The organism is Nitrosospira multiformis ATCC 25196, assembly GCF_000196355.1.
GTDB classification, from domain to species: domain Bacteria; phylum Pseudomonadota; class Gammaproteobacteria; order Burkholderiales; family Nitrosomonadaceae; genus Nitrosospira; species Nitrosospira multiformis.
Genome location: NC_007614.1, coordinates 3055015 through 3112685, shown reverse-complemented (window position 1 = coordinate 3112685; position 57671 = coordinate 3055015). Strand labels below are relative to the sequence as shown.

Below are 57671 nucleotides of genomic sequence, written 5' to 3'. Positions count from 1 at the left end.
GATCTTTCCACATTCGGGGGCTCCGCGCTTATCGACAAAGAGCGTGAAATTCCGACGGACGGGGTTACGCCGGGCATTCCCAGCACCTACGTACCCGCGCGTAATACCATCATGCTTTCCATTGCACTGGCCTGGGCCGAAGTGCTGGGGAGCGGGGATATTTTCATCGGTGTTAACGCAATTGACTATTCTGGTTATCCCGATTGCCGTCCTGAGTATATCGAAGCCTTTGAGACGATGGCGAACGTCGCGACAAAAGCCGGGATTGAAGGGACACGCCTTGCCATTCACGCGCCTCTAATGAATTTGTCGAAGGCGGAGATCATAAAGAGGGGGGGCGTGCTCGGCGTTGACTACAGCATGACTGTTTCCTGCTATCAGGCGGACGATGCGGGGCTGGCCTGCGGCGTATGTGATTCCTGCCGCTTGCGACGGGCGGGCTTTGAATCGGCAGATGTTCCCGACGTAACGCGTTATCACGCAGGTTTCCGGCAGACGCCTGCTTCCTGATACTCAAACAGAAGGTACTCAACGCCTTGCTGGTTTCATGATTCCCTGGCTCTCGTCTGATTCCCTCTTCCCTCCGCTGCACACCGCGCTCATTCAGCCAAACGGCCTGCTGGCAGTAGGGGGCGATCTTTCGCCGCGTCGGCTTATCGAGGCATACAGCCAGGGAATTTTTCCATGGTTCAATGATGGCGACCCCATTCTCTGGTGGAGTCCCGATCCGCGCATGGTGCTGTTCCCGCGGGAGCTCAAAGTATCTCGTTCGCTGCAAAAATCGTTGCGAAAGGGTAATTATGAAATTCGTACCGACAGGAATTTCACCCCGGTCATGCGGGCCTGTGCCGCACCGCGGCGAGACAGTTGCGGAACCTGGATACAGAATAAAATGATTTTCGCCTATAGCGCCCTGCATGAAATGGGCTTCGCCCATTCCGTGGAAACCTGGATGGACGGGGAATTGGTAGGAGGACTATATGGAGTTGCGCTGGGACGCGTCTTCTTCGGTGAATCCATGTTCTCGCGCGTTTCCAATGCTTCCAAAATTGCATTTGTGCATCTGGTGCGGCAACTCGAGCGATGGGGATTTGAAATGATCGATTGCCAGATGAAAACCGCCCATCTTGCATCCCTCGGCGCGCGTGAAATCCCGCGCGAGGAATTTAGTCAAAGATTGAAAGAATTGGTAAACTATATGGAACGAGGCGAAAAATGGTGTTTCGATCATGAGCAAGTTGAATGATCTTCCTGCATCCACGCTGCAGTTCTACACTACCGCGTCTTATCCATGCAGCTATCTTCCTGAGCAACTGGCGCGCTCGCAGGTGGCAACTCCCAGTCATCTGATTGACACCATTGTTTATGGCGGTCTCGTACAAGCTGGTTTTCGTCGCAGCGGGGCTTTTACTTATCGTCCTTTCTGTGACAATTGCCGCGCCTGCCTTCCAGTCCGAGTGGTAGTTGACAGCCTCGCGCTACGCCGAAGCCAGCGCCGTTCCTGGAATCGACATCGGCACCTGGTTGCGACTCAGCATGATTTGTATTATCACCCCGATCACTACGCACTGTATCTCCGTTATCAGGCCCAACGCCACTCGGGCGGCGGCATGGATCGGGATAGCCGCGAGCAGTACCGGCATTTTCTGCTGCCCAGCAATGTCGATTCGAAACTGGTGGAATTCCGGGAAAACGGTGTTTTACGAATGGTCAGCATCATCGATGAGCTGCCTGACGGAATATCGTCGGTCTATACATTTTTCGACCCGGATGTACCGGGCGCGAGTTTTGGTACCTATAATATTTTGTGGCAGGCGCACCAGTGCCGTGAATTGAAGCTTCCTTATCTTTACCTCGGCTACTGGATCAAGGATAGTCGAAAAATGGCGTACAAAGCGGCATTCAGGCCATTGCAGGCGCTAATCAATGGCCAATGGGAACTTCTGGAAAATCTCTCCGATTACCCTTCCTGCGCCTTCCCCTGAAACACTGCTTTATTTACCGCGTTGCCGCCCGGATAGCCGCTGCCCGTTTAGCCAACGGCTCAGCCTTATGGGAATAGCCGATTTCCCTATACAACTGCGCCAGGTTTTCCAGGCTTGTGGCCACATTCGGGTGATCCGGGCCGAGCGTTTCTTCCGAGATGAGCAGGGCGCGGCGAAACAGCGGTTCAGCGTGAGGATATTTACCCTGGTCCTTATACAGTCCGCCAAGATTGTTCAAACTCAAGGCGACATTGGGATGATTCGGTCCGAAAGCTCTTTTCGTGATTGCAAATACACGTTTGTATAAAGGTTCGGCTTTCGCATACTGCTTCTGCGCATTGTAAAGCAAGGCGAGATTGTTGAGACTCACGGCCAAGTTGGGATGGTAGGGGCCTCCTGTTTTTTCCAATATTGTCACTGCCCGTTTAAGGAGGGGTTCGGACTGAGGGTATTGCCCCTCTGCCTGATATAACTGCGCCAGATTGTTCAGGCTTGCAGCGACGTTGGGATGCTCCTCTCCGAAAGCTTTCTCATCGATCGCCAGCGCGCGCTTGTAAAGCGACTCGGCTTCCGCATAATCCCCTTTGTTCCGGTACAGCATCGCCAGGTTATTCAGCGTTGCGGCCACTTCCGGGCTTTCTGTACCCAATGATTTTTCAAAAATTGCCTGCGCACGCTTGAGAAGCGGTTCCGCCTCCTTATAGTGCCCCTGAGCACTATGGATCATGGCAAGGCTGTTGAGGCTGGTTGCAATATCCGGATGACCCGGCTCCAACCCCTGTTCTGCTGCTTGCAGCGCCTTCTTCGCCGCTACCGCCGCCCCTTTATAGTCTCCCTGCTGATAGAGTGTTTCCACCTCATCATTGAACTTGTCCCATAATGTGGCGGCGCGAGCAGTTCCCGAAAATAAAATGAGAACCAGGATCAGAGAAAGATGCTGCAACTTCATGAATGCTCCTGTTCAAGACTTATGCAACCGATATCCGGTTAGAATCTTCAATATGCCAGACATGGCGTCTGAACCCCGCCTGCCGCCGGTTATCATGGAGACTCCGTATAGACCGGATCAGGGAACAAGCGTTCACCCCGGCGGCAATGGTAGAATGAATGATGCTTTACTCATTGCTCCGTCCCCTGGTATTTGCCCTCGAACCGGAAACCGCGCATGGTATTGCCTTCAACGCGATGGAGACGGCCCATCGGCTTGGGCTCTACCGTGCGCGTCCTGCGCCCTGCCGTTCTCGCAGCATAATGGGGCTGACCTTTCCCAACCCTGTCGGCTTGGCAGCGGGATTGGACAAGAATGGCGAACATATAGACGCGCTGGCGGCCCTTGGATTCGGATTTATCGAAATTGGCACGGTCACGCCGCGGCCACAGCCGGGAAATCCCAAGCCCCGATTGTTTCGCCTGCCGCAGGCAAATTCCATTATCAACCGCATGGGCTTCAATAATAACGGTATCGAGGGTCTTGTCGCAAACGTGAAGGCGATGGACTACAAAGGTATTCTGGGGATCAACATCGGGAAAAACTTCGATACGCCGGTAGAAAAAGCCGTGGATGACTATCTGATATGCCTGCGCAAGGCGTATCGCTACGCCAGCTATATCACCGTCAACATTTCTTCTCCAAATACCCCTAATCTTCGGCAACTGCAACAGGCCACCGAACTGGATTCCCTGCTTGGCACGCTGAAACTGAATCAGCAGCGTCTGGCTGACGAACATGGAAAATACACCCCACTTCTGGTGAAGATCGCTCCTGACCTGGAGTTGCCGGAAATCGATTCCATCGCCGCACTGTTGATGAAGCATCGTGTTGACGGCGTTATTGCCACCAATACCACCCTCTCCCGCGCAGGGGTGGAAACACTTCCCCATGCGCGGGAAGCGGGCGGATTGAGCGGGGCGCCGCTTGCAAAACGCGCGACCTCAGTCGTCGCGCGCCTCCACCATGCCCTGCAAGGGGCGCTGCCTATTATCGGGGTGGGCGGCATCATGGATGCGGCCGGCGCTACCGAAAAAATCGCAGCCGGCGCCAGCCTGATCCAGGTATACAGCGGCCTCGTTTATCGCGGTCCTCATCTCGTGGGTGAGATTGCACAGGTGTTGTGCAATGCAAATGGGGGGGGCCTCGATGGTGCCAGTTCAACATGAAAGATATTTCTCTGGCAGAGAAAATTGATGCCATTCTTCCGCAAACCCAATGCCGCCAGTGCGGGTTTTCGGGTTGCAGGCCTTACGCCGAAGCAATTGCAGAGAGGCGGGCACAGATCAATCAATGTCCCCCGGGTGGAGAAGACGGCATCCATCAACTGGCCCGACTGCTGGGGGTGGAACCCCTTCCTTTGAATACAGCCCACGGCGTGTTCAAAACGAAAGAGGTGGCATTGATTGATGAGCAAGCGTGCATAGGTTGTACCGTGTGCATACAGGTCTGCCCGGTGGATGCAATTGTGGGGGCGGCGAGACAAATGCATACGGTTATTTCCGGGGAGTGCACCGGCTGCTCGTTATGCCTGGAACCCTGCCCGGTAGACTGTATCCAGATGGTTCTTCCGAAGGAGCATTCTCCGTGTGCAGAGATCGGCGCCCAAATTGCGTGGACTGAACCGGACCATCAAGACTTCGCAGTGGAGAAGGTGGAAAGGGTGGAAAAAAAGAAAGCAGCCGACCGTGCCCGTATGCGCTACCAGTTGCGGTTGCAGCGGCTGGAACGCGAGAAACAGGGAAGGGAGGAAAGGCTGGCAAAAAGAACCGAAAGAACCGAAGTAACAGCCGGCATGACGCCTTCATCATCCGCGGCCAGTCTGAAAAAAGTCACCATTCAGGCAGCGCTGGAGCGCGCAAGGGTTGCCAAGGCACAGCCATCGCCTGGAATATCAAAAAAGGAGGACTGGAGTGACAGAACGTCAGACATTTCTTCCCGCTGATTCATGAATTCAAGCATACGCCGTGAGATTTTTACCCGCTTCAGGGCCGCCAATCCTCATCCTACCACTGAGCTGGAGTACAACTCCCCCTTTGAACTGCTGGTAGCAGTGGCACTCTCCGCCCAAGCGACCGACAAAAGCGTGAACCTTGCCACGCGGAAGCTCTTTCCCAAGGCCAATACACCCGAGGCAATACTTGCAATGGGGGAAGAAGCATTGAGGGAATACATCAAGAGCATCGGCTTGTACAAAACAAAGGCAAGGAACATCCTGGCAACATGCCGCATACTCATTGATCAGTATGGCGGAAAAGTACCTGAAACGCGGGAGCAGCTGGAAAAACTGCCCGGCGTGGGGCGCAAGACTGCAAATGTGTTATTGAATACTGCCTTTGGTCAACCCACTATTGCGGTGGATACACATATTTTCCGCGTGGCCAATCGTACGGGAATTGCAAGGGGAAAGAACGTGCTGGAAGTGGAGTCCAAGCTCCTCAAGTGCGTCCCCAAGGAATTCCGCCAGGATGCCCATCACTGGTTGATTTTGCATGGGCGCTATATCTGCGTGGCAAGAAAACCAAAATGTGCGATCTGCCTGATAAACGACCTGTGTGAATACGAGTCAAAAAACTTTGAGGATACTCCTCGTTAAAAAACTTGATGTTCAATCCTTCCAGAGACCAGGCGCGTCAATTTTTTTTCGAGACCTGGCGTAAATACAAGCAACGGGAAATGCTCAGCGCGATGGAGGACATGGCGCTCGAGGTGATTTTGCAGCACCCGGAATACCATGCGTTGCTTGATGATGTGGAACATCATCAGGATAGGGATTATCCCCCGGAAATGGGCGAAACCAACCCGTTTCTGCACATGGGGATGCATATTGCCATCAAGGAGCAGCTTTCAATAGATCAACCGGCAGGAATCCGCGCGCGGTTCGAGCGTCTGCTGAAGAAAACCGGGAACGAGCATGCAGCCATGCACCAAACCATGGAATGCCTGGCGGAAATGATCTGGCAGGCACAACGAAACCGGACTACATATGACGTCATGGTTTATTTCGAATGCCTGGATAGACAGGGGATTTGATATTCGAAGCGATGCGGTCGGATGTTTCGGCGGATTATGCGGTTGTCAGACAAGCGGGCAAGGGAGTTACCCGCTATTTTCCCACCCGTGCCTTCCGCCCCCAAGGCCTTTGGGCAAGTCCTCCGGACAAGTTCTCCGCGGAGCATTGAAGCACCCGCGGGATTTTATTCAGAGATTCCAATCAATACTTCGTTTTGAGGCCTTTTTGGGTGGCAAAGTAAGCAGCCACGTTTTCGATGTCTTCCTTGCTCAGAGCTGCCGCCATACCTGCCATCACAGGGTCTTGCCGAACCCCGGATTTATACTCATTCAAGGTCTTTGCGAGGTAACTCGCCTGTTGCCCGGCCAGTATCGGAAACGCCGGTGCAGGACTATTGCCATCCGGACCGTGACAGGCGGCACATACCTCCGCCGCTTTTTTCTTTCCCGCTTCTATATCCGTTGCCATTCCCTGGCTGGAAATCAGCATTAAGGCTGCGCTTGCAGCGCCAATAATAAGATGTTTCATGAGGCTTTCCTTGCTTGGTCAGTGGTTGTTATTTGCCAGCGCCGGCATAGTACGCGGCCAGATCTTCCATATCCTGTTGAGACAATGAGGCCGCTATCCCCTTCATGCTGGGATGATTACGTGCCCCGGTCTTGTATGCTTGCAGGGCTTTTACCAGATATTCAGCATGCTGACCACCGAGTCTCGGCACGTGATATACAGTAGGATAGGATGTCCGGTATCCTTCTATTCCATGGCAGCCGATGCACATGGCATTCTTCTGCTTTCCTGCCTCCGGATTACCTACTGCCTGAGCAGTGCCCGCCAGCGCGAGAAGCAATCCGCATGCAAGTAAACTGACTATTGCAGGTCTTTTCATTATCAGTCCCTCTTTACAAAAAGAGCGACTCTAAACGATGTGCCATTTCTGGTCAATGAATAAAACGCTAGAATAACGGGAACTTACCGTTATTTTTTCTGTCCTGCGGCAGAGTTTTTCACTTCGAGTTCCTCCCACCGGGTAAGACAGTTCGTCAGTTCCTCCTCAATCGCGGTAAAGCGCCGCTGCAACACAGCGGCCTTTTCTGGAGAATCACGGTAAATATTAGGCAAACATAACTGACGGGAGACCTCCGCCTGCTCCTTCTCCAGGAGTTCGATCCTTCCAGGCAACTCCTCAAGTTCACGGGTTTCCTTGTACCCCAGTTTAACGGAAGGGGGGGGCACGTATGCTTTAAGAGGGGCCGGTTGAGATGGCTTGGGGATCGGCTGTCTGCCCGCTGTCTTCTGAAAACTTCTGGCACGCATCCAATCCTCGTAACCGCCGATATATTCCCGTAAGATACCGTCTCCCTCGAAGGCAATTACCTGGGTTACCACGTTGTCGAGAAATTCGCGATCGTGGCTTACCAGGAACAGCGTTCCCGAGTAATTCTGCAGCAATGCTTCAAGCAGTTCCAGCGTTTCGATATCAAGGTCGTTGGTCGGTTCATCGAGAACCAGCACGTTGGCGGGACGCGTGAACAGCCTTGCCAGCAGCAACCGGTTGCGTTCGCCGCCGGAGAGTGATTTTACGGGCGAGCGTGCCCGCTGCGGAGGGAACAGGAAATCTTCCAGATAGCTGATGACATGCTTTCTGGTACCTCCGATATCGATGAAATCCGAGCCTTGACTGATGGTATCGACCAGCGTTGCATCCTCATTGAGTTGCTCCCGCATCTGGTCGAAGTAGGCTACGGCTGCTTTCGTGCCCAGCCGTACGCTACCGCTGTCCGGCTGCAACTCGCCCAGGATCAGCTTGAGCAGGGTGGATTTTCCAGCGCCGTTGGGTCCGAGCAGTCCCACGCGGTCGCCGCGCATGATCCGGCACGAAAAATCCTTGATAACCGCTTTGCTTCCGTAGCTTTTGCTGACATGCTCCAGTTCCGCCACCATCCGGCCGGATTTAATGCCTTCTTCCAGGCTTAAGCTAACCTTTCCCGCCTGCTCGCGCCGGGCGGCGCGCTCCTGCCGCAGTGCTTCGAGCCGTCGCACCCGCCCCTCGTTACGCGTGCAACGCGCCTGTACTCCTTTACGTATCCAGATCTCTTCCTGCGCCAGCACCTTATCGAATTTCTGATTATGGATAGCCTCGACTTCGAGCATCTCCATCTTCTTTCGCTGGTATGCGGAAAAGTCGCCTGGAAAGCTCGTCAGCTTGCCCCGATCGAGTTCGACGATGCGGGTAGCCACATGGGTGAGGAAGCGGCGGTCATGAGTGACGAATACGACACTCCCCGAAAAATCCTTGAGCAATCCTTCCAGCCATTCGATTGCCAGAAAATCCAGATGATTGGTCGGCTCATCCAGCAACAGCACCTCGGGCGATATCACCAGAGCGCGTGCCAGTGCCGCCCGCTTTTTCTGTCCCCCGGAAAGTTGCCTGATCAGGGCATCGGCAGGAAGATCAAGCTTGCCGATGGCAGTTTCCACTCTTGCCTGAATACGCCAGCCATCCTGTGCTTCCAGCTCGGCCTGGAGTTTCGCCAGGCGCGCTAGAAGAGCATCGGTATTATCTGCACCGTCGCTAAGTAAATGAGATGCCTCGTGATACTGGATCAGTATCCTGCTGACTGACCCCAATCCCTTCGCTACTTCCTGAAATACCGTGAGATCAGGATCCAGTTCCGGTTCCTGGGGGACATAGGCAAGCTTCAATCCCGGGGTATACCAAACCCTGCCGTCATCCGGTTGCATCTCGCCCGCGAGAACGCGCAGCAGACTTGACTTGCCCCCGCCGTTCCTGCCGATGAGCGCCAGGCGCTCCCCGGGATCGAGCTGCAGATCCACCTGGTCGAGCAAGGTATGATGACCGAAGGCGAGACTCGTTTTTTCAAGCGTGAGCAGAGGCATGACGGAAGCAGGCTGAACAGGGGAAATTTATAAGGGGCGCAATTCTGCCATGTTCCCCGGGACTTGGCAAAATCTGCAAAGGGGCAGCGGTTAGCGGTCAGCGGGATAGTGAAGGCGCGGGGAGTTGCCGCACGGCCGTGCCCTTGCAATCGCCTGAGCCGCATCCCGCCAGCCTTCACACGCGTTTCGCCCTAACCGGCCACGCGCCACATTGAGCAGTCCCTTGCATTTCGCATAGAATCGAAAAAATCGCAGCACTTTCTGGCACTGCAATATGTCCGGCGGCAAGTCGCTACAGATAAGCTTGTCATCCAGCATGCCGTGATCCACCATGCGAACGGCACCCCAAGCCTTTGCCCGTACACGGGTGCCAGCAGGCAAACGGGGACCGAGCACCAGTGCATCCAGGAGATCGCCATCGAGACCGAGATAGTCCGGGAGTGAGCCGTAGTTGAACGGGCAAGGCAGGGGTGAGATAAAATCCACTTTTCCGGTGGAGCCGCGTTTGATAAAACTTCCGCGGGGAACCTCGATGACCACTTCCACCAGCGGCGGCTCCCGCTGCATCTCGCTGACCAGGCATCGATCCGGGTTTGTACTGCTTGCTTCAAGGTTATCCTGCATCCCGGACTTATTCCTGCCCGGTCTGATCTCAACCATTTTTTTGAAACCCTGCCGCATCCTATTGCTCGATCTGGCCGTTGCTTCTTTCCACCAGCAAGGTGTGCAATCTGCGGCTGTCCGCGCGAAGCACCGTGAACTTGAAACCTCCGACAATGACTGATTCACCTCGTTTCGGCAAGCGTCCAAATTCGTGCAGGACCAGACCTCCGATCGTATCATAGTCGGATTCGTTTAATTCCGTTTCAAGTCTTTCATTGAAATCCGCGATCTCGGTAATCGCCTTGACCCGGTAATGGCCGCTTGGCGTCTGCACAATGTTGTCTTCCACCTCGTCGAAATCATGTTCATCCTCGATATCGCCGACAATCTGCTCCAGCACGTCTTCAATCGTCAGCAGTCCTGCAACTCCACCATACTCGTCCACGACGATTGCGATGTGATTGCGATTGGTACGAAAGTCCCGAAGCAGGACATTGAGGCGCTTGGATTCAGGAATGAATACCACCGGCCGCAACATGTCGCGCACGTCAAACTCTTCCTCCGCCGCGTAATACCGCAACAGGTCCTTTGCCAGCAATATACCGATAACATTATTTTTGTCATTTTCGGTAACCGGAAAACGCGAATGCGCTTTCTCGATCACCTCGGGGATGAATTTCTCGGGCGGATCGCTGATGTCGATGACATCCATCTGCGAGCGGGGAACCATGATGTCGCGTGCCTGGATCTCTGATACCTGTATTACTCCTTCTATCATGCTCAACGCATCGGAATCGAATAAATTGCGTTCGTACGCCGCATGCAGCAGGGCCATCAATTGGACCCGATTCCCCGGTTCCCGCAGGAGCATGCCGCTTATGCGTTCCAGCCAGCCAGGTTGGGGAGGATCATCCATTTGTAAAAGTCAACATAGCCATAAAAATCCAATCAATTGAAATCTTGCCGTCAGCCATCAACTGTGCTCGCATTATCCACAATCAACCGCTTCCGCCAGCTGATATCCTGCATAAGGATCCTCATATCCCAACCACGCTAGAATCCGGGTTTCCGTTTCCTCCATGTTTTTGGCATCCTCATCCTCCTGATGATCATAGCCCTGCAGATGCAGGACTCCATGCACCGTCAGATGCGCATAATGCGCCATTAGATCCTTTTGCTGCTGACCCGCTTCATTTTCCACTACCGGCGCACAGAGTACGATATCGCCGGTCAGAGGGTAAGCACCCCGCTTTTCCCCGAGCGGAGAGTCAGGATGGATTTGCCCATCCCTGTAAACGAAGGTCAGGACATTGGTTGCATAATCCTTATTGCGAAAGTCCCGGTTGAGGCGGTGGCCTTCCTCTTCGTCCACGATGCGTAATGCGATTTCCGCATCATGCGCCAGGGCCGCCTTGACCCATTTACGAAGCAAGGCTCTGGAAGGAAGCGGCTCGCGTGTTGAAGTCGCATATTGGACAGTCATTTTCAATTTCGCCGGTTTCGGTCTGGCGCGCCTCCCGCTGTCAGGAGTGCCGGGGGAACTACTCCTTTCTTTCATATTTCTCATAGGCATTGACAATTCTTTGCACCAGCGGATGCCGCACCACATCCTCTGCATCGAACCGCGTAAAGGCAATGCCCCGCACTTTTTCAAGAACCTGCTGGGCTTCCACCAAGCCGCTTTTCTGATGTTTTGCAAGGTCAATCTGCGTGATATCCCCTGTCACGACGGCCTTGGAGCCAAAGCCGATGCGGGTCAGGAACATTTTCATCTGTTCCGGCGTGGTATTTTGCGCCTCATCCAGAATGATGAAAGACTGGTTCAGCGTTCGCCCGCGCATGAATGCAAGCGGAGCCACCTCGATTGCGTTTCGTTCAAACTGTTTGCTGGTTTTATCGAACCCCATCAGATCGTAGAGCGCATCGTAAAGGGGACGCAAATAAGGATCCACTTTCTGCACCATATCACCCGGTAAAAATCCCAGGCGTTCGCCTGCTTCCACCGCAGGCCGCACCAGTATGATACGCGCCACGATATCCCGCTCGAGTGCATCCACTGCGCTTGCAACCGCAAGATACGTTTTCCCGGTGCCTGCGGGGCCGATGGAAAAAGTGATGTCATGTGTCTGGATCTGGTGCAGATACTCCACTTGGCGGCGTGTGCGTCCGCGCAAATCGCTACGCCGCGTATACAGGGCGGGCTCCCCTATTTCCTTGGCATCTGGCCCCTGTTTTTTCTGGTGATGTGGATTCATCGCCTCGATCAGGCCCAGTTGAATCTGTTCGATGCCCAGAGGATGGTGCGCCTGATCGTAGAAGTTCTGCAGAGCTTCCGCGGCAAGTGAAGTCTGGGGTGGCTTCCCCCGGATACTGAAATGTTCTCCCCGCCTTGCAATTGCGACATCGAGAACCGTCTCGATCTGCCTCAGGTTTTCATCCAGCACACCACACAGGTTCGCCAGACGCTGGTTGTCAGCGGGGGAAAAGGAAATTTCTACGGATTTGGGCTTCAATGGCGCGGTAAAGCGACACAAATATGGAGGTGAGGTCTTAATTCTGGCAGCGACCGAACTTCTTTGCAACTCATCCTACTCAGGAAAGGTTGAAATCGCTTTGCCTATTGGTTGACCCTTCGCTCCGGTAAGGAAATGGGAAAGAGAAGTCGGGCGGAGGGGAGATGATAGTCAGTAGAGGCGCGGTTGGGAAGGGCAGGCAAATCTTGTATGCCTAACGGATCGTTCATCTGGCACTATGTCCTTCCCGCTCATCATCACTATGCACTTGTAATATGCTCCAGTTGCCTGGAACTTGCCTTTGTGACAGCGGTATTAAGAGGCAGAGGCGGCCTGAAAAGCCAGGTACAGACCCGGCACGCGGAAAGAGGATCATTGCCTCAGGTGTTGATTGAACAGGGGGACCATAAATTTTTTGGGAGTTCGACCCCTGTTAAAAAGCTCAGTTGCCTTTGATGCGCACGCCAGCTTCGTTCAGGATCGGAACGGGCAATTCCAGCCGGGACGAAAGGAATCACTGAACAAATCGTCTGCGGTGCGCGTTGCTGTTAAAATCGCGATGATCAAGAGGCGCGCACAAAGGTCGCAGCTTGCGCATTTACGTGTTATAGCGATGCCAGGGAGTTCTGGGAAGTGGCACCCCAAAGCGGGCCCGAGGATTCCGCGAAGCGGATGGGGCAGTGTCCTAGTGTAACGACCGCAAGACCGAATCTGGAGCGCAAGCATCCCGCTGCGAGGTTCCATCTTTCTTTGAAAGACATTGCTCCTCTCTCCGAGAGCGCACATTCGCACCGTCGCCTTTCGTGCATCTCACCCCGCAAATCCCTCCGTTGCGCCCTCGAGGGATTTGTTCAGCGGTTCACAAGGAAGGAGATCGATGACAATTCGGAAAATGAGTTATATTTTTTACCTCGTAACCGGAGTACTTATTTCCCTGCTTACTCTGTTTGTTGCGCTTCGTTTCTTCGAGCTCCGGAAACTGAACGAGGCCGAAAACGTGCGCTATGCCGGCTTCCTTGCAGTGGATGAGCTGCGCCAGTCTTCCGATGACTTGACGCGCACGGCCCGAGCCTATGTCGCCACAGGCAATCCAAAGTTTGAACAAATCTACTTCGATATATTGGCCATCCGCAACGGCGATAAGGAACGCCCGCTGCATTACGAGCGCGGCCACTGGGATCTGATCCTCGGTCATTTGAACCCGGAGTCCGCGCCGGGGCGCAGGATTTCCTTGAGATCGCAAATAAGGAAACTCGGATTTACGGCGACCGAGCTTGCAAAACTTACGAAAGCCGAAAATCGCTCAAACCAGTTGACGGAGCGAGAGTACAAGGCATTCAATGCCATGAAAGGGCTATTTCAGGATTCAGCCGGAGAATTCGGCGTGAAGGGTGCGCCCGATGCCGCATTGGCCAGCAGCCTGCTGCATGATGAGAGCTACCACACGGCCAAGGCCGAGATCATACGGTTGTTGAACGAGTTTCATGAATTGCTCGACAAGCGTACTCGCAATACCATGGCTCTCGCCCAAAACCGCGCCAATCTTTATATATCCGGCGTGTTTTTCATGCTTGCCTTTCTCATGGCCTGGTTTGCCTTTTCGTATCGTGTCGTGCATCGGAAGGTGCAAAATCTTGCATGGCTCGAAGATAAAGCGAGGAATATCGGAGAGGCGAGCAACTCGCCCAGTTTCTACATTGACTCGAACGACGAGATAGGTAGCCTTTCCCGCGCCTTCATCGTGGCTCAGGCTGAACGTGATCGGTATTTCAATCAGTCTCTCAACTTTCTTGCGATTTCCGGGTTTGACAATCGTTTCAAGCGGGTGAATACAGCCTGGACCAAAGTTTTTGGCTATTCGGAGGAGGAATTGCTGTCCAAGCCTTTTATGGACCTTGTCTTCTCCGGTTCACGCGCAGATACGGCGGCAGAGCTGGACAAGCTCGTCATGGGTAGCAATGTTTCCTTTGAAAGCCAGATGCGGTGCAAGGATGGCTCCTTTCGCTGGGTTTTGTGGAATATAGCTGCTGCGCAGGATGTCCGTGAATTCTACTTTTCGGGCCAGGATATCACCGCAAGGAAGAATATCGAGAGAGAGCTCCAGAATGCCCGAAAAGCGGCAGAGGCTGCCAATCGGGCCAAAAGCGAGTTTCTGGCAAATATGAGTCACGAGATCCGCACCCCGATGAACGGCGTGCTCGGGGCAGTCGGGCTGCTTTTGAACACCACGCTAACCCCCTCGCAGCGCGAGCTGGCGGGACTGGCTCGCGCGAGTGGCGAAACGCTGCTTTGTATAATCAATGACATTCTAGATTTCTCCAAAATCGAGGCCGGTAAACTCGTTATTTCACCGGTTCCTTTTGATCTGCTTCAGGCCGTTGAAGAGGTAGCCGGCATGGTTGCCATGCAGCCGGCAAGAAAGGCAAATGTGAATGTAATAGTACGTTACCTGCCGAATGTGCCGCGTTATGTATTCGGCGACCTCGGGCGCATTCGCCAGGTACTGATAAACTTGACCAACAATGCAATCAAGTTTACAGACAAGGGCCACGTACTCATCGATGTAGAAGCCGAGGCTCTCAGTGAAGATGAGGTATCACTCCGCATCAGCGTCGAAGATAGCGGACTGGGAATCGCGCCGGATAAGCTGCAAAGCATCTTCGACAAATTCACGCAGGCAGATGCCTCTACCACGCGGCGTTATGGCGGGACAGGCCTGGGACTGGCTATCAGCAAGCAACTGGTCCAGCTAATGGGGGGGACCATCGCTGCGAAGAGTCGGGTGGGCGCTGGGTCAACGTTCTGGTTTACGCTACCTTTGGCCTTGCAGAAAAATTGGCCGACGGATGCGGGTCTGCACATCGACCTGACACATGTTCGGGTGCTGATTGTGGACGATAACGCGGCTAATCGTCTCGTGCTGCAAGAGCAGTTGCGCAGCTGGAGGATGCGTATCGGCAGCTGCCCCTCCGGGGCAGAAGCCTTGCGGGCCCTGCACACCTCTCACGCCTCCGGTGATCCCTACAGGATTGCGATTCTCGATCATCAGATGCCGGATATGGACGGAGAAATGCTGGGCCGGACCATCAAGGCGGATCCATTGCTCCGCAGTATTCATCTGGTGATGTTGAGTTCCCTGGGACAGGAAGGCGATCTCAGAGAGCGGCTTCAGAAGATCGGCTTTGCGGCCTATCTGGTCAAGCCGGCGCGGCAATCGGAATTACTGTCGACTCTGGTAAATATCTGGGACGCGCAACGCCACCAGCGAACTATAAATCTCATCAGTCAGCCTTTCTTCCCGGCGAATCCCGAGATGCAGGCCGCGGATAGCTCGAATGGTCTGTTTGCCGGTACACGCGTACTGCTTGCTGAGGACAATGCTACCAATCAGATCGTCGGAGCGATGATATTGCGCAATCTGGGCTGTCTGGTAGATGTTGCCACCAATGGCCGTGAAGCCATGGAGATGGTGGATGCATTTCTCTATGATATGGTGTTTATGGATTGCGAGATGCCAGAGATGGATGGTTTTGAAGCCACTGCCGCACTTCGCCGCCGCCCTGACAGCAAATCGCGGCTTCCCGTCATTGCGGTAACGGCACAGGCCATGCAGGGTGATAGAGAACGTTGCCTGCGCGCGGGCATGGACGATTACATCAGCAAACCGGTAAAGCTGGAGGATTTTGCGGCAGCGTTGAAGCGCTGGATGCCGGGTAGAGAACAGGGGCAGAAAAGTGAAACATCTCCCACGGCAAGGCATGAAAAGTCGATGGCAGACAGCACTCCGAATCATTCCCCACCAATAGTCCCTTCCTCTCTACCCGTTTCTTCATCCCTTTCGATGTCTTCCGCATCCTCTGCACTGAATGCGGAAGTCGTTGCAAGACTTCGATCGCTCGCGGAAGCGACCGACCCATCCTTGATTACCCAGATATTCACATCGTTTCTGAGCGATGGGGCGAAGCGCATCGATGCGCTGAAGGAGGCCCTCGCAGGAGGAAATATGGAACTTCTGCACAAGACTGCTCATGCCATCAAAGGCGCCAGCGCCAATATCGGCGCGCATTCCCTGACGGATATGGCTCAAAAGCTGGAACTCGCAGGCAAGGCCGGCGACATGACTGGAGCAGTTACTTTAATTGAGCAAATTGAAATGGAATTTGGACGCGTGCAGCATGAAATTACCCAGTCAGAGCTCGATTGCGTAGCGCTGCCGGATGCAACTCGACCATGAAGATACTCATTGCCGAAGACGACACGACCTCGCGCCTGTTGTTTGCCGCCACCCTCAGGAAACTGGGTCATACCGTAACGGCAGTAGAGGATGGGCGTAAGGCATGGGAAGCCTGGCAAAAGGATGAATATCCGCTGCTCATCTCCGACTGGATGATGCCTGATATCGATGGTCTGCAATTATGCAGAATGATTCGCGGCGAACCGGGCCTGCAATATACCTACATCATCCTTCTTACTGCGCTGGACAGCAAGGGCAGCTATCTCGAAGGCATGGACGCAGGGGCAGATGATTTCATTACTAAACCGTTCGATGAAGAACAGCTGGCAGCCCGGCTACGGGTGGCTGAACGAATACTTGGCCTGCATCAAAAGCTACATATCCAGGCCACGCGGGATTATTTGACCGGCGTATGGAACCGAGCCTCCATCATGGATTATCTGCAGAAGGAGTTGAAGCGAGGAGCGCGGCAGGATATCTGCACGAGTGTGATGATAGCGGATCTCGATCACTTCAAGCGAATCAACGATACCTATGGGCATCCGACCGGTGATGAAATACTGCAAGAGGCAGCCCGCCGTATGTCAGGTGTATTACGGGGTTATGACCGGGTCGGACGCTATGGAGGCGAGGAATTTCTCATTACGGCATCGGGTTGTGACTGGAGCGAGGCCCTGGCCCTGGGCGAAAGAATCTGTAGCTCCATCAGGAGCGAGCCTGCCAACAGCCGTGCGGGACAAATTGACATGACTGTGAGCATAGGTATCGCGACGAGTTGCGGACAGGTTAATGATATCGGTGAGCTTATCGCAGCCGCCGATCAAGCGCTCTATCAAGCAAAAGAGGCTGGGCGTAATCAAGTTAAATTGTCGCGGTTGCCGATCGAATCAGGACCCGCGCCATAGCGCCGAAAAATTGCCGCCTCCGGCTCTATTGGAGCGTCATCGGCTCTTACGTTTTCACCACGTAGAGTGTGGGACAAGGCTGCGGTAATTTTTAGCTCTGCAAATTTTCCTATCATTTCGGGAGAACCGGGAAAATTGACCACACGGTTATTGTCGGTGCGGCCGCTCAATTCGCCGGGATCTTTTCTGGACAAGCCTTCCACCAGAACGCGTTGTGTCGTCCCAACCATCCTGACGCTGATCGCTTGCGCCTGTAGCTCCACTTTTTCCTGTAACCGCTGCAGCCGCTCCAGTTTGACCTGATGCGGCGTAGTATCTTCCAATCCGGCTGCCGGAGTCCCCGGACGGGAACTGTAAATAAAGCTGAAGGAACCATCAAAGTTTACCGCCTCGATCAGTTTCATCGTTGCCTCAAAGTCTGCTTCGGTTTCCCCGGGAAAACCGACAATGAAATCAGAGGTAATCGAAATGTCTGGTCGGGCAGCACGCAGCCGGCGAATGATCGATTTGTATTCCAGCGAAGTATAGCCTCGCTTCATGGCTGCGAGGATCCGATCCGAACCGGACTGAACCGGCAAATGCACGTGACTTACCAGCTTGGGGGAAGCCTTGTAAGCTTCGATGAGGCGAGGCGTGAATTCCCTCGGATGAGAGGTGGTATAACGGATGCGTTCGATACCCGGGATTTCATGGAGATATTCCAGCAACAGCGCAAAGTCTGCTAGTTCGCCCTCTTCCGCATATTGCATCCTGCCGCGATAGGCGTTGACGTTTTGCCCCAGCAGGGTTACTTCCTTGACCCCCAGATTTGTCAGACCCGCGATTTCCGTCAGGATATCGTCGAGCGGACGTGAAATTTCCTCACCGCGCGTATAAGGAACCACACAAAAGCTGCAATACTTGCTGCACCCTTCCATGATGGATACGAAGGCGGTTACGCCCTCCGTGCGCGCCGGGGGCAGATGATCGAATTTCTCGATCTCCGGAAAGGAGATATCCACCTGCGGACGGCCCGTAATCTGACGCGTTGAGATCATCTGCGGCAGCCGGTGCAGCGTCTGCGGACCAAACACGAGGTCTACATAAGGCGCGCGTTTGACGATCTCCGCCCCTTCCTGGCTGGCAACGCATCCGCCCACACCTATCAGCAGATCGGGATTGGCTGCCTTGAGATGTCTTACGCGCCCAAGGTCATGAAACACCTTTTCCTGCGCTTTTTCCCGCACCGAGCAGGTGTTGAAAAGAATTACGTCAGCCGCGGCGGGATCATCCGTTTTTTCCATGTGCTGCGCATCACGCAGCACATCCGCCATCTTTTTCGAGTCATACTCGTTCATCTGGCAGCCAAATGTCTTGATGTAAAGTTTTTTTGCCACGGCCTTACTTGCTGTTTCAGTAAATCATGATGAGCACCAAGGCAATCTGCAATTCAGAGGTGCCCCGGGATATCGTTCCTGCCCGGAGTTACCCGCTGTTCCTCAATCCGGCGGCAACTCCGTTGATAGTAAGCTGGATGGCGCGTGTTACCGCATCTGTAGCGTCCCCGGACCGGTACCGGCGCAACAGTTCCACCTGCAAATGATTGAGTGGATCGATATAAGGGGTACGATTGCGAATGCTGCGCGCCAGCGTGGGGTTATCTTGCAATAGTTCAGTTCGACCGGTCACGGCAAAAAGCCATTTCACGCTAAGTTCCCATTCTTTTTGTATCCGCCCGAAAACTTCGCGCCGCAGTTCCACATCCGTAACAAGTTCAGCGTAGCGCGAAGCAATACCCATGTCAGTTTTGGCGAGCACCATGTCCATGTTCGACAGCAATGTCTGCAGGAACGGCCAGGCTTGATACATTTTCTGCAGGAGTCCCAGTCCGTTGTCGCCCTTGCCTTCGCGCTGCACGAACATTTCCACTGCGGTGCCGAAACCATACCAGCCGGTAATCATCGCGCGGTTGACACCCCAGCTGAACGTCCATGGAATGGCACGCAGATCCTCTATCAGGTCGGATTTTTTGCGGGAAGGGGGACGGCTGCCGATATTGAGTCCCGCGATTTCCTTTATCGGAGTCGATTCCTGAAAATACCGGTTAAATCCGGGGGTCTCGTATACCAGGCTGCGATAAGCCCGCAGGGCATCGCCTGCCAGTACTTCCATGACTCCATAATATTCATCCGCGCATTGGCCAAGCGTATCATGACTCAGCAGCGTCGCCTCGATGGTTGCTGCGACCAGCGTTTCCAGATTACGCCGTCCGATCTCCGGATCGGAATATTTGCTGCCGATGACCTCGCCCTGCTCGGTGATGCGTATCTGCCCGTTGACGCTCCCCGGCGGCTGCGCCAGTATTGCCTGATAGCTGGGTCCGCCGCCGCGTCCGACCGTGCCGCCGCGTCCATGGAACAGCCGCAGCTCGACTTTATGCTTGGCAAAGACCTTCGTGAGTTCGGTTTCGGCCTTGTAAAGTTCCCAGTTGGCTGCGAGGAATCCGCCATCCTTGTTGCTATCGGAGTAGCCGAGCATCACTTCCTGAACGTCATTGCGCGAATCCACCAGCTTGCGGTAATAAGGGATCGAGAACAATTCATCCATGATGCGGGCACATCCACGCAGGTCGGCAATGGTTTCGAACAATGGAACAATGTTGATATGCAGGCAGGGTTTTTCTCCTGCCCGCAGCAGTCCTACTTCTTTCAGCAGCAGCGCCACTTCCAGGATGTCGGATATCCCATCAGCTTTGGAAATGACGTAATTGGGCAATGCCGCCGGACCAAAACGTCGGTGGATTTCGGCCGCCGTCTCCACGATATGCAATTCACTCTGGGCAAGCTCGGAATAGTCGAGGTAAGGCGAGCGCAGAAGACGCGGACTGCTGACTTCGGTCAGGAGACAGCGCACACGTTCTGCTTCCGGCAGATCTGAATAGCCTTTCAGGTTGGCGCCGCGTTCGAACAGTTCGGCCACGACCTGCTCATGAATGTGGCTGTGCTGGCGCATGTCCAACGGCGCGAGATGAAAACCGAATACTTCGGCCGCCCGCCGCACGCGACGTAGATCGCCCCGCGCGAGTAACTCCGACTTATGTTGTTCGAGCGAATGGATGACGATATCGAGATCGCGCACGAGTTCCAGGCTGTCAGTGTAAGGCTCCGCCGGACCGACCGGGCGCCGTTGCCTGATGGCGTGACCGAGCCCCATGCTGGTGGCAGCGAGGCGCGCGTAAATACCGATCAGGGCGCGGCGATAAGGCTCATCAGCGCGACTCGGCGCCCGATCGGGCGAAGCCTCGGCCAACGCCGCCAAGGCTTCGTCCACGTCGACCAGGCGATCAGTCAGGCTTAACCGGCGGCCGATCCGGTGGACCTCGCCCATGTAAAAATCCAGTGCCAGGGCGGATTGCCGCTCGGCGGCGTGCAGTAATACCTCATGAGTAACGAAGGGATTGCCGTCGCGGTCGCCGCCTATCCAGCTGCCGATACGAAGAAACGGAGGAATACGGGGAGCTTTATCGCCCATCCGGCGTTCAAGCAGATCTTCGATTTCCGCATACAGATGCGGCACTTCTGTAAGAAAAGTATAGTGATAATAGGCCAGGCCATTTTTGATTTCGTCATATACGGACAGACGCGCCGAGCGCAGCATGCGCGTCTGCCATAATATTTGAATGTTGGTGCGCAATCCCTCTTCGTTCTTGCTTAGCTCATCCGGGGTGAGCTGCACCCGGTCGCGCTCGTTCAACAAGCGAGCAATTGCCAACTGGCAGTCAAGTATGCTTCTTCGCTGCACTTCCGTCGGATGGGCTGTCAACACCGGCGAAACGAGCGCTTTGTCAAAGAACCGGCCAAGGGCCGCGCTGCTTGTTTCCTTGGAGAAAACCAGGTCGAGCGCGCGCGCGACACTGCCCGCCTGTGGTTGCGACCGGGCTAAAAGGTAGCTTCGACGCCGGCGGTTGTGATGCATATCCTCGGCGATGTTCGATAGCTGCGAGAACTGGCTGAATGCGCGAACAACTGCTTCGGTAGCCTTGTTGCTCAACTGATTAAGCAGTCTGTCCAGTTCCTGTCGCGCCTTCGGATCCTGGTCGCGGCGAAATCGGATAGCTGTCTGGCGAATATTTTCTACCAGATCAAAAGTAGGCTCGCCCTCCTGTTCACGCAGGGTGTCGCCCAGCATGCGTCCGAGCAGGCGGATGTCCTCGCGCAGAGGATCATCCTTCGGTTCCTTGTCATGGATGTAATTAGGGTTAGTATCAATACTTTCGCTTGGGGAAGCGAGCGATGCCATAAACAACCTCTTCTCTGGAAGATGTGGGCACATGCCCTAAGTACTTAGTTTGGCACTTCAGTTTGCTACTTCAGTCCGGCTTTGGCATCCTCCATGGTAAAATAAGCACTGGCAGGATTTCCAAACTTTTGTTTATTTTAATAGGAATGCCTAATTCATCCACTCCCAATAAAATAGTTATCGCGACACGGGAAAGCGCCCTTGCCCTGTGGCAGGCCAATTTCATCCGGGATCGACTGGCAGAATTATACCCGCAAATGGAGTTTCAAATATCCGGAATGACGACCCGGGGTGATCAGATTCTTGATGTGACGCTATCCAAAATCGGCGGAAAAGGTTTGTTCATCAAAGAACTGGAACAGGCGCTGGAGGACGGGCGGGCTGACATCGCCGTGCATTCGATGAAGGATGTGCCGATGGATATGCCGGCCGGATTCGCGCTGGCAGCGATTACGGAGCGTGAAGATCCGCGGGATGCGTTTGTCTCCAACAAGTATGCGAGGCTGGATGCGCTTCCGCCGGGGAGCGTAGTGGGCACTTCCAGTCTTCGCCGTGAAAGCCAGTTGCGCGCGCGCTTTCCCCATTTGCAGGTGCAGCCGTTGCGGGGCAACGTCCAGACGCGTTTGCGCAAGCTGGATGAGGGTCAATTCGCAGCGATCATTCTGGCGGCAGCGGGATTGAAACGGCTGGGGCTTGCGGAGCGCATAACCGCCCTGCTAAGTCCCGATCTCAGTCTGCCCGCAGTAGGGCAAGGCGCTTTGGGTATTGAGTGTCGTGCAGATCGCTCGGATTTGATCAAGCTCATGGAACCGCTGCATCATATTCCCACTGCACGCTGCGTCGAAGCCGAGCGCGCCATGAGTCGCGCCCTGGGTGGCAGTTGCGAAGTGCCCTTGGGAGGCTTTGCTGAAATCGACGGACATGTGCTTAGGTTGCGCGGATTTGTCGCCAGCCAGGATGGAATACGCATGGTAAGCGATGAGCTGAACGGGAGCCCTGATGATTGCGCTTCGATAGGAGCGCAGCTGGCAAAGAACCTGAAGGCAAAGGGTGCGGAAGAGATTCTGGTAGCGCTGGAATCGAAAGCGGTTGACCCCGTGAGCCATCCGTGAGCAAGCCGCTGACCGGGATCCATATCCTGGTCACGCGTCCTTCCCATCAGGCGGGGGGGCTCGCTGGGAAAATACGAGCAGCAGGCGGAGAACCCTGCCTGTTTCCGGTCCTGGAGATTCAGGATATCTCTGACCCACGCCCATTGCTCGAATTGATCGAGCGCCTGGATGAATTCTATCTGGCGATTTTTGTCAGCCCCAACGCCGTCAATAAGGCGATGAGCGTCATATGCGCGAAACGCGCATTGCCGTCCGATCTCAAAATTGCGACAGTCGGTCAGGGCACTGCCAGAACGCTGCGACGATTCGGCGTGAGCGGAGTAATCGTGCCTGCGGTGCGGTTCGACAGCGAGGCCTTGCTCGATATGGCAGAATTGGATCGCATCAATGTAGCGGGCAAGCGAATCATCATTTTTCGGGGCGACAACGGACGCGAACTGCTGGGGGAAACCCTGAGGAAACGCGGCGCTTCTGTCGAATACGCGGAGTGTTACCGCCGGATACGGCCGGAAGCGGAAATTGGACCGCTTCTCGCAGCCTGGACGCGGGGTGAGATGAACGGGGTTACCGTCACCAGCAGTGAAGGTTTGCGCAATTTATGGGAGATGGTGGGCGACTCAGGCAGAACATGGCTTGAAAATACGCCCTTGTTCGTTTCCCATGAGCGCATCGCGGGGGTGGCACGGAAATTGGGATTTAACCGCGTGATTGTTACCGCTGCCGGGGACGATGGGCTGGTAGCGGGTTTGCAGGATTATTTTTCCGGCCACATGGGTTGAAAGGTGACGGCAAAGGTAACAGCGGCGAAGGGCGCCAACACAATTTTGCTCCTACGCAATCATGGGCATGGAAACTCAGTCTGCTGATATTGATCAACCGCAGAAAGCAGGGGCGAGATGGCTTGCGCACGCCAATCCCCTGCTGGTTTTTGCTTTGATTCTGATCCTGGTTTTCGCCTGGCAATGGTACGACACGCGCAGTGAAATCGCAGGGCTGCGGCATGAGCTGGCAAGACGACTGGCCGAGGCGGATACTTCGGGCAAGGAGGCGCGCAATGCCGCAGCCGATGCCGTCGAGGCGGGACGCCGTGCGGAAACGAAGCTCGACCTTCTTGAAGATAAACTGGCTGAATCGCAGAGTCAGCAGGTTGCCCTGGAAGCGCTTTACCAGGAACTTACGCGAAGCCGCGATGAAGCAATGCTGGAAGAAGTGGAGCAGCTACTGCTTATCGCCAACCAGCAACTGCAACTAGCAAGCAACGTCAAATCCGCCCTGATTGCAATGCAGGAGGCGGATAGCCGGCTCCTGCGCACGGATCGTCCGCAACTGGCTTCTTTGCGGAAAACCATTGCAAAGGATATGGGTCTGCTGAAATCGGTGCCGTATGTTGACACCACGGAAATCAGTTTGCGCCTGGATAATCTTGCCGCCTCCGTCGATACGCTGCCGCTGGCAATGGAGTTTCGACCGCCTGAGAGCGCCTCTTCCCCGCCTCCCGTTCCCATCTCCGAAAATGTATGGCTGCGCTTTCTGCGTCAAGTATGGGAGGATTTCAAACGGCTGGTGCGGATACAGTATATGGACAGCCCGGATGTCGCCCTGCTGTCGCCCTCGCAAGCGTATTTCCTGCGCGAGAATTTGAAGTTGCGGCTCTTATCCGCGCGCTATGCGTTGCTTGCGCACAACGGCCCCAGCTTCAAGGCTGACCTCGACGCGTCCAGGGAGCAGATCGGGCGTTATTACAACACTCAAGCCCAACCTGTCATCGATTTCCGGGAAGCATTGCAGCAATTGGGCGAGACTGATATCGGGGCTGAGTTGCCGCGTATCTCCGCAAGTCTCGATGCGGTTCGTAACTACAGGTTGACGCGTGACCGGGGAAACAGGTGAAGGGGGCGCTCTGGCTTCTGGCCCTGTTCATGATTGCCGTGGCGGTTACCATCGCCGCCACTTATAACAGCGGCTACGTGCTGATTGTCGCCCAGCCCTATCGTATAGAGCTGTCGCTGAATCTGCTGGTGCTATTGCTGCTGGCCATCATTTTGATGGGTTACCTGGGAATGCGACTTATTGCATTTACCGCCCGGCTGCCTGCCGAGCTGAGTGAATTTCGCACTCGCAGGCGTCGGGAAAAGGCTCTGGAAGGAACGCTGGAGGGTCTCAAGGCGTTTTTCGAGCGGCGTTATGCGAAGGCGGAGAAATCCGCCGCCACCGTCCTGAAAATGGAGGATTCCACCGCTTTCAGCGCCATCAATGCCATCGTTGCCGCGCGTGCAGCCCATGGATTGCGAAATTATTCCCGCCGGGACGAGTTCATTGCACAGGCCGAAACCAGCGCGCCGCAAGAAGTGGCATTGCGGCTGATGACACAGGCTGAATTGCTTCTGGACGAACATCGACCTGAAGAAGCGCTCCGGCTGCTGCACCACCTGCCTCCCGGCGAGTTGCGCCGACATCCGGGTGCCCTGAAGCTGGAGCTGGAAGCCCAGCAGAACGTTGGAAACTGGAATGCGGTGCTTGAATTGCTCGGCCAGCTGGAACAGCACGATGGTCCTGAGGCAAGCCTCGTAAAACAACTGAGAGGCAGAGCGCATATAGAGAATCTCAGAAGCAGAATGTTGAATCCGCAGGCACTGAAGGAGTATTGGGAGAGCCTGTCTCCGTCGGAAAAAAAGGATGGCAAAGTTGCTGCTGCGGCCGCACGCGCGTTTTCTGCAACAGGAGATTGCGCCATGGTGCATCATATAGTCGAGCAGAGCCTGGAGACCCAATGGGATTCGGAATTGGCCAGGCTCTATGCGGAATGCGCCGGCAGCGATCCCTTGCGGCAGATAGAACGTGCCGAGGCATGGCTTGAAAGGCATTCCAGTGATGCATCCCTGCTGCTAGCTCTGGGAAAGCTCTGCGTCAATGGGGAACTGTGGGGCAAGGCTCAGAGCTATCTTGAAGCCAGTTTATCGGTCAAACCGGGATATGCGGCGCACCTCGCGTTGGGACAGCTGAATGAGAAGCTCGGGCAGCCCGAACTGGCAAGGGAGCACTACGGCAAAGGACTGGAACTGGCTGTAAGGCAGCTGGAAACAGCCGCAATGGCCGAATAATGGATGGAGTAGTGCCGGAAGTCCTTCAGACTCTGTTCCATTCCCGATGTCGTTTCGCAGAGCTGGGAAGAGGGGCGCAAGGAAGAAAACATCATGCTTTTGGCGGACTGGCTGAAGTGGCTGAAGTGATGAATGCATCCGAAAAGAATTCTTCTTCCGGAAGGCCGCGCAGGCGCGTGAAATCCCTGTGAGCGGCTTCGACCATGGGCGGCGTGCCGCACGCATACACCTGATAGCCGCTGAGATCGTCGAAATCCTCCAGCACAGCCTGATGCACCAGGCCGGTCCTTCCGTTCCAGTTGTCAGAGGGTAGCGGCTCCGACAGCACAGGAATAAAAGTAAAATTGTCATGTTCCTGTTGCCAGCTTCCTGCCAATTCAGGGGCATACAGGTCAGCTCTGGTACGGTTTCCCCAATAGAGCACGATCTGCCGCTCATGGCCGCGGGGATTGGGCCCGTGAAATACATCCTCGAGGATGCTCTTGACCGGTGCAAATCCCGTGCCGCTGGCGACAAAGATGATCGGCTTGTCCGAGTCTTCGCGCAGAAAGAACGTGCCGAGCGGTCCTTCAAAGCGGAGAATATCCCTCTCTTTCATCTGCATGAACACATGCTCGGCGAACGCGCCGCCCGGATAATTACGCACATGTAACTGAAGCAGCTCATCGTCATGGGGCGCGTTGGCCAGTGAAAAACTACGGCGCTTGCCATTTTTCATCAGGATGTCGATATACTGCCCCGCCAGAAATTGCAGCCGTTCGTTGGTGGGAAGCTTGAGGGAGATGATCATCACATCGGGTGCGACCCGTTCGAGCTTCTGCACCCGGCATGGAAGGGTTTTGATCTTGATGTCCTTTATGGCGCCGATTTCGCGGCATTCAATGACAAGTTCCGAGAGGGGTACGGCCCGGCAAAACAATGCCATTCCCGCCTGTTTTTCCGTTTCCGTCAGAGCGTTCTCGTTATAGCTGCCGAAATCCACTGTTCCCTGTATGATTTTGCCCTTGCAGGTCCCGCAAGCGCCATTGCGGCACCCATAGGGGAGCGGAAAACCTTCCCGGAGCGCGGCCTGGAGAACAGTCTCGCCAGGCTGGGCGAAAAACCTGTGTCCGCTCGGCTGGATAGTAATTTGATGAGACATCTGATTACGATTACGGATGAGCCAGCAAAAATAAAAATGGAATGTCGGTAACTAACATGAAAACGATAAAGCGAACACTCTTGATCGTCGGTTGCGGTGATATCGCCCTGCGAGCGGCTCCCCTGCTGCTAACGCATTACCGATTGCTGGGCCTGTACCGGAAGCCCGAGCAATGTGCTTCGCTGCGTTCGCTAGGGATTACGCCTGTATCCGGCGATCTCGACATACCCGACAGCCTTGATAAACTTGCAGGTGCGGCAGATGCCGTTTTACATCTTGCTCCGCCTCCCGCGCGCGGTCGCACTGATACCCGTACCGCGCATCTTCTGGCGGCCCTGACGAGGCGACCAAAAATGAAGCGCTCAATGTTACCACAACGCTTTATCTACATCAGCACCAGCGGGGTATATGGGGATTGCAAGGGAGCTCTGGTAAACGAGACGCGGGCGATCAATCCTCTGACGGAACGTGCAGTGCGCCGGGCGGATGCGGAAAGGCGTGTTCGCCATTGGGGACTGCGCAACGGTGTGAATGTTTCGATTCTTCGTGTACCCGGGATTTACGCCGGCGATCGCCTGCCGCTCGCACGCCTGCGTGAGGGGGCGCCAGTGCTGGCGTCGGAAGACGACGGTTATACCAATCATATTCATGCGGACGATCTTGTGCGCATCGTTGTTGCTGCGCTCCGATATGCGCGACCAGGAAGGGTTTACCATGCGTGCGATGATTCAAACCTGAAAATGGGCGAATATTTCGATCTCGTAGCGGATAGATTTGCTTTGCCGCGGCCTTCGCGCGTTCCTCGTGCCGAAGCAGAAGGCCGCATCGCACCCGGCATGCTCTCATTCATGCAGGAGTCGCGACGACTGACCAATATGCGGATCAAGCAGGAGTTGCGCGTACATCTGCGCTATCCCACTGTTGCGGAGTGCCTGGGGGCGGCGGGATAGACCGTAAAACAGGTAAAATAGGTCCATTTTCGATGGAAGCAAGCAGATGTCCCAACCGCTCCAACCCTACACCGCTCCGGAAACGGGATACATACTTGTCGTTACCGGCCTTCCCGACAAGGCGCGGGCGGTCTTGCTTGCGCACAAGCTGATCGAAGAGCGCTTGGCCGCGTGCGTCAACATACAGAGCGAATGCACTTCCATCTACCGCTGGCAAGGCAAAATGGAAAGCGGCGTCGAGGTACCGGTCTTTATTAAAACGGTTGCGCAGCATTATTCTTCAGTGGAGCGCCTGATAAAGTCCATGCACCCTTACGAACTCCCTGAAATCATTGCTGTCCCAATAAGCAGCGGATTGCCCGCATATCTGCATTGGATTTCCGGCGAAACGTCGAATCCGGATAAAAATTGAAGAGAATCTGGTTGTCATGCCCCTGAACCGATATAGCCGATATTCCCTGCTGTTTCTCTGCCTTTTCAGCACCAGCGTCTTTGCGGAAGAAGGAAAAACTTCCGGATTTCTTTCGGGTTTGCAGCAACTGCGCTCGACCTTGGGCCAGGATCAGGAGGAGCAGGAATTGCTGCCCCCTGACGAGGCTTTCAAGCTGAAGGTTAAGGCACGGGACGCAAATACGCTTGTGGCGCAGTTCGAGCCGGCGAAGAACTATTATCTTTACAAGGATAAGGTTGCGTTCAAACCGCAGACCCCCGGAACCACTGTCGAAAACATCTCTCTCCCGCAGGGAGAGATGAAAAGCGATGTGACCTTTGGGGAGGTCGAGGTTTTTAACGAGCCGTTTGAAGCATTGATTTCCCTGAAGCGGACCGCGCCCTCTGGCGACAAGCTGACGCTTGTTGCCACTTATCAGGGTTGCAACGAGCCCATCGGTGTCTGCTATGCGCCCATAAGCAAGGTAATCGATCTGACGCTGCCGGTTGCAAAGGCAGCGGCCGGAGCGGTCGCCAATGCAATGAGCGCCGATGCATCCGCCGCAACAGGTTCCGCTGGAGAACGCCTTGATGCAACTGACGAGTTGTTCCAGTCGAAGGATGGTTCGGCCGCCATCGAGACGGAATCGTTGGAAATCGAGAGAATGTTCCAGACCGGCAACTTCTGGCTGATTCTAACCGGCTTCTTCGGTATCGGCCTGCTCCTCTCCTTTACTCCCTGTGTATTTCCCATGTTCCCCATTCTATCCGGCATTATCGCCAAGGGGGGGCAGCACGTTACCAAGCAGCGCGGATTCATCCTGGCCCTGGCCTACGTGCTCGGAATGGCCATTACCTATGCTATCGCCGGGGTCGCAGCGGGACTCTCCGGAGCAATGCTGTCGGCGACCCTGCAGAATGCCTGGGTACTGGGCGCGTTCGCGCTGATCTTTGTAACACTCGCATTTTCCATGTTCGGGTTCTATGAGCTGCAGCTCCCCACCTTTTTCCAGAGCAAGATTTCGGAAGAGGCTGGACATCTCAAAGGGGGACACCTTACGAGTGTATTCGGCATGGGCGCCTTGTCCGCACTGATTGTCGGACCGTGTGTGGCAGCGCCTCTTGCGGGCGCGCTGCTGTACATCAGCCAGACACGGGATGTAGTGCTCGGAGGCTCGGCGCTCTTTGCCATGGCGCTGGGCATGGGCCTGCCCTTGCTGTTGCTGGGCGCCTCCGCCGGCGCCCTCCTGCCGAAAGCAGGTGCATGGATGGAAGGAGTCAAGCAGTCGTTCGGGGTATTGCTGCTGGGGGTGGCAATATGGCTGATATCCCCGGTGATTCCTGCTGTGGTGCACATGCTGCTATGGGCCGCCCTGCTGATCGTGTCGGCCATTTACCTGCATGCGGTTGACCCGCTGCGGCCGGATGCTTCCGGTCCCCAGAAATTCCTCAAGGGGATAGGCATGATTGCCCTGCTGACGGGCATCGCGTTGCTCGTCGGCGTGTTTTCCGGCAGCCGCGATATTCTGCAACCTCTTTCAAAGCTGAATATTTCAGCGGCTGGCATGGAAGGGGCAAAAAAGGACGGTCTCAACTCAAACGAGCATTTGCCATTCCAGAGAGTAAAGTCGGTAGCGGAACTGAATCAGCAGATCCTCCAGTCGAGAAACAAATACGTAATGCTGGATTTTTATGCAGACTGGTGCGTCTCCTGCAAGGAAATGGAGCGTTTCACCTTTACCGACCCAGCTGTCCAGGCACGATTGAAAGACGTTGTGCTGCTGCAGGTTGATGTGACAGCAGGTACGCCCGAGGACATGGAGCTTCTCAAGCGCTTCAAGCTGTTCGGGCCGCCGGCTATTCTCTTCATGGACAAAGAGGGACGTCAAGTTCCCAACGTCAAAATCATCGGTTATCAGGATACCCCTGCTTTTCTGAAGATACTCAACGCGGTGCTGATCTAGCTTTCCCCCAGCAGCGTAATTTAATTGATCCGGAGTGCGCACAGGCAACCGAACTCGTGAGTTGCGGTGGCCGGGTCAGGATTTGAAGCTTATTTTTCTCAGGAATAACAATGACAAAATTGCGACAGGTATTGTTGTACACGGGTGTTGCCATACTTGCGGTGGCAGCAGGAGTCTTATTGCGCGGCCAGTTGGGGAGCAATGATGTGGCATCTCCTCCGGACGCCGCTGTCGCTACCAAAGGCGCCGAAGCGATACTGGCGGCGAGTTTTCCTGATCTCGAGGGAAATATCCAGCCGGTTTCGCAGTGGCGGGGAAAAGTTATGGTGGTGAATTTCTGGGCGAGCTGGTGTGCGCCATGCCGCGAGGAAATACCCGAGTTTATCTCCTTTCAGGACAAATTTCGTGATAAGGGACTGGTCTTCATAGGTATTGCGGTGGATCAGAAAGAAAGGGCGGCAGCATTCAGCAAGGAAATGGGCATCAATTATCCGGTCCTCGTGGGCGATATGAAAGCGATGCAGATCGCGGGCGCTGCGGGAAACATCCAGGGTGCACTGCCTTTTACCGTCGTGATCGACCGGAACGGCAAAATGATCGGTAGCAAACTCGGTCGATTGAGTGAGAGCAAGCTCGAATCCATGATCGGGCCTTTACTCTAGGAAACCGCTGAAAAAATCCCCCGCAGGCGTGGAAGATTGCATTTCGATTATATTTCCCAGCTTCTGCCCTAGCCCCCGAGCGCCCTGTATACGTTATAAAGACTGGTTATCATGATCAGGGAACCCACCAGTATGAGCAGGGTCTTCGCGTGCAGTTTTTTGCATAGAACTGCCGCAAACGGCGCGGCGAACAAACCACCGAAGACCAATCCCGCGATGATGGGCCACGTATTGGTTTCCATCAGCAAGGTGAAAACTGCGGCGCCGGTCAGGGTCAGGAAGAATTCGGCGAAATTGACGGAGCCTATGGTCGTGCGGGGATCGTTTCCCGTACTGACCAGCGTGGAGGTTACCACCGGTCCCCATCCCCCCCCGCCTGCCGCATCGACGAATCCGCCAAACAGGGCGAGCTTTCCGACATGCTTCGGCGGATTCTTGCGCAGACGCAAAGACCGGAACGCTTTGCTCAGTATGTAGATTCCCAGCAGCAACAGATACACGGAAACATAGGGCTTGAACAGGGCGCCATCGACCTGCGTCACCAGCACCGCCCCCAGGATACTGCCAAGGATGCCGGGCACGAGCAACCGGACGAACAAATCCTTGTTCACGTTGCCGAACTTGACATGCGAAATGCCGGAAACGCCGGTGGTAAAAATCTCGGCGATATGGACGCTCGCGCTGGCAACCCCGGGTGTGGCGCCCGAAGCAAGCAGAAAGGTAGTAGCTGTCACCCCATAAGCCATTCCCAGAGCGCCATCCACGACCTGGGCGAAGAACCCGACTATTGCAGCATTCCAGAAAATGCTGCTGCTCAAGGTCTCGCCAATGATCTGCCAGCCCCCGAACCAGTTATTGGAAATAAAAAAACGAGCGGCCAGAAAAAGGATCAATAAGATCAACACTGCCACGGCGAACCAGGCCGCCGCGTGAAGGAGCGGGTGAGTGCCGGGATGGGAGACAGGTTCCTCGACGGGAGGAATTCCCAATTGCTGATGTTCGATATTGATCGGGTTGCCTGACAGATCCAGGTTGCGAATCTTCATACCTTATTCCTGTCTCTTCTATAAGCGCAACACTATACCGACAGGCATGAATATCCAGAAATAACCTAATAGAATATGTTTATTCTTTTGTTATTTCGGGGAGCGGATCAATCCACAAACCTGCTCGACAGATGGCCGATATCATCCTAGTCATTCATTTTCTGTTCGTGCTGTTTGTCGTCGGCGGTCTGCCACTGATCTGGCTGGGTAACTGGATAGGGGCGAGCTTTGTACGAAATCGAAGGTTCCGGTTTGCCCATCTTGCCGCTATCCTGTACGTTACCGCCGAGTCCCTTCTTGGCGTGGTATGTCCCCTGACATGGCTGGAAGATGCGTTGCGTGGAAGGGCAACCGAAACAGGTTTCATCGAGCGCTGGCTGCACCTCGTCCTCTTCCATGATCTTCCGGAATGGGTATTTCTGGTAGCGTATGTGTTGTTCGCGCTCCTGGTGGTCATTACTTTCCGCCTCATTCCGCCGCAGCCCCGCCGCTCATCGCGATGACTTCCGGTTGGAATTGACCCGTTTTTCTGCGCAGCGTAAAGTCATGCATAGAAAGAAGTTCATGTACAAGAGAGATTGAAGCCTCTACACCCTTTTACCCTTTTGCGCGCCGGGCAGCTACTTTCCGAAAACTCTCATTCATGTCTTCCCTCACAACGTTCTTGCATCGCTTCATCCGCCATCGCCGTTTCCTGATCGGTCTGAGCGTTTTCGCCGGGATAATTATCCTGTTTGGTCTGCTCAGCTATTTCTGGTTGCCCGGATATGCCAAGGCAAAGCTGGAAGAAGCTTTATCGGAGGTTCTGCACCGCCCCGTTACTGTACAGTCGATCGACATTCAGCCCTATACGCTGGAATTGACAATTCGTGGTTTTCGAATAGGCGAAAAAGAGACAAGCGTAGACGCAGACAAGAATCTTTTTTCCTTTGATGAACTTTACCTGGACCTGAGTATTGCCTCTATTGCCCATCGTGCGCCCGTGATCAGTTCGGTTTCGCTCAAAGGGCCGGCTATGCGTCTCGTTCGCGAAGCGCAGCAGCAGTTCAATATCACCGATCTGATAGAAGACTTCATGAAACGGCCGAGAGAAGAGGAGGAAGGCGGCAAGAGCATGTTCTCGGTACGGAATATTGTTATTGAAGACGGCCGCTTCGAATTCGTCGACCATGTGAAAAAAAGTCAGCAGGAGATATCCGACATTCAAATCGGTGTGCCTTTCATCGCCAATTTCGAAAGTGCGGAGGAAACATGGGTAGAACCGCGCTTCAGCGCCAAGGTGAACGGTGCCCCGTTCAATCTCACCGGGAAGCTGCGGCCTTTCACCACAAACCGTGAAGCGACCCTTGAGATCAGGTTGAGCGATGTCGATCTGACGCGCATAGATGAGTATTCCCCCATTCCAGTCGGTATTCACCTTCTCTCCGGGTATGTTGACAGCGAACTCTTGTTGACGTTTACCCAGGTCGACGGCCAATCGCCTGCCCTGGTTCTCACAGGCAATGCCGCCTTAAAGAAGCTGAAAGTCGAGAATCATTCGGTGGAGGCGCCCTATGCTGCCACACTGGGCGAATTCAACGTCCAATTGACTGAAATAAACCTGAATGCAGTGAAGTCTTCGCGAGCTGCCATAGTCCTGACGGAAATTGCGGTGACGCCGGAGGGGAGCGCTGAGCCCACACTCAGTCTGCCGAAGCTTGCCCTGGAGGAGATCGTGGTCGACATCCGCCAGAAGAATGTTAGCCTCCGCGCTGCAACTCTGGATCGCTTCAATGTCTCATTGCGCCGCCATAAAGATGGCCGGCTCGATCTTGCCAAGCTTTTTACCCCGATTACCCCGATAAACAGGGCGGAAAAGGCATCGCAATCCTCTACCCCTCCTTCTCCCAAAGCGGATTCAGGCAAGCCATGGACGGTAAAACTTGGAAGCTTCAAGCTGGCGGATGCCGCGCTGCGCTTTGAAGATGCCACTTTGCCGGACGTAGCTCCCATGGTGGTCAATACCCTGGATCTGGCGGTCAATCAGATCGACTTCAGCGGCGCAACACCCTCCCAGCTCGAGCTCAAGGCAGAAGTAAACAAAACAGGCAGCCTGGAAACAAAAGGTAGCCTTGCCTGGGCACCGGTCGCCGCGGACCTCGCAGTCAATGCCAAGGATGTCGATCTTGTTGCATTGCAAGGCTGGGCTGGAGACCGGTTGAATGTGCTGTTCTCGCGCGGCGCATTATCCTTCCGCGGCAAGATCAAAGCGGATGGGGGCAAGGGGCAGGAGCGACCTGAACGGGCACGGGGAGAAAAGGCATCGCCGCTAAAAGTGGCGGTGCGCGGCGATGGGAGGCTCACTAATTTCAACATGCTGGACAAGGCGGACGCCACCAACCTCATGCGTTGGCGAAGTGTCGATATCAAGGGTATCGAGTTTGCCAATGAACCTCTCAGCATCAATGCCGCTGCGATCACGCTTACTGACTTTTTTGCCCATGTCGTCATTACTCCTCAAGGCGAGTTGAATCTCAAATACATCGTGCGGCAGGAGGAAACAGCAGTTTCTCCCTCCCAGGCTGCTGCTGCGCCGGCAACCGAGCCGGAACCGGCGCGCGCATCTCCTGAAATATCGCCAGCTGCGCCCGTTCCTTCACAGCCCCCTCCGCGCAAGAATCTACCCATCAGCATAGGTCGTATCGTGATGCAGGGAGGGCACGTCAATTTTCAGGACCAGTTCATTCAGCCCAACTATCGCGCCTACTTGACCGATCTGGCGGGACGCATAGGACCGCTCAATCCCCGGAAAACCGGGGAAGTGGATATTCGGGGCGCGGTAGATAAAACGGCGCCATTGAAAATCAGCGGGTCGGTCGATGCCTTCGGCAGAGAACTCAACCTTGATATTACAGCCTCGGCCAAAGGTATCGATATGCCTACGTTCAGCCCCTATTCCGGGAAATATATCGGATACGCAATCGAGAAAGGCAAACTATCGGTCGACGTCCACTATCATGTTGAACACGGCGAATTAACAGCGGAAAACAGCATCTTCCTGGATCAATTGACTTTCGGTGAGAAAATTGAAAGTCCGGATGCAGTCTCGATTCCGGTCAACCTCGCATTGGCGCTGCTAAAAAACCGACGCGGAGAAATAGATATTCGTCTCCCTATAAGCGGTTCCATCAACGATCCGAAATTCAGCCTGGGAGGCATAATTGTCAAAGCAATCCTCAATTTGCTGACCAAAGCAGCCACGGCACCTTTCACGGTGCTCGGATCGCTTTTCGGGGGAGAAGAGCTATCGGAGATCAATTTTACCGCGGGCGAGGTAAAGATTCCGCCAGAGGCAGAAGAAAGACTCCAGAAGTTAGCCCAGGCACTGACAGATCGGCCAGCGCTCAATCTCGAGGTCACCGGTCATGCCGACGCTTCGATTGATCCGGAGCCTTTGAAACGGCGTGTACTTGAACGCAAAATCAAGGCGGAGAAATTGTCAGCGGATATCAAAAAAGGAAAATCTTATGATTCTCTGGAAGATGTAACAGTGACACCGGAGGAATATGAAAAATACCTGGAGCAGGTTTACAAGGATGCCAAGTTCGAGAAGCCGAAAAATTTCATCGGCCTGTCAAAAAGCCTGCCTGCGGAAGAGATGGAGAAGCTGATGCTTGCCAATATCGACGCGGGGGATGCAGAACTACAGGAGCTTGCCGAAAGCCGGGCGGTGAGTGCACGGGACTGGCTGATTCAGCAGGGAAAAATTCCTGATGCTCGAATTTTCGTACTTTCACCGAAAGTTGAAGCAGGGACGAACCGCGAGAAGGCGGGCAATCGCGTGGAGTTCTCGCTCAGGTAAGCCCTCGGCAGAAGCGGCATTTCCGCCTTGATCAGTTAAGGAAATGCCCCTTGCCTGGCGCCCGCGCTATTGCGTCCCTGTATTTTCTGGCAGCCTTAAAAATCCACCTGAAAGCGTGTCAGCCACATATCGAGATTGGCATTGTTAAATCCGGCACTGCGGCGGTCCGCCACGCCCGCAGTATTTATATCGAGAACATGGATATAATTGGTCATGACACGAATATTGGAATGAGGGTACCAGTTCAGCCCAAACTTGATGAGGTTCGCCTTTCCACCCCTGATGGCTCCGTCATTCATGTTCATGTAATCGTATCCAGCGGCAATTTCCCAGGCTCCCCAGCCCGGACCGGTGAGCTGAAAATTCTGGAAAGGCTTTATTCTGTTCCATGCCCCATTCTTGACGTGGTAAACACGGGATTCGCCAGTCAGGAAATAGCTTAAGTAACCGTAGAAGCCGAACAGCGATTCCCCGCTGTAGCCATGGCCGTTTACATGGGTTTGCAGATACTCTCCCTGCGCAGAGAACGGACCATAGACCAGGGCAGTTTCCGCACCCCAGCGAGTATAGCTTTCCACCCGCCGCGAGTTCAGGTCGTTCTTGTTGCCGAAACTCAGGTTGCCCGTGTTCAGCACATTGGTTCGGTCCACATTGGCGCCGGGAAAAGATGCGAAACTCATTCCGCCATTGGCGAAGTCGCCATCTCCTTCGTATTGGGTGTTGACCCGAGTATACGCTGCTGAGGCTCCTACATGCCAGAACTTGGTCTCGCTCTCCATCCAGGGTCTGCCGGAAATACGGCCGACTCCTTCCCAGCTGGTGTCCCCCGAGCCATTATTGCGGCTGTTGTTGCCATTGGGATTGACTGACGTCGAGGCGCTGGACCAGCTTCCCACCGGCTCGGTCTGGAAGGAGATTCCGGTTTGCCAGCGCGGCACGGCATAGTTGACGCCTATCCCGGTCTTGTAGACGTTGGGATTATCGAGAAATGTGTTCACGGCCATATTCCGTTCGATAAACGTCAGGAAGCGGTTACTGGTCGCTTCCTCCAGGCTGAATGGCTCCTTGAACGACCCTACCTTTACTGATAGCGGACTATCGAAGTTATAACGGATGAATGCGTCCGTGATTCCCGATGTCACCGATCCGTTTCCGCGGCTGAAGTCGAACTCGAACTTGTAGTCCCATTTTTTGAACATCGTGCCTTCCACGCCAAGACGGGCGCGCCGGATATTGGCGCCACTGTTCAGTTCATAAGGGCGATCATTGGGTGCGGGCGGCAAGACGTCATTGGTAATATTATATTGCGAGTCGGCTTGCAGGCGTCCATCGACCTCGGCAGTAAAGTTGCCATCAGCACTTTCAAAATGCAATCCGGGTCCATACTTCATCCTGGTTTTTTCAGTTTGCTTGACCCGCTCTTCCAGTGATGCCAAATCGCTGGCGAGCCGCGCTTCACGCATCTTCGCCTTCATTTCGATGTCCCTGCGGGCTGCCATCAGTTCTGCCGGATCTGTTTTTTCGGTTGCCCTCTCCGCTATCCGGCTATCGGGGCTTTCCACCGACGCATCAGCGGTTTTACTGGTTTTACCGGCGGTTTTTGTCCCAGCATCCTCTTCCCTGACGAAAGAACCGATGTGCACACGGCCGGGCCCCGGTTTCGCATAAATTTGCTCGGTTTTGGTATCGACATAAAGATCAAGGGCGAAAGCTGCGGACGATAAGCTTGAACCCAGGACGGTGGCGAGTGCCAGTGTAAGCTTGCGTAATTTCATCGGTGTATTCTCTTTTTGGATGTTTGATAAAAACCGAGGGGAGAATAATTCCGACAGATGTCTGCTTCATTGCGGTTTTGTAACAGTTTTATGACAAACCTGATGATTTCGGGCTAGGTCGGCGCCTGAAAAGTGTTCAGCAAAGTTTTTAGCATGCCAACCACGCATTGTTCCAAACCGGAAGCGGCGGCAGCCAGGGGCAATATAATGAAGTGACATAGAAAAACAATGGCTCGGCATGCGCTACATTTCACTTTTTCTTTTGCCGTGATAGTCTATGTGCTGTTATTGAATTACCAACTCCGGTAAGACTTGAAACCCATCGAAGAGGAAAGCTTATGGAAATGCATGTATATGATACTTGGGTGAAAGCCAAGGATGGCCGCACCATGCACTTTGACGTGTTCACAAACACGAGAGACGACAAGAAAGCGATCGAGTATGCGAAGCAGTGGCTGACTTCTGTTGGCGAAGGCGATGCAACGGTTAGCAACAGGGAGTGCAGGTTCTGCCACAGTGAAAAGGCTCCCGCCAATGTCGAGGAAGCCATCAACAAGGACGGTTACTTCATCTACAAGATGGAAGGATGCAGGTGAGCCTGCGGGCTGCTGCGCGAATAATCCAGGAAGAAATTGGAGGAGGTCTCAGAGGATCGGTTGAAGTTGTAAATGAATTCGAGGGATGATACGCATCCGCAAAGCCTTGCTGGTTCTCCACATCGGCTCTGTTCAATATCTCAGCGTTTTGGTGCTCATGTTCGCTACCCCGCTCTGGGGTAACGACCTTGTCAAAACTATTGAACGTGTCAAGCCCTCGATCGTAGGGGTGGGTACTTTCCAGAAAACACGTTCGCCCGCTCTGAATTTCCTCGGAACCGGTTTTGTATTGAATGATGGCCTCCATGTGGTTACGAATGCTCATGTTGTTCCCGAGGTGCTGGACGTTGCCAATCATGAGTCCTATACCGTCATTACCGGCAAAGGAAAACAGGGCGAACTCAGGTCTGCCGACATTGCTGCAATCGACAAGGAGCACGATCTGGCGGTACTCAGAATTTCCGGCGAGGCTCTGCCAGCCATGGAACTGGGGGATGCGCGCAAGGTGCGCGAAGGGCAGAATCTGGCTTTCACCGGTTTTCCGATCGGGATGGTCCTTGGGTTTTATCCGGTTACCCATCGGGCCATGGTTTCATCCATCACGCCGATTATTTTGCCCGCGCATAATTCGCGGCAACTCGACGCGAAGATGATCAACCAGTTACAAAAACCCATTTATGCGGTTTTTCAGCTCGACGGCACCGCGTATCCGGGCAATAGCGGGAGTCCGCTTTATGATCCCGAATCCGGGGTAGTCTATGGTGTAATCAACATGGTATTCGTAAAGGGGAAGAAGGAGGCGGCGCTCAGCAATCCGAGCGGCATAACCTATGCTATCCCTGCGACCTATATCCAGGAACTGCTGCGTCGCATCGAACCGAAGTAAAGATGTAATTGAAAACCTGCTCATACCCGCAATCTCGAGTGATTTTTGGATATTGAGAGTAACTGGAAGGAGAAATAATGCAAACCGTTACCGTGGCAATAGCGGACACTGACGCCGGCAGGCGTGCGAAATTGGAACAGTCTTTGCAGGAAGGGTCGGGTATCGAGGTGTTGACAGATGTAATGTCCGACCTGGACGGGATTCCGGCGGCCCATGAGCTTGAGCCTCATAAAAACCTTGTATCAACTGAAGATGTAATTGCCAGGATTACTCAACTCAAGCCGCGTATTCTTTTTGTCAATCTCGATTTATCCATTGAAAGGGAATGTGCGCTGCTGGAAGCTTTACAGCGGACATGCCCCGAAACGCTCGTGTTACTGCTGACTGATAAATCAGTTCAGGAGGAGCAGATCATACAGGCCTTGGCAAATGGAGCGCGCGGGTGCCTGAGCCATGAGACTGATCCTCTTTATTTTTTGAAGGCTGTTCGTGTCGTGGACCGCGGGGAGATCTGGGTGACACGGCAGATGCTGGGCAAGATAATGGACAGAGTGCTGCACTGATGACTCGTTTTTTTCCGGGAGAACTTCTTGATCCTGCTGGCTAGCGCTTCTCAGGACGATCTGTATCATTGGGAGCACGGGGTGCGCACCCTGTCTCCGATATTCTGCTCGACCAATCTTGAATCCCTCAAGATTGAACTGGCTCGTTTAAAGCCCTCAGTTCTTCTGCTGGATTATGACTTACCGCAATTGAATGGTCCAAGTGGAATTTCGGCGCTTATAAAATTGCACCCGGAGGCTAAAGTGATAGTCTTGAGTCACCCCCTTCCGGACGAGGCTGAGTGGGCGTTGTTCAGAACCGGTGTCAAGGGAGTTTGCCGGCGCGATATCGATGGAGAGCAGCTACATAGTGTGGTGACAGCAGTGCAGCGCGGTGAGCTCTGGATTCGAAGGACGCTCAGCTGGCATCTGCTGAATGAGCTTGTTACGATCACCCAGGAAAAGACCAAAATCAAACAGGCGGTTGGAGAACTGCTTGCCAATTTGACTCAACGTGAATATGAAATTGCAACGCTTGTGGGAAACGGTGAATCGAACAAGCAGATTGTCCGCCGGCTGGATATTACGGAGCGCACGGTAAAAGCTCACCTGACGGAAGTCTTTCGCAAGCTGGATATTGCCGACCGACTCAAGTTGGCTTTGATTGTCAAAGGATCCATCTACCCCGGGGACTCCTCGAAAATGAGCCATTGAGTGTTTCGCATCCGCCAGGTTTCCTGACACCGCGGCGCCTTTTTCAGCATGAAACCTTGGAAAACGCGCTAGCGTATTCAAAAAAGATTTTGCTCAATAGCCAATAATCCATCCAATACTTCAATCCCAATATCCTTTTCGCCTCTGGTTCCTGCGGATTTCTGCTCCACTTCTCCTTTCCATGTTTTCGCAGTGTTGATACGGGAGACTGCGCAGCGCCCGGACAGTTCTCGATGTACCAAAGTCCAATTGTCCCTGCTGTAGAAATTGATATGATGTGGCGATCCAGTTCGGAAAACGAATACTCATTCGAAGAATGTCTCATAATCTAGGAAGTTAGATACTTATGACTGCAGGAACGGCGCGTGCTCCGCTACTGGCATCGGGGAATCGAATGGGCGGCCCGGCAGTACTTTAAGCAGTGCGTTTAATCCGGCAGATAATTTTTCGCACGGTCGGACCTGAAGTCTTTCTGCCGGATCTTCGGTTCGACAAAAGGAAAGAAATGGCTGAAAGAGGCAGCGCGAGCTGTCTTGCCCGTTACGGCACAGGGTGAGGGGTGAAAATTGTTTCGTATTTCTAATCATTACATATCAAGAACGGTAGTCCTGCTCATCGGCGCGGAAGTATTCGTACTGATGTTCGTAGTGTATCTTGGAACAGGTCTTCGTTTTTTTAACTACGTTGAGCCATTTTCTCTCTCTTCGCTGCTACCGGAAGCTGGCACCTTTGCTTTTGTCATGATCCTGTGCATGGCTGCGATGGGACTGTATCAGCTCGATTCGCGGCTGGATATGAAGGATACCTTGTTCCGCCTGATGCCATCCTTACTGGCCGGATTCGGGATTATGACCCTGATATTCTATCTGGTGCCCGATCTCTATCTCGGGCGAGGCATATTGGGACTCGTAATGCTTCTTGCTTTTTCCGGCATTCTCATGACGCGCGCGGCTTTTCTTAAATGGTCGAGCCTGCGGCTTCTCGAATCCCAGGCCATTGTGCTGGGAATAGGCGGAAGGGCCAGAGAGTTCGTCGATCGGGCGAAAGAGGGTTCCAGACACAGGGGGCTGAAGATTGTCGGTTTCGTTCCCCTGGCCGATGAAGAGTTGCAGGTCCCGGCTTCCTCGGTATTGCCCAGAGTGGATTCCCTGATGTCCCTGGTGAATCGTCTCAAGGTGAGGGAGATCATCATCGCGATCCAGGAACGGAGAGGAGGATGCTTCCCGATACAGGATTTACTGGAATGCAAGCTGAACGGCGTCAAAGTTACCGATTCAGCGGCTTTTTTCGAGCGTGAGCAAGGCAAGATTCGCGTCAATTCCCTTTACCCGAGTTGGCTGATTTTTGGCGGAGGATTCGATCAGAGCCTTCTCCGAACCGCCATCAAGCGGGTTTTCGATGTGGTTGCGAGCATCATATTGTTGATTATTACGTTACCCGTCATGGCCGTCACTGCGCTTTGTATTCTTCTGGAGGACGGCCGTCCGATTTTTTACCGCCAGGAAAGGGTAGGAAAGGGCGGTAAGACCTTTATGGTGGCCAAATTTCGCAGCATGCGGAATGATGCCGAGAAGGGGGGAAAGCCGCAGTGGGCGCTGACAGATGATCCGCGTGTGACACGTGTCGGTAGAATTATCCGTAAACTGAGGATCGATGAGCTTCCCCAGATATTCAACGTGCTTAACGGGGATATGAGCTTCGTCGGGCCACGTCCGGAGAGACCTTATTTCGTGAACCAGTTGATTGCGGAAATTCCCTATTACAACGTCAGGCACAGCGTAAAACCGGGAATAACGGGATGGGCGCAAGTTCGCTATCAATATGGGGCCTCGGTGGAAGATGCGATCGAAAAGCTTCAGTACGATCTCTACTATGTGAAGAACCACAGTTTGTTCCTTGATGTCATTATCCTGATAGAAACCATCGAGGTTGTCCTGCTAGGCAAGGGTGGAAGATGATTTTGAGGAACTCTAGTCCGAGATGCTGACGACGGTAGCCACCGCCAGCTACGCGATGGCTGGAATGGCGCATCTGGTCTTGGCTGCGCTCCTGCTTACAAGCTGGCGAGGGCGGCTGCATGGCATGATGCTCCTTGTCGCGTGCCTGCTTTCGGTACTGTGGGCCGCCTTCTTTGCTTATCAGGCAAACCAGAATGCTCCTCTTTCCCTTTCATCGGATGTGCTGGAGATTCTGAGAAATGCTGGATGGACAGGTTTTCTGGTGGTGCTGCTGGGACTCCACCAGCAGGAAAAAAATTCCTCCGGGGCAAGAACTTCCCCAGTTCTCACGGCCATTGCATTGCTATACACCGGTTGTCTTTTTATAACGGCGTATTCGCATGGGAAGGATGACCCTGCGTTCCACGCAACGGGTGACTTCACGAGCAATATAGTCGGAAGTCTCGCCATGGCTATACTGGGTATGATCCTCGTAGAGCAGGTTTATCGTAACACCCCTCTACGACAACGATGGGGCATAAAGTTTGCGTGTCTCGGCATCGGCGGTATCTTTGCTTACGATTTTTATCTCTACAGCGATGCTTTGCTTCTCAAGCAGATCAATCCCGAGATATGGGCAGCACGTGGAATAATCAATGCTCTGGTCGTTCCGCTTATCGCGGTTTCTGCTGCGCGCAATCCCGACTGGTCGCTGGGGATCGCAGTGTCGCGCCGAATTCTTTTTTATTCGGCTGCCCTGTTTGGTGCCGCCGCCTATTTGCTGGCAATGGCGGCCACCGGTTACTACCTTCGATTTTTCGGAGGAAGCTGGGGTACCGTCATGCAGGTCAGTTTCCTGTTTGGCGCAATCGTTCTTCTTCTGGCGGTGCTATTCTCCGGAACCCTGCGCTCCTGGCTCAGGGTCTTCATCAGTAAGCATTTTTTCAGTTACAACTATGACTATCGGGAAGAATGGCTGCATTTTACCCGCACTCTCGCTGAAGGCGAGCATGGGCTGGAGGAGCGCGTAATCCAGGCTTTGGCGCAACTGGTGGAAAGCCCGGGAGGAAGCTTGTGGATCCGGAAGGAATCGGGGAGCTTTGAACCCGTCGCGCATTTGAATATATCGCCGGCAGGCGGGGCGGAGTCCTCAAGCAGCCCCTTCTGTCAATTTCTGGAAAACAAGGAATGGGTAATCGATCTGGGAGAATATGCAGCAGGTCCCGAAAAGTACGCAATTCCTCTGCCCCAATGGCTGCACGCAATTTCCAGGGCATGGCTGGTCGTGCCGCTGATTCAGCATCGAAAATTGTTCGGCTTCGTAGTGCTGGTCCAACCGCGGAGCAAGGTCAAGCTGAACTGGGAAGTAAGCGATCTGCTCAAGGTCGCCGGGAAACAGGCGGCAAGCTATCTGGCGCAGCACGAGGCCGCGAATGCCCTGATGGTGGCGCGCCAATTCGAGTCTTTCAACCGGATGTCGACTTTCGTCGTGCATGATCTGAAGAATCTCGTTTCACAGTTGTCCCTCTTGCTCTCGAATGCCGAGAAGCACAGGAAAAATCCCGAATTTCAGCAGGACATGATAGAAACCGTATATCTCTCGGTGCAAAAGATGAGGCGCCTCCTGGAAAAATTGAGCAGTGGCGATTCGCCGGAGAAGCCTGCTCCCCTCGTTATTGCCGAGTTGCTGCAGGAGGTGGTGAAAAGCAAATCCATTACCGAACTCAAACCTGTTCTCGAGATACTGGATCCCGATCTTTCCGTATATGCAAACGCTGCACGCCTGGAGCGCGTCGTTGGCCATCTCATTCAAAATGCAATTGAGGCCACTGCACGCAATGGACAAGTATGGGTTCGGCTAATGCGAAAGAATGATTTTGCCGTAATAGAAATAAAAGACACGGGACACGGCATGAGCGAGAAATTCATTCGTGAAAAGCTGTTCAAACCTTTCGAGTCCACCAAGTCGGCAGGCATGGGAATAGGCGTTTTTGAAAGCAGGGAGTACGTTTCCGAATTGGGCGGGAAGGTGGAAGTCAGCAGCAGCGCCTCGAATGGTACGATTTTCCGGATCATTCTGCCTCTTTACGGAGCGCGGACTGTGGGTATTCAGAAGGCGGGCTGATTTAATGAATTCGAGGGACCGTAATACCGGTAATAAGAGGACTGAATGAGTCAGGACAAGAAGAGTCTGTTGGTAATCGAGGATGATCCCGGATTGCAACGCCAATTGCGCTGGAGCTTCGATACTTATGAAGTGTTGGTGGCAAGCGACCGCGAAAGCGCGCTTGCTCTGGTCAGACGGCATGAGCCCGCCGTCGTCACCATGGATCTGGGTCTTCCTCCCGATGCGGATGGCGCTTCCGAAGGTTTGGCTACGTTGGAACAGATACTTGAACTGGTGCCGGATACGAAGGTAATTGTTCTCACCGGGAATCAGGACCATGGAAATGCTCTCAAGGCTATCGCTGCAGGGGCTTATGACTTTCATCAGAAGCCCTTTGATCCCAATATCCTGAGCCTGGTGATAGAACGGGCATACTATCTCTATGCTCTGCAGCAGGAGAATCGCAAGCTGTTGCAGGCCCAGATGAACTCTCCCATCAACGGCCTCATAACCCGCGATCCCGTCTTGAGCAAGGTATGCCGCAACGTGGAAAAAGTCGCACCCTCGGACGCTACGGTTATACTGCTGGGCGAGAGTGGTACCGGCAAGGAAATTCTGGCACGGGCGCTGCATCAGTTGAGCGCCCGGCGGGAGAAGCGCTTCATGGCCATTAATTGTGCAGCCATCCCGGAGTCGTTGCTGGAGAGTGAATTGTTCGGCTATGAAAAGGGTGCTTATACGGGAGCCGTCAAACAGACGCCCGGAAAAATCGAGCTCGCGCACGAAGGCACTTTTTTTCTTGACGAAGTGGGCGATCTGCCCATGCCCTTGCAGGCAAAGCTTCTCCGTTTTTTGCAGGAAAGGGTGATCGAGCGAATAGGGGGTCGGAAGGAAATACCCGTGGATGTGCGCGTGGTATGCGCCACTCATCAGAATCTCAAGAAACTGATCGAGGATGGACGTTTTCGCGAAGATTTGTATTACCGCTTGAGTGAAATCGTGATAACCATTCCTCCCTTGCGACAGCGGGTGGGGGATGCCGCGCTGCTTGCCCATCATTTCAAGAACAAGTTTTGCATGCAGGAGAAACGTTCCTCTCTGAATTTCAGCCAGGAAGCGCTGGCTGCCATTGAAAATCATTCGTGGCCGGGCAACGTGCGCGAAATGGAAAACTGTATCAAGCGTGCGGTCATCATGGCAGAGGGTTCGGTAATCGGCGCGGATGACCTCGGCCTGTACGGTACAAGCGCAGCTGAGCCTATCAACCTTCGCCAGATACGGGACAGGGCGGAATGCAATGCGCTGATGAAAGCATTGGCGAGAGTGGATGGGAACGTGGTGAAGGCGGCTGAATTACTGGGCGTCAGCCGTCCCACTATTTATGATCTGATGAATCGCCATGGTTTGAAGTAATACGGTGCAGATGCGCATTCCATATCAAAATTACAGACAACAGGCTTGCTTCCAATGACGCACCTTATCCAGGATCTCGTTTTCGAATCTGCCAATCGTTTTTCCGATAAGGAAGCGCTGGTTTACCAGCGAAACAGGCTGAGCTATGCTGATCTTGCACGCGAAATCGGCTTGGTGCGAGAGGGGCTGCTGGCCCTGGGGTTGGGGCGAGGCGAGCGTGTCGCTGTCTATCTGGAGAAACGCATCGAGGCAGTGACGAGTCTGTTTGGAGCAGCGGCTGCGGGAGGCGCCTTCGTGCCAGTCAATCCACTTCTGAAGCCGGAGCAGGTGGCCTACATCTTGCGCGACTGTAACGTAAGAATTCTCGTGACTTCGGTCGAGCGATTGAAGTTGCTTGTCGAAGCGCTGCCTCAGTGCCACGACCTCCATGCGGTGATCGTAACCGATCGGGCAGAAGCTGCCATGCCTGTTCCCGGTCTGACTGTCGTATCCTGGAATGACGCTGTCACCGCAGGCAAACCTGATGGGCGGGCGGTTTCCCGCCCCGCCACCGATGCTGACATGGCTGCTATCCTCTACACCTCGGGAAGCACGGGGAAGCCGAAAGGAGTCGTTCTTTCCCATCGCAATCTCGTAGCTGGCGCGGCAAGCGTATCTCAATATCTGAAGAACAATCCGGACGACCGTATTCTGTCCGTGTTGCCGCTCAGTTTCGATTACGGACTGAGTCAGCTTACTACCGCGTTTCGCGTCGGAGCGACTGGCGTTCTGATGAACTATCTGCTCCCGCGCGATATCATCGATGGATTGAAGGAAGAAAAGATTACCGGGCTGGCGGCAGTTCCGCCTCTGTGGATTCAACTGGCGCAATTGAGCTGGCCGAAGGATATTCCGTTACGGTATATCACCAATTCCGGCGGGGCGATGCCGCGGGCGACGCTTGACCTGCTGCGCAATGTGTTGCCCAATGCCGCGGTGTTTCTCATGTATGGGCTTACCGAAGCCTTTCGCTCCACCTTTCTTCCGCCTGAAGAAGTGGATACACGTCCGGACTCCATCGGCAAAGCCATCCCTAATGCTGAGGTGCTGGTGGTACGGGAGGACGGATCGCCTTGCGCTCCCGGCGAACCGGGCGAACTGGTGCATAGAGGACCTCTTGTTTCCATGGGTTATTGGAATGACAAGGAAAAGACCACTGAGCGCTTCAGGCCCGTTCCTTGCCGGGAGCCGGGCCTGACTATCCCCGAACTGGCAGTATGGTCGGGAGATACGGTCCGCATGGATGAAGCAGGCTTTCTTTATTTTATCGGCCGTCGCGATGAAATGATCAAGACATCCGGTTATCGTGTCAGTCCGACAGAGGTCGAAGAAGTCGTTTATGGCACGGAACTGGTGGGAGAAGTCGCCGCGGTGGGAGTGCCCCATCCTGTGCTGGGTCATGCTATTGTCCTGATTGCGACCCCCAGGGCGGGTTTGAAGGCTGCCGATGAGGCGTTGCTCGCTGCGTGCAAGACTCATCTTCCCGCCTTCATGCTGCCCAGCCGGATCGAGTACAGAGAGGGCAGTTTACCGCGCAACCCCAATGGCAAGATCGATCGCAAGCGTCTTGCTCAGGAGTTGCACGATATTTTCATGGAAGCCGGCGCATGACGGATTCCCGGCCAAGACACGCGCCCATTCAGTTTTCCGTAAACGATGATTGCCTCGAGATCGGAGGGCTGCCTCTCACACGCCTGGCGCAGCGCGCGGGAAAGACACCTTTCTACGCGTATGACCGGCAAAGGCTGACGGATCGCGTGGCGTTCCTGCGTCAGCATCTGCCTGCGGAAATTCACTTGCACTATGCGATGAAAGCCAATCCCATGCCGGCCGTCGTGCAGCATATGGCTCGATTGGTGGATGGATTGGACGTTGCTTCAGCGGGAGAAATGAAGGTTGCGCTCGATACTCCTATGCCACCCGGTGAAATCAGCTTCGCCGGTCCGGGCAAGAGCGACAGCGAACTTTCCTGCGCCATTGCCGCCGGCATCGTTCTCAATATGGAATCCGAGCAGGAGATGGAGCGAATCGCCATCCTGGGGGAATATCTGGGGGTTCGCCCAAAAGTGGCTGTTCGCGTCAATCCGGATTTTGAACTTAAATCATCCAGCATGAAAATGGGCGGGGGCCCCAAGCAATTTGGAGTGGATGCCGAACGCGTTCCTGCCATGCTGGCCCGACTGGGAAGACTGGCGCTCGATTTCGAAGGATTTCATATTTTCAGCGGCTCTCAGAACCTGAGAGTGGCTGCCCTGCAGGAAGCACACGAAAAGACCTTCCAGCTGGGCATTGCGCTCGCGAAGCATGCTCCCGCTCCCGTCCGCATGCTGAACATAGGCGGTGGTTTCGGTACGCCTTATTTTCCCGGGGATGAAGCGCTGGATCTGGCGGCGGTTGGCGAGAATCTGCGGCGCCTCATACCCGGAGTGAGACAGGCGCTACCGGAGGCGCGCATCGTCATCGAGCTTGGCCGGTACCTCGTGGCGGAGGCGGGCATCTACGTTTGCCGGGTGCTCGAACGCAAGGAATCCAGAGGACAGATATTCCTGATCACGGATGGAGGATTGCATCATCATCTGGCGGCTTCCGGCAACTTCGGTCAGGTGATACGCAAGAATTACCCGGTCATGGTGGGAAATCGGGTACAGGGAACCGACAGGGAAGTTGTTTCGGTGGTGGGACCGCTTTGCACGCCGCTGGATCTTCTGGCCGACCGCATGGAGATGAGCAGGGCGGAAGCAGGCGATCTTATCGTCGTGTTCCAATCCGGCGCATACGGCTTGACCGCTAGTCCTACCGCGTTTCTCAGTCATCCGCCGCCCATGGAAATGCTGGTCTAGCAGATTAAGCGCTGTCATGCACGAGGATCGTTATGCCTTTTGACCAAGAGGGTGGCAAAAAGCAAATAATCCACAAAAAATCCATCAGATAACGAGAAGCACAATGCCAAGAAAACGTGGAGAATTCCTGTGAGTGGATTATGCGGTTGGCTGGGATATGGCCATTCAGTTACTGAAAACCTGGCGCTGCTCCGGCAAATGGCAAGCCCGCTCGTACGGTTTGACAGTTGTAAGTTGCACGCCTGCGCGAGCGGGAATAGCGCTTTAGCAACCGCTGCTTCGGACGGGCGTGCTCACATTTATCAGAGGGATGGGCTTCTTGCCGCGTTGTGGGGACGGGGAAATTTTCTGGAACCCCGCCTGGATGAACAGGCGCAACGCGAAGGCATGGCGAAAACGCTGGCCGAAAATTGGCGGGGAAGGAGTGGAGGGGACGGAAGAGGCGCAAAGATTTTCGAGAGCCTGAGCGGTGCGTTTGCATGCTGTATTGTCGATGAAAATGCGAATGAGGTCGTTCTGGCGACAGACCGTATGGGCACTTACCCACTCTCCTACCAGGCTCTGGCCGGAGGCTTGGTATTTGCCTCGTCATCAGATGCCATCCGCCTGCATCCTTCGATCAGGTCGGAAATCGACCTCCAGAGTCTGTATAACTACGTTTATTTTCATATGGTGCCTAGTCCTGACACCATTTATGAGGGGCAGAAACGCCTTATGCCGGGCGAATATCTCGTCTACAGTAAGGGCGGCATCAAGACTGAAAAATACTGGCTGATGCGGTTTCAGGAAGATGAAAGACACCCTTTCCAGGAACTCAAGCAGGAGTTTCTGGAAGTATTGCATTCCAGTGTGCGGACCGCCATTGGCGATGACGAAACGGGAGCCTTTCTCAGTGGCGGAACCGACAGTTCGACGATTGCCGGGATACTGGGCGAGGTGAGCGGACAGCCAGCACGCACCTATTCCATTGGTTTCGATGCAACGGGTTATGATGAAATGGGATATGCCCGGATCGCAGCCAGGCATTTCGGTACGCGGCATCAGGAGTACTACGTTACACCGGAGAATATCGTCTCCGCCATTCCCCAGGTTGCAGCGGTATTCGATCAGCCCTTCGGCAACTCTTCCGCGTTACCCGCCTACTACTGCGCGCAGATGGCAAAATCCGACGGCCTCAGCAGAATGCTCGGCGGAGATGGGGGGGATGAGCTTTTTGGCGGTAACGTACGTTATGCCAAACAACACATTTTCTCGCTGTATGAGCAGACTCCCTTGTTATTGCGCAAGGGACTCATCGAACCGGTTGTTTTTGGTCTTCCTGGGGGAGGCGCGCTTCCCCTGATACGGAAAGCGCGCAGTTATGTCGAGCAGGCATCCATCCCCATGCCTGCACGCACCGAGACTTACAATCTTCTTGAACGTTACGGACGCGACGCTATCTTTACCCCTGAATTTCTCGATGCGGTAAATCCGGGTTATCCGGCGCGCCTGCTGGACGAGACTTATCATGAGAATGATGCCAAAAGCCTGATCAATCAAATGCTTGCATTTGATCGCAAATTCACCCTCGCCGATAACGACTTGCCCAAGGTCGCCAAGGCGTGCGAGTTGGCGGGAATGGACGTTGCGTTTCCACTCATCAGCGATGAGATCGTTGCTTTTTCCCTGCGGCTCGAACCTCACCTGAAGCTCAAGGGGACGAAGTTGCGCTACTTCTTCAAGGAAGCCCTGCGGGGATTTTTGCCGGACGATATTATTGCCAAGCAAAAACATGGTTTCGGATTACCTTTCGGGGTGTGGCTTCAAACCCATAAAAACCTGCAGGACCTGGCGTGGGATAGTCTGAGCGATCTCAAATCGAGAAACATCATCCGCGGTGACTTTATCGAGAAGCTGCTGCAGCAGCACCTGGAGGAGCATGCCGGATATCACGGCACCATGGTATGGGTGCTGATGATGCTGGAGCAATGGTACAGGCAGCGACAGGACTCTCGAAGTGCAATGCATTCTCAGGCATGAGAACCGGGATAAGTAACAGATGATCCGTTGCGTTTCCAGGCCCAAGAAGTGCTGAATAACAGAGCAGGTCCTCCTGAATACTCCTGCCCTGACGGTTTGCTCCGCCGGATATCGCTTTATGCCTCGCTTCGATCTCTATCTCATCGAACATCCCTTCATCCGCATCAACCAGATTTCTAGCCAAATCCCGGTATCGAACGGGCAAATGATGTCTACCATGTAAGGATCGTTCCGGGAGTAACCATCGTACCCAAACGCGCTCGCGCCCTGCTGGCGGAATTCGTGCTGGCAATGAAACAGGCCCGGGTTTGAACAGGATGCTGACCGCCCTTTATACTTATTCGATCTGGCCGGAGGCCGGCAATATGCGCTACGTGAATGGAGACGGACTCATCTGCCTCCCCATCTGCTGCAGTGGGTGGAAAAGTACCTGTTTGGTGGGCCCGCCTGAAAGATGGAAAGGGCGCTCCCTCTAGCCTCGGAAAGACTCCTGCAGGGATTGAAACCGCATTGCCCGTGACCTCTTTCGAGAGAATTTAACCCTACATTTCCTATGGTTACGGATTTGAGCCGGCTATATGTCGTGCTTGACATCGAACTCTTCATCCAGCATACTCCAGCCCTCACGCAGTAATCAATATGCATACCAGCGTAGCAAGTATGGGTATTGCAGGTATGATATTGTCGGTGTGGGATCGGAAAGGTTTATTTCCGGCAAGAGGGGTGGAACGGTTCAAGTCAGCTGTTCAATGGTCGCGAAAGAAGTTTGGAAATACTGCTTTTTTCGCCTGCATACAACCGCATGATAGGCCACGACAAGAGATGAAAAGTGCGGGGTCAGAGGTAAAAGGCGTGGGGATTGCAGGTCGGCTATTCGATATTTTCTTTATCTTTTTTTGATGGTATCGACCGTAGGATATTCTGATGCATGTCGAGTACGTCGATCCCCGAGCGGAATAAGGTGGGTTGAATGGTTTCGAACGCATCGCGGCTGTGTGAACGTTTCAGCGGGATTGTCTGTGTTCCTGACCGGATTCTCATGCACTCCGGAAAATAGAACAGATTTTCAGGATCATCGCATGCACCCCGGGCTCCCTGTCGGCCGATATTCCACGATTTAACTGGGCATTAAAGATGAAATATACAGAAAGAAGGAGAATATAATGCAAGAAACCGCGTGGCAGGTTTCCCTTGTATTGATGCTGATGATCACGTTTGGTGTCGTGTTCGTCGCCATCAATTCCGGAAAGCGCGAAGAAGAATATGGGCCGCTGGTGAAGCGTGCATACAGTTTTCGCACCAAATTGTTCTGGGCAGTCGCGTTTGTATTCTTCCCGGCGATGATCTACAACCTGATGAGCTTGCCTTACAGTCCCAAGGCCGCGGCCAGTAGCGGTCCTACCCAGGTTATCAATGTTACCGGTCATATGTGGTACTGGGAAATGGACCGGGACCAGGTCGAGCCCAACCAACCGGTCGACATTCGTGTCACCAGCGCCGACGTGAACCATGGCTTCGGCATTTATGATCCTGACTTGCGTCTGATTGCGCAGGCCCAGGCAATGCCCGGCTACACCAACGTAATCCACATCACCTTCCCCAAGGAGGGTACCTACCGGGTATTGTGCATGGAGTATTGCGGTGTTGCTCACCACAATATGATGACCGAAATCAAAGTTGGGAAATCTTAAAAAGGAATAAGCATGGCAACTTATACTTATACCCCGGTTCCCGATCAGGGAGCCAAGGCGGGCGTGCTGGCCTATCTGGTCATCTCCTGTGTAGTATTGCTACTGATGATGCTTTTCGGCCTGCTCATGAGGATGGAGCAGGCGCAAATGATCTCCATCGGAGCACTCTGGTTTTATAAAATCATGACGTTGCACGGTGCCGGAATGGTGGGTATCGTCGCCCTGGCCGGAGCGGCCATAATGTGGCATTTTCTGCGCCAGTATGTCGATCTGTCGACAGGTATATTCATGGCCAACCTGATCCTGTTTCTGACAGGGGTCGTCATGATCCTGGCGAGTGTCCTGCTTGGCGATTTCCACGCCGCCTGGACCTTCCTCTTTCCGTTGCCCACCACTTCCATGGGCATGTGGAGTCCGGGAGCTGCCGCGCTGTTCATGGGCGGATTGCTGGTCATCGGCGTCGGTTTCGTGCTGCTGCATCTGGATATCGCGCGCGCCATCATCAGCCGCTACGGCGGTCTGGGTCGCGGACTTGGCTGGCCACAGCTTTTCGGTCCTGATGACGGCAACGCACCGCCGCCGGCCGTGGTTGCCAGCACCATGGTCACCATCGTCAACCTGATTGGCCTAGTGGTCGGCGCCAGCATCCTGGTTATGATGCTGATCAATGTTTACGTCCCGACTTTCGAAATCGATCCGCTGCTGGCCAAGGGCATGATCTACTTCTTCGGACACGTATTCATCAATGCCGTTATCTACATGGCTGTGATCGCGGTCTATGAAATCCTGCCGCGCTATACGCAACGTCCCTGGAAGGCGAACAAGGTGTTTCTTGCCTCCTGGACCGCTTCCACGATCATGGTCATGTTCATCTTCCCGCACCACCTGTTGATGGATTATGCCTATCCCAAGTGGTTCCTGATCATGGGTCACATCATCGGTTATCTCAATACCTTCCCGATCCTGATCGTGACGGGTTATGGCGCCATGATGATCGTGTACCGGTCGGGTATTCGCTGGGATATGTGCTCACGGCTGCTGTTCGTGTCGCTCTTCGGTTGGGCAGTCGGCGCGATGCCCGCGTTCATCGACGGCACCATCACGGTCAACTATGTCATGCACAACACGTTGTGGGTGCCGGGACATTTCCATACCTATCTGTTGCTCGGCATGGTTGCGATGGTCTTCGGGTTCATGTATTACCTTGGCAAGCCGAACGAGAATGCGCCGGATAGCGCCCTTGACGTCGCTGCTTTCTGGGGATTCGTTATCGGCACCATGGGTTTCACCATGAGCTTTCTCTATTCCGGGAAAATCAGCGCCGCGCGCCGCTATGCGGAACATCTTCCGGAATGGGTGCCTTACGACAAAATTGCTTCATATTTCGCAATGTTGTTGATCGCTTCTGTGCTAGTATTCATTTTCCGCTTTCTTACGCGGTTGGGGCTGGCGAGTCGCGATTATCAACGCGCCTCTCTTGCGCGAAGTATGGCTACATGACACCTACATGGTAAGGGCGTGATATAACCCATGAGCCTGGCAAAACGCAGCGTACTTATTTCAGCGCTGGTGACTTCGCTGGGCACATGGGTTTTTTGGTGGGGTACTGACGGGTTCACGGCATTTACGGCCGAAACGGCAAGGCGCGTGGAAATACTTCGCTCTCCGCGTGCGCTGCCGGATGTTACACTTGAAGATCAGAACGGAAAAATCTTTCACCTGAAAGATTACCAGGGCAAGTTGCTTGCGGTAGACTTCATCTTCACGCGCTGCACCACCTTGTGTCGGAGCATGGGCATGATCTTCAAGCAGATTCGGGACCTGATACCAGAGGAGTCGTTAGGGCGCGATTTTGCCCTGCTTAGCATCAGCTTTGATCCTGAACACGACGATCCCGCCAGTTTGAAGAAGTATGGCGAAGCCTATGGCGCTGACGGCGAGATCTGGCGTATCGCAAGAGTACGCGACAAGGCGGAGCTTCAATCGCTGCTGGATGCCTTTGGCATTATCGTGATACCGGACCAGTTTGGCGGATTCGAGCATAACACCGCTCTTCATCTCGTCGGGCGGGATGGAAGACTCAGGCTGATCAGCGATATCGATAAAGCGGTCCCATTCGCCGAGCAAGTCGTAGCGTTGCTATGATTGGAGCCCTATCTCATTATTCCGGCAGAAGCGCGCTTGCGCTTGGAGTGTTCTACCTGCTCCTTGCCACACCTATTGCACGAGACTGGCTGGAAGCTTCCATGAGCAGGCATATGCTGGTGCAGATGCCTTTGCTTGTAGTAGTCGGAATCATTGCTGCCCGACTGGTACCCGGGCGTATTCAGGATTCTCTTCTGATCCGGTTCGGTGGCGCTTGGCCTTGTGTAATAGCGGCCTTGTTCGCTTCAAGTTACTGGATGCTTCCTCGGGCACTGGATGCGGCATTGACAGATCCATGGGCTGAAGTGGCGAAATTCCTAAGCCTACCATTTCTCGTCGGATTTCCTCTGGTTTTGGCCTGGAGGCGCCTCACCCTTATTGGCCGGGGCTTTGTCTGGACCAATTTTTTCAGTATGCTGGCGGTACTCGGATGGTTATATATTGTTGCACCTGTGCGTGTCTGCAACAGTTACCTGGTGAATGATCAGGAGAATGCCGGGTGGTATATGGTCATAGCTTCGGTGCTGCTTTTCTTTTGGTGGCTCGGGACTTTGCTAGTAGGTGGCGGTGTGGGCCCGGATAAACCTGATCAAAGCGGGTCAGACCGAACATTCGCATAAATCGTAAACTTTCCGTTAGGAGAATTGAGAGAAAAGTATGGACTATCATCCGCCATTGAAACTCATGGAAGAGGTGGAAGCTGCCAGCAAGAAAAAGGCGGGACTGGACGTGGGCACGATGTTGGTCAAGGGCTTCATGTCAGGCGCGCTTCTGGCGTACGGCACCGCCCTCGCGTTCAAGGTTTCCGCCGGTCTTCCTGAAAACGTTGCTGCACTCGTTTCAGGCGCCGTCTTCCCGGTCGGCTTTGCCATGATCATATTGCTTGGCATGGAGCTTGCCACCGGCAATTTCGCAGTGCTGCCCGTCGGCGTGCTGCGGGGTAAAACCACAATGGATAAGCTGTTCCGCAACTGGACCTGGGTATATATCGGTAATTTTTTCGGTTGTGTCTTTGTCGGGTTTTTGCTCGCTATCGCCTTGACTGAAGCGTTCGTCGAGGGACATGGGGCGCTTGGAGACAAGATCATCGCCGTAGCCAAATCCAAAACGCTGGTGTATGAGCACGCGGGCGCGAACGGCTGGCTGACCGCCTTCGTCAAAGGCATACTGTGCAATTGGATGGTGGCAATGGGTACCGTCTTGGGCATGATTTCCACATCCGCCACGGGCAAGGTGGTGGCTATCTGGTTGCCGGTTTCAACCTTTTTCGCCTTGGCTTTCGAGCACTCCATCGTAAACATGTTTGTCATGCCCACGGCTATTCTTCTCGGCGCTGACATCACTGTCGGACAATGGCTGTTCTGGAACCAGGTTCCGGTAACACTCGGTAATATCGTGGGGGGGGCAGTATTGACGGGCATGGTGTTGCATTACGTCAATAAGTCTGCTCCTTATCCTGCCACCACAGAAGAAAAGCCCGTGAGCGGCGCGACGCGCACGGCGCCTTAAAGAAATATCTCCGAAACATCGCGGCGCCTGGCGTCGCGATGCTCAATTTCCTTGACACAGGGTATCTGTCCAGTTAGGCTACGCGCTGTTTTAGTCTGGCCCGGGAATTGCGCGGGATTTTGGCTGAGACATGGATATGTGTAGCGCGAGGGAAGGCCGTATCGGAATGGATGCGGTGACGCGGTATCCAGACACAACAACATCATTACGGAGTAAAGGAGAGAAGCAGATGTTAATGAAGCCTTGGCTGAGGCTGGTTACGCTTGCGTGTGGGGTGCTGTTTGCGGGCGCCACGTGGGCTAACTTTCCCAGCGTTCCCAAAGAGACGTATAAGGCGCTGAAGCTGGAGCAGTCGGCCTCGCCGAAGGAACTGCATTCGGCGCTGGTGAAGCGATACAAGGATCCTGCGCAGGGAGCGGGGCGCGGCACGCTGGCGAAGTACTGGGAGCCGATCCCGATGAGCATGTACTTTGACCCTGCCTCGTACTACAAGCCGCCGACCTCGATGAAGGAAGTAGCGGCGCGTGAGGAATGCGTCAAATGCCACACGGACGAATCGCCGGTATGGGTGAGTGCGTGGAAGCGGAGCACGCACGCGAACCTGGACAAGATCCGGAACCTGAAGCCTGAAGACCCGACGTACTACAAGAAGGCGAAGCTTGAAGACGTGGAGAAGAATCTTCGCTCGATGGGCAAGCTTGGGGCCAACGACAAGCTCAAGGAAGTAGGATGCATCGACTGTCACGTTGACATCAACAAGAAGGACAAGGCAGACCACATGAAGGATCTGCGGATGCCGACGGCGGACGTATGCGGCACCTGCCACCTGCAGGAATTTGCCGAACGCGAATCCGAGCGCGACACGCTGGTATGGCCGAACAAGCAATGGCCGCAGGGACGCCCCTCGCACTCGCTGGACTGGAAGGCCAACGTAGAAGTAGCGGTATTTGCCTCCATGCCGCAGCGCGAGATTGCCGAAGGCTGCAGCATGTGCCACACCAACCAGAACAAATGCGACTCCTGCCACACGCGGCACGAATTCTCTGCTGCCGAGTCGCGTCATCCTGAAGCGTGCGCCACCTGCCACAGCGGGGTAGACCACAACAACTGGGAAGCCTACTCCATGAGCAAGCACGGCAAGACCGTAGCGATCATGGGGGACAAGTGGAACTGGAATGCGCCGCTCAAGGACGCCTACACCAAGGGCGGGCAGACTGCGCCCACCTGTGCCGGCTGCCACTTCGAATATGAAGGCAAGTACAGCCACAACGTCGTGAGGAAGATACGCTGGGCCAACTACCCTGCGGTTCCCGGCATAGCCGAGAACATCAACAGCGAATGGTCGGAAGCGCGGCTTGACTCCTGGGTCAAGACCTGCACCTCCTGCCACTCCGAGCGTTTTGCCCGCTCCTATCTTGAATTCATGGACAAGGGCACGCTGCACGGCATCGCCAAGTACAAGGAAGCGCACGCGGTGGCTGAGAAGCTCTACAAGGAAGGGCTGCTGACCGGCCAGAAGACCAACCGTCCGACGCCGCTGCCGCCCGACAAGGAAATGTTCGCAGGCTTCACCCAGCTCTACTGGAGCAAGGACAACAACCCTGCTGCGATCGAGCTCAAGGTACTGGAAATGGGAGAGAACAACCTTCCCAAACTGCACGTAGGGCTGGCGCACGTCAACCCGGGCGGCTGGACCTATACCGAAGGCTGGGGCCCGATGAACCGCGACTACGTCGAAGTCATGGACGAGAACACCAAGATCCGTGAAATGGCGGCGTTGCAGGCGAAGGTAGCG

49 protein-coding genes and 2 pseudogenes (2 of these 51 only partly in view) are annotated in these 57671 nt (G+C 54.3%); 36 read left to right on the top strand and 15 right to left on the bottom strand.

Annotation, left to right across the window (positions count from 1 at the left end; all coding sequences use genetic code 11):
• The 3 genes in view from queC to NMUL_RS14100 are tightly spaced (at most 37 nt apart) and all read left to right on the top strand, a layout consistent with a single transcriptional unit that may run on beyond the window.
• Positions 1-510 carry the 3' portion of a 7-cyano-7-deazaguanine synthase QueC gene (gene queC, locus NMUL_RS14110; RefSeq protein ID WP_011381989.1) on the top strand. The gene continues 189 nt to the left of window position 1, outside the view, so 510 of the gene's 699 nt are visible here — the last part of the coding sequence; its start codon lies off the left edge, out of view; the stop codon is at positions 508-510.
• A 37-nt stretch (positions 511-547) separates the two neighbouring features.
• On the top strand, positions 548-1246 hold the full coding sequence (gene aat / locus NMUL_RS14105; protein WP_011381988.1) for a leucyl/phenylalanyl-tRNA--protein transferase: 699 nt from the start codon (positions 548-550) through the stop codon (positions 1244-1246).
• The gene (locus tag NMUL_RS14100; protein WP_011381987.1) at positions 1230-1985 is read left to right on the top strand and encodes an arginyltransferase; all 756 of its coding nucleotides are present in this window, start codon (positions 1230-1232) and stop codon (positions 1983-1985) included. The genes aat and NMUL_RS14100 overlap by 17 nt, the downstream gene beginning before the upstream one ends.
• A 13-nt stretch (positions 1986-1998) precedes the next feature.
• Here the strand turns inward: NMUL_RS14100 and NMUL_RS14095 are convergent, their stop codons facing one another.
• Positions 1999-2934 carry a tetratricopeptide repeat protein gene (locus tag NMUL_RS14095; RefSeq protein WP_011381986.1) on the bottom strand — a complete coding sequence of 312 codons (936 nt, stop codon included), beginning with the start codon at positions 2932-2934 and terminating at the stop codon, positions 1999-2001.
• Between the two features lie 161 nt (positions 2935-3095).
• On the opposite strand from NMUL_RS14095, the gene NMUL_RS14090 reads away from it, so the two are divergent.
• From NMUL_RS14090 to NMUL_RS14075, 4 genes are read left to right on the top strand one after another with little or no spacing between them, the layout of a single operon-like run.
• Positions 3096-4142, top strand: coding sequence for a quinone-dependent dihydroorotate dehydrogenase (locus NMUL_RS14090; protein WP_041353331.1), 1047 nt, complete (start codon positions 3096-3098; stop codon positions 4140-4142).
• A complete protein-coding gene (rsxB, locus tag NMUL_RS14085; RefSeq protein ID WP_011381984.1) occupies positions 4139-4918 on the top strand; it encodes an electron transport complex subunit RsxB in 780 nt (259 codons plus the stop codon). Before NMUL_RS14090 ends, rsxB begins: the two co-directional genes overlap by 4 nt.
• A gap of 3 nt (positions 4919-4921) precedes the next feature.
• Positions 4922-5569 (top strand): endonuclease III, encoded by a 648-nt coding sequence (nth, locus tag NMUL_RS14080; protein WP_011381983.1) that lies wholly within the window; start codon positions 4922-4924, stop codon positions 5567-5569.
• An 8-nt stretch (positions 5570-5577) separates the two neighbouring features.
• Positions 5578-6006, top strand: coding sequence for a DUF1841 family protein (locus NMUL_RS14075; RefSeq protein ID WP_011381982.1), 429 nt, complete (start codon positions 5578-5580; stop codon positions 6004-6006).
• A gap of 181 nt (positions 6007-6187) precedes the next feature.
• On the opposite strand, the gene NMUL_RS14070 is transcribed toward NMUL_RS14075, so the two are convergent.
• From NMUL_RS14070 to NMUL_RS14040, 9 genes and pseudogenes are all read right to left on the bottom strand, one after another.
• Entirely contained in the window at positions 6188-6514 is a 327-nt protein-coding gene (locus tag NMUL_RS14070) for a c-type cytochrome (RefSeq protein ID WP_011381981.1), read from the bottom strand.
• Positions 6515-6542: 28 nt separating this feature from the next.
• The gene (locus NMUL_RS14065; RefSeq protein WP_011381980.1) at positions 6543-6872 is read right to left on the bottom strand and encodes a c-type cytochrome; all 330 of its coding nucleotides are present in this window, start codon (positions 6870-6872) and stop codon (positions 6543-6545) included.
• 89 nt (positions 6873-6961) lie between these two features.
• On the bottom strand, positions 6962-8224 hold the full coding sequence (locus NMUL_RS14060; protein WP_473229994.1) for an ATP-binding cassette domain-containing protein: 1263 nt from the start codon (positions 8222-8224) through the stop codon (positions 6962-6964).
• A pseudogene (locus NMUL_RS16685) lies at positions 8203-8365 on the bottom strand (Msr family ABC-F type ribosomal protection protein); the annotation flags it as partial. The gene NMUL_RS14060 and the pseudogene NMUL_RS16685, both read right to left, overlap by 22 nt.
• Positions 8366-8383: 18 nt before the next feature.
• Positions 8384-8884: pseudogene (locus tag NMUL_RS16680) on the bottom strand (ATP-binding cassette domain-containing protein); the annotation flags it as partial.
• Positions 8885-8974: 90 nt separating this feature from the next.
• The gene (locus NMUL_RS14055) at positions 8975-9544 is read right to left on the bottom strand and encodes an inorganic diphosphatase (protein WP_011381978.1); all 570 of its coding nucleotides are present in this window, start codon (positions 9542-9544) and stop codon (positions 8975-8977) included.
• Positions 9545-9566: 22 nt separating this feature from the next.
• Positions 9567-10403 carry an HlyC/CorC family transporter gene (locus tag NMUL_RS14050; protein WP_011381977.1) on the bottom strand — a complete coding sequence of 279 codons (837 nt, stop codon included), beginning with the start codon at positions 10401-10403 and terminating at the stop codon, positions 9567-9569.
• Positions 10404-10475: 72 nt separating this feature from the next.
• The gene (gene ybeY, locus NMUL_RS14045; RefSeq protein WP_011381976.1) at positions 10476-11045 is read right to left on the bottom strand and encodes an rRNA maturation RNase YbeY; all 570 of its coding nucleotides are present in this window, start codon (positions 11043-11045) and stop codon (positions 10476-10478) included.
• Positions 11029-12000, bottom strand: coding sequence for a PhoH family protein (locus tag NMUL_RS14040; RefSeq protein WP_041353327.1), 972 nt, complete (start codon positions 11998-12000; stop codon positions 11029-11031). Before NMUL_RS14040 ends, ybeY begins: the two co-directional genes overlap by 17 nt.
• Positions 12001-12892: 892 nt before the next feature.
• Between NMUL_RS14040 and NMUL_RS15065 the strand changes: the two genes are divergently transcribed.
• A complete protein-coding gene (locus tag NMUL_RS15065) occupies positions 12893-16234 on the top strand; it encodes a response regulator (RefSeq protein WP_238529835.1) in 3342 nt (1113 codons plus the stop codon).
• Positions 16231-17139: a GGDEF domain-containing response regulator gene (locus NMUL_RS14030; protein WP_011381972.1), complete on the top strand. Its 909-nt coding sequence runs from the start codon at positions 16231-16233 to the stop codon at positions 17137-17139. Before NMUL_RS15065 ends, NMUL_RS14030 begins: the two co-directional genes overlap by 4 nt.
• Here NMUL_RS14030 and miaB read toward each other — a convergent pair.
• The gene (gene miaB, locus NMUL_RS14025) at positions 17091-18515 is read right to left on the bottom strand and encodes a tRNA (N6-isopentenyl adenosine(37)-C2)-methylthiotransferase MiaB (RefSeq protein WP_011381971.1); all 1425 of its coding nucleotides are present in this window, start codon (positions 18513-18515) and stop codon (positions 17091-17093) included. The two genes, NMUL_RS14030 and miaB, sit on opposite strands and share 49 nt — an antisense overlap.
• Positions 18516-18603: 88 nt before the next feature.
• Positions 18604-21417, bottom strand: a complete 2814-nt coding sequence (gene ppc, locus NMUL_RS14020) for a phosphoenolpyruvate carboxylase (RefSeq protein WP_011381970.1) — start codon at positions 21415-21417, stop codon at positions 18604-18606.
• Between the two features lie 146 nt (positions 21418-21563).
• Here ppc and hemC point away from each other — a divergent pair, with 146 nt between their 5' ends.
• The 4 genes from hemC to NMUL_RS14000 all read left to right on the top strand — a co-directional run bounded on the left by hemC (position 21564) and on the right by NMUL_RS14000 (position 25630).
• A complete protein-coding gene (gene hemC, locus NMUL_RS14015; RefSeq protein ID WP_011381969.1) occupies positions 21564-22529 on the top strand; it encodes a hydroxymethylbilane synthase in 966 nt (321 codons plus the stop codon).
• Positions 22526-23308: a uroporphyrinogen-III synthase gene (locus tag NMUL_RS14010; RefSeq protein ID WP_011381968.1), complete on the top strand. Its 783-nt coding sequence runs from the start codon at positions 22526-22528 to the stop codon at positions 23306-23308. Before hemC ends, NMUL_RS14010 begins: the two co-directional genes overlap by 4 nt.
• A 67-nt stretch (positions 23309-23375) precedes the next feature.
• Positions 23376-24419 (top strand): uroporphyrinogen-III C-methyltransferase, encoded by a 1044-nt coding sequence (locus tag NMUL_RS14005; protein WP_238529834.1) that lies wholly within the window; start codon positions 23376-23378, stop codon positions 24417-24419.
• The gene (locus NMUL_RS14000) at positions 24416-25630 is read left to right on the top strand and encodes a heme biosynthesis HemY N-terminal domain-containing protein (RefSeq protein WP_011381966.1); all 1215 of its coding nucleotides are present in this window, start codon (positions 24416-24418) and stop codon (positions 25628-25630) included. Before NMUL_RS14005 ends, NMUL_RS14000 begins: the two co-directional genes overlap by 4 nt.
• A gap of 91 nt (positions 25631-25721) precedes the next feature.
• On the opposite strand, the gene NMUL_RS13995 is transcribed toward NMUL_RS14000, so the two are convergent.
• Positions 25722-26771, bottom strand: a complete 1050-nt coding sequence (locus NMUL_RS13995) for a CDP-6-deoxy-delta-3,4-glucoseen reductase (RefSeq protein WP_011381965.1) — start codon at positions 26769-26771, stop codon at positions 25722-25724.
• 56 nt (positions 26772-26827) lie between these two features.
• On the opposite strand from NMUL_RS13995, the gene NMUL_RS13990 reads away from it, so the two are divergent.
• The 4 genes from NMUL_RS13990 to NMUL_RS13975 all read left to right on the top strand — a co-directional run bounded on the left by NMUL_RS13990 (position 26828) and on the right by NMUL_RS13975 (position 30776).
• Positions 26828-27721: an SDR family oxidoreductase gene (locus tag NMUL_RS13990; RefSeq protein ID WP_041352660.1), complete on the top strand. Its 894-nt coding sequence runs from the start codon at positions 26828-26830 to the stop codon at positions 27719-27721.
• A gap of 46 nt (positions 27722-27767) precedes the next feature.
• Entirely contained in the window at positions 27768-28133 is a 366-nt protein-coding gene (gene cutA / locus NMUL_RS13985) for a divalent-cation tolerance protein CutA (protein ID WP_011381963.1), read from the top strand.
• Between the two features lie 16 nt (positions 28134-28149).
• Positions 28150-30114, top strand: a complete 1965-nt coding sequence (gene dsbD, locus NMUL_RS13980) for a protein-disulfide reductase DsbD (RefSeq protein WP_011381962.1) — start codon at positions 28150-28152, stop codon at positions 30112-30114.
• A 110-nt stretch (positions 30115-30224) separates the two neighbouring features.
• Positions 30225-30776: a TlpA disulfide reductase family protein gene (locus tag NMUL_RS13975; RefSeq protein ID WP_011381961.1), complete on the top strand. Its 552-nt coding sequence runs from the start codon at positions 30225-30227 to the stop codon at positions 30774-30776.
• A gap of 68 nt (positions 30777-30844) precedes the next feature.
• Here NMUL_RS13975 and NMUL_RS13970 read toward each other — a convergent pair whose 3' ends face one another.
• Complete coding sequence (locus tag NMUL_RS13970) at positions 30845-31822, bottom strand: sulfite exporter TauE/SafE family protein (RefSeq protein WP_011381960.1); 978 nt, start codon at positions 31820-31822, stop codon at positions 30845-30847.
• Between the two features lie 131 nt (positions 31823-31953).
• Here NMUL_RS13970 and NMUL_RS13965 point away from each other — a divergent pair, with 131 nt between their 5' ends.
• Both NMUL_RS13965 and NMUL_RS13960 read left to right on the top strand, forming a co-directional pair.
• Positions 31954-32325 (top strand): DUF2784 domain-containing protein, encoded by a 372-nt coding sequence (locus tag NMUL_RS13965; protein WP_011381959.1) that lies wholly within the window; start codon positions 31954-31956, stop codon positions 32323-32325.
• A gap of 140 nt (positions 32326-32465) precedes the next feature.
• Positions 32466-35663 (top strand): DUF748 domain-containing protein, encoded by a 3198-nt coding sequence (locus NMUL_RS13960; RefSeq protein ID WP_011381958.1) that lies wholly within the window; start codon positions 32466-32468, stop codon positions 35661-35663.
• A gap of 95 nt (positions 35664-35758) precedes the next feature.
• On the opposite strand, the gene NMUL_RS13955 is transcribed toward NMUL_RS13960, so the two are convergent.
• A complete protein-coding gene (locus NMUL_RS13955) occupies positions 35759-37438 on the bottom strand; it encodes an OprO/OprP family phosphate-selective porin (protein WP_011381957.1) in 1680 nt (559 codons plus the stop codon).
• A gap of 338 nt (positions 37439-37776) precedes the next feature.
• Here NMUL_RS13955 and NMUL_RS13950 point away from each other — a divergent pair, with 338 nt between their 5' ends.
• From NMUL_RS13950 to NMUL_RS13870, 17 genes are all read left to right on the top strand, one after another.
• Positions 37777-38034 (top strand): DUF2024 family protein, encoded by a 258-nt coding sequence (locus tag NMUL_RS13950; protein WP_011381956.1) that lies wholly within the window; start codon positions 37777-37779, stop codon positions 38032-38034.
• Between the two features lie 85 nt (positions 38035-38119).
• Entirely contained in the window at positions 38120-38920 is an 801-nt protein-coding gene (locus NMUL_RS13945) for a S1 family peptidase (RefSeq protein WP_011381955.1), read from the top strand.
• Between the two features lie 77 nt (positions 38921-38997).
• A complete protein-coding gene (locus tag NMUL_RS13940; RefSeq protein ID WP_011381954.1) occupies positions 38998-39483 on the top strand; it encodes a response regulator in 486 nt (161 codons plus the stop codon).
• 27 nt (positions 39484-39510) lie between these two features.
• Positions 39511-40176 carry a LuxR C-terminal-related transcriptional regulator gene (locus NMUL_RS13935; RefSeq protein ID WP_104009684.1) on the top strand — a complete coding sequence of 222 codons (666 nt, stop codon included), beginning with the start codon at positions 39511-39513 and terminating at the stop codon, positions 40174-40176.
• A gap of 566 nt (positions 40177-40742) precedes the next feature.
• The gene (locus NMUL_RS13930) at positions 40743-42134 is read left to right on the top strand and encodes a TIGR03013 family XrtA/PEP-CTERM system glycosyltransferase (protein WP_011381952.1); all 1392 of its coding nucleotides are present in this window, start codon (positions 40743-40745) and stop codon (positions 42132-42134) included.
• Positions 42135-42156: 22 nt separating this feature from the next.
• A complete protein-coding gene (gene prsK, locus NMUL_RS13925) occupies positions 42157-44238 on the top strand; it encodes an XrtA/PEP-CTERM system histidine kinase PrsK (protein ID WP_041352659.1) in 2082 nt (693 codons plus the stop codon).
• Between the two features lie 45 nt (positions 44239-44283).
• A complete protein-coding gene (gene prsR / locus NMUL_RS13920; protein ID WP_011381950.1) occupies positions 44284-45633 on the top strand; it encodes a PEP-CTERM-box response regulator transcription factor in 1350 nt (449 codons plus the stop codon).
• Between the two features lie 54 nt (positions 45634-45687).
• The gene (locus NMUL_RS13915) at positions 45688-47283 is read left to right on the top strand and encodes an acyl-CoA ligase (AMP-forming), exosortase A system-associated (protein WP_011381949.1); all 1596 of its coding nucleotides are present in this window, start codon (positions 45688-45690) and stop codon (positions 47281-47283) included.
• Positions 47280-48512 (top strand): pyridoxal-dependent decarboxylase, exosortase A system-associated, encoded by a 1233-nt coding sequence (locus tag NMUL_RS13910; protein ID WP_011381948.1) that lies wholly within the window; start codon positions 47280-47282, stop codon positions 48510-48512. Before NMUL_RS13915 ends, NMUL_RS13910 begins: the two co-directional genes overlap by 4 nt.
• Positions 48513-48641: 129 nt before the next feature.
• The gene (locus NMUL_RS13905) at positions 48642-50531 is read left to right on the top strand and encodes an asparagine synthetase B family protein (RefSeq protein ID WP_011381947.1); all 1890 of its coding nucleotides are present in this window, start codon (positions 48642-48644) and stop codon (positions 50529-50531) included.
• Between the two features lie 639 nt (positions 50532-51170).
• A complete protein-coding gene (locus tag NMUL_RS13900) occupies positions 51171-51431 on the top strand; it encodes a hypothetical protein (protein WP_041352658.1) in 261 nt (86 codons plus the stop codon).
• Between the two features lie 263 nt (positions 51432-51694).
• The gene (locus tag NMUL_RS13895) at positions 51695-52222 is read left to right on the top strand and encodes a cupredoxin domain-containing protein (RefSeq protein ID WP_011381946.1); all 528 of its coding nucleotides are present in this window, start codon (positions 51695-51697) and stop codon (positions 52220-52222) included.
• Between the two features lie 12 nt (positions 52223-52234).
• Positions 52235-53722, top strand: a complete 1488-nt coding sequence (locus NMUL_RS13890) for a cbb3-type cytochrome c oxidase subunit I (protein ID WP_011381945.1) — start codon at positions 52235-52237, stop codon at positions 53720-53722.
• 30 nt (positions 53723-53752) lie between these two features.
• A complete protein-coding gene (locus tag NMUL_RS13885) occupies positions 53753-54367 on the top strand; it encodes an SCO family protein (protein ID WP_011381944.1) in 615 nt (204 codons plus the stop codon).
• Positions 54364-54987, top strand: a complete 624-nt coding sequence (locus NMUL_RS13880) for a hypothetical protein (protein ID WP_011381943.1) — start codon at positions 54364-54366, stop codon at positions 54985-54987. The genes NMUL_RS13885 and NMUL_RS13880 overlap by 4 nt, the downstream gene beginning before the upstream one ends.
• A gap of 37 nt (positions 54988-55024) precedes the next feature.
• A complete protein-coding gene (locus NMUL_RS13875) occupies positions 55025-55876 on the top strand; it encodes a formate/nitrite transporter family protein (RefSeq protein WP_011381942.1) in 852 nt (283 codons plus the stop codon).
• Between the two features lie 136 nt (positions 55877-56012).
• Positions 56013-57671: the 5' portion of a multiheme c-type cytochrome gene (locus tag NMUL_RS13870; protein ID WP_238529833.1), read on the top strand. It continues 147 nt past the right edge of the window; 1659 of the gene's 1806 nt are visible here — the first part of the coding sequence; it begins with the start codon at positions 56013-56015; its stop codon lies off the right edge, out of view.

Coding starts and splice junctions, on each gene's coding strand:
- aat (WP_011381988.1), top strand. CDS start 548: ATGATTCCCTGGCTCTCGTCTGATTCCCTCTTCCCTCCGCTGCACACC.
- NMUL_RS14100 (WP_011381987.1), top strand. CDS start 1,230: ATGAGCAAGTTGAATGATCTTCCTGCATCCACGCTGCAGTTCTACACT.
- NMUL_RS14095 (WP_011381986.1), bottom strand. CDS start 2,934: ATGAAGTTGCAGCATCTTTCTCTGATCCTGGTTCTCATTTTATTTTCG.
- NMUL_RS14090 (WP_041353331.1), top strand. CDS start 3,096: ATGCTTTACTCATTGCTCCGTCCCCTGGTATTTGCCCTCGAACCGGAA.
- rsxB (WP_011381984.1), top strand. CDS start 4,139: ATGAAAGATATTTCTCTGGCAGAGAAAATTGATGCCATTCTTCCGCAA.
- nth (WP_011381983.1), top strand. CDS start 4,922: ATGAATTCAAGCATACGCCGTGAGATTTTTACCCGCTTCAGGGCCGCC.
- NMUL_RS14075 (WP_011381982.1), top strand. CDS start 5,578: ATGTTCAATCCTTCCAGAGACCAGGCGCGTCAATTTTTTTTCGAGACC.
- NMUL_RS14070 (WP_011381981.1), bottom strand. CDS start 6,514: ATGAAACATCTTATTATTGGCGCTGCAAGCGCAGCCTTAATGCTGATT.
- NMUL_RS14065 (WP_011381980.1), bottom strand. CDS start 6,872: ATGAAAAGACCTGCAATAGTCAGTTTACTTGCATGCGGATTGCTTCTC.
- NMUL_RS14055 (WP_011381978.1), bottom strand. CDS start 9,544: ATGGTTGAGATCAGACCGGGCAGGAATAAGTCCGGGATGCAGGATAAC.
- NMUL_RS14050 (WP_011381977.1), bottom strand. CDS start 10,403: ATGGATGATCCTCCCCAACCTGGCTGGCTGGAACGCATAAGCGGCATG.
- ybeY (WP_011381976.1), bottom strand. CDS start 11,045: ATGAAAGAAAGGAGTAGTTCCCCCGGCACTCCTGACAGCGGGAGGCGC.
- NMUL_RS15065 (WP_238529835.1), top strand. CDS start 12,893: ATGAGTTATATTTTTTACCTCGTAACCGGAGTACTTATTTCCCTGCTT.
- NMUL_RS14030 (WP_011381972.1), top strand. CDS start 16,231: ATGAAGATACTCATTGCCGAAGACGACACGACCTCGCGCCTGTTGTTT.
- ppc (WP_011381970.1), bottom strand. CDS start 21,417: ATGGCATCGCTCGCTTCCCCAAGCGAAAGTATTGATACTAACCCTAAT.
- hemC (WP_011381969.1), top strand. CDS start 21,564: ATGCCTAATTCATCCACTCCCAATAAAATAGTTATCGCGACACGGGAA.
- NMUL_RS14005 (WP_238529834.1), top strand. CDS start 23,376: ATGGAAACTCAGTCTGCTGATATTGATCAACCGCAGAAAGCAGGGGCG.
- NMUL_RS13995 (WP_011381965.1), bottom strand. CDS start 26,771: ATGTCTCATCAAATTACTATCCAGCCGAGCGGACACAGGTTTTTCGCC.
- NMUL_RS13990 (WP_041352660.1), top strand. CDS start 26,828: ATGAAAACGATAAAGCGAACACTCTTGATCGTCGGTTGCGGTGATATC.
- cutA (WP_011381963.1), top strand. CDS start 27,768: ATGTCCCAACCGCTCCAACCCTACACCGCTCCGGAAACGGGATACATA.
- dsbD (WP_011381962.1), top strand. CDS start 28,150: ATGCCCCTGAACCGATATAGCCGATATTCCCTGCTGTTTCTCTGCCTT.
- NMUL_RS13975 (WP_011381961.1), top strand. CDS start 30,225: ATGACAAAATTGCGACAGGTATTGTTGTACACGGGTGTTGCCATACTT.
- NMUL_RS13970 (WP_011381960.1), bottom strand. CDS start 31,822: ATGAAGATTCGCAACCTGGATCTGTCAGGCAACCCGATCAATATCGAA.
- NMUL_RS13965 (WP_011381959.1), top strand. CDS start 31,954: ATGGCCGATATCATCCTAGTCATTCATTTTCTGTTCGTGCTGTTTGTC.
- NMUL_RS13960 (WP_011381958.1), top strand. CDS start 32,466: ATGTCTTCCCTCACAACGTTCTTGCATCGCTTCATCCGCCATCGCCGT.
- NMUL_RS13955 (WP_011381957.1), bottom strand. CDS start 37,438: ATGAAATTACGCAAGCTTACACTGGCACTCGCCACCGTCCTGGGTTCA.
- NMUL_RS13950 (WP_011381956.1), top strand. CDS start 37,777: ATGGAAATGCATGTATATGATACTTGGGTGAAAGCCAAGGATGGCCGC.
- NMUL_RS13945 (WP_011381955.1), top strand. CDS start 38,120: ATGATACGCATCCGCAAAGCCTTGCTGGTTCTCCACATCGGCTCTGTT.
- NMUL_RS13940 (WP_011381954.1), top strand. CDS start 38,998: ATGCAAACCGTTACCGTGGCAATAGCGGACACTGACGCCGGCAGGCGT.
- prsK (WP_041352659.1), top strand. CDS start 42,157: ATGCTGACGACGGTAGCCACCGCCAGCTACGCGATGGCTGGAATGGCG.
- prsR (WP_011381950.1), top strand. CDS start 44,284: ATGAGTCAGGACAAGAAGAGTCTGTTGGTAATCGAGGATGATCCCGGA.
- NMUL_RS13915 (WP_011381949.1), top strand. CDS start 45,688: ATGACGCACCTTATCCAGGATCTCGTTTTCGAATCTGCCAATCGTTTT.
- NMUL_RS13910 (WP_011381948.1), top strand. CDS start 47,280: ATGACGGATTCCCGGCCAAGACACGCGCCCATTCAGTTTTCCGTAAAC.
- NMUL_RS13900 (WP_041352658.1), top strand. CDS start 51,171: ATGCATACCAGCGTAGCAAGTATGGGTATTGCAGGTATGATATTGTCG.
- NMUL_RS13895 (WP_011381946.1), top strand. CDS start 51,695: ATGCAAGAAACCGCGTGGCAGGTTTCCCTTGTATTGATGCTGATGATC.
- NMUL_RS13890 (WP_011381945.1), top strand. CDS start 52,235: ATGGCAACTTATACTTATACCCCGGTTCCCGATCAGGGAGCCAAGGCG.
- NMUL_RS13885 (WP_011381944.1), top strand. CDS start 53,753: ATGAGCCTGGCAAAACGCAGCGTACTTATTTCAGCGCTGGTGACTTCG.
- NMUL_RS13880 (WP_011381943.1), top strand. CDS start 54,364: ATGATTGGAGCCCTATCTCATTATTCCGGCAGAAGCGCGCTTGCGCTT.
- NMUL_RS13875 (WP_011381942.1), top strand. CDS start 55,025: ATGGACTATCATCCGCCATTGAAACTCATGGAAGAGGTGGAAGCTGCC.